This window comes from Streptosporangium sp. NPDC005286, assembly GCF_040607515.1.
GTDB lineage: Bacteria > Actinomycetota > Actinomycetes > Streptosporangiales > Streptosporangiaceae > Streptosporangium.
The window spans coordinates 1-49,251 of the sequence record NZ_JBEXGU010000062.1 but is presented as its reverse complement, the minus strand read 5'-3'; the positions used below and the strand labels follow the sequence as shown (position 1 = coordinate 49,251).

Annotated in this window: 47 protein-coding genes and 1 pseudogene; 22 read left to right on the top strand and 26 right to left on the bottom strand. The window is 69.1% G+C overall.

Translation table 11 applies throughout. The features are described from left to right. The 8 genes from ABZU75_RS22855 to ABZU75_RS22820 form a co-directional block, all read left to right on the top strand. Window positions 1–285, top strand: a 285-nt coding sequence (locus tag ABZU75_RS22855) for a hypothetical protein (RefSeq protein WP_355557551.1), incomplete at its 5' end; no start/stop codon positions are given. A 797-nt stretch (window positions 286–1,082) separates the two neighbouring features. Then, window positions 1,083–2,585 carry a pyridoxal-dependent decarboxylase gene (locus ABZU75_RS22850; RefSeq protein ID WP_355557549.1) on the top strand — a complete coding sequence of 501 codons (1,503 nt, stop codon included), beginning with the start codon at window positions 1,083–1,085 and terminating at the stop codon, window positions 2,583–2,585. Further along, entirely contained in the window at window positions 2,582–4,123 is a 1,542-nt protein-coding gene (locus ABZU75_RS22845; RefSeq protein ID WP_355557546.1) for a hypothetical protein, read from the top strand. The genes ABZU75_RS22850 and ABZU75_RS22845 overlap by 4 nt, the downstream gene beginning before the upstream one ends. Window positions 4,124–4,171: 48 nt before the next feature. Then, the gene (locus ABZU75_RS22840) at window positions 4,172–4,660 is read left to right on the top strand and encodes a hypothetical protein (protein WP_355557543.1); all 489 of its coding nucleotides are present in this window, start codon (window positions 4,172–4,174) and stop codon (window positions 4,658–4,660) included. A gap of 25 nt (window positions 4,661–4,685) precedes the next feature. Continuing rightward, complete coding sequence (locus ABZU75_RS22835) at window positions 4,686–5,468, top strand: hypothetical protein (protein ID WP_355557540.1); 783 nt, start codon at window positions 4,686–4,688, stop codon at window positions 5,466–5,468. Window positions 5,469–5,561: 93 nt separating this feature from the next. Further along, a complete protein-coding gene (locus tag ABZU75_RS22830; protein WP_355557537.1) occupies window positions 5,562–5,975 on the top strand; it encodes a hypothetical protein in 414 nt (137 codons plus the stop codon). Beyond that, the gene (locus ABZU75_RS22825; RefSeq protein WP_350924988.1) at window positions 5,972–6,520 is read left to right on the top strand and encodes a hypothetical protein; all 549 of its coding nucleotides are present in this window, start codon (window positions 5,972–5,974) and stop codon (window positions 6,518–6,520) included. The genes ABZU75_RS22830 and ABZU75_RS22825 overlap by 4 nt, the downstream gene beginning before the upstream one ends. Before the next feature lie 366 nt (window positions 6,521–6,886). Beyond that, window positions 6,887–7,645 (top strand): MBL fold metallo-hydrolase, encoded by a 759-nt coding sequence (locus ABZU75_RS22820; RefSeq protein WP_355557534.1) that lies wholly within the window; start codon window positions 6,887–6,889, stop codon window positions 7,643–7,645. Between the two features lie 131 nt (window positions 7,646–7,776). Here the strand turns inward: ABZU75_RS22820 and ABZU75_RS22815 are convergent, their stop codons facing one another. Continuing rightward, window positions 7,777–8,772: a hypothetical protein gene (locus tag ABZU75_RS22815; RefSeq protein WP_355557531.1), complete on the bottom strand. Its 996-nt coding sequence runs from the start codon at window positions 8,770–8,772 to the stop codon at window positions 7,777–7,779. Between the two features lie 513 nt (window positions 8,773–9,285). Here ABZU75_RS22815 and ABZU75_RS22810 point away from each other — a divergent pair. Beyond that, complete coding sequence (locus tag ABZU75_RS22810; protein WP_355557528.1) at window positions 9,286–9,681, top strand: hypothetical protein; 396 nt, start codon at window positions 9,286–9,288, stop codon at window positions 9,679–9,681. Between the two features lie 176 nt (window positions 9,682–9,857). Here the strand turns inward: ABZU75_RS22810 and ABZU75_RS22805 are convergent, their stop codons facing one another. Beyond that, on the bottom strand, window positions 9,858–10,484 hold the full coding sequence (locus ABZU75_RS22805; protein WP_355557525.1) for an ATP-binding protein: 627 nt from the start codon (window positions 10,482–10,484) through the stop codon (window positions 9,858–9,860). A 372-nt stretch (window positions 10,485–10,856) separates the two neighbouring features. Between ABZU75_RS22805 and ABZU75_RS22800 the strand changes: the two genes are divergently transcribed. Then, complete coding sequence (locus ABZU75_RS22800; RefSeq protein ID WP_355557523.1) at window positions 10,857–11,912, top strand: phosphotransferase; 1,056 nt, start codon at window positions 10,857–10,859, stop codon at window positions 11,910–11,912. A 12-nt stretch (window positions 11,913–11,924) separates the two neighbouring features. Here the strand turns inward: ABZU75_RS22800 and ABZU75_RS22795 are convergent, their stop codons facing one another. Genes ABZU75_RS22795 through ABZU75_RS22780 form a run of 4 tightly spaced genes read right to left on the bottom strand, consistent with a single transcriptional unit; the run spans window position 11,925 to window position 15,242 of the window. Next, the gene (locus ABZU75_RS22795) at window positions 11,925–12,980 is read right to left on the bottom strand and encodes a glycosyltransferase (protein ID WP_355557520.1); all 1,056 of its coding nucleotides are present in this window, start codon (window positions 12,978–12,980) and stop codon (window positions 11,925–11,927) included. After that, entirely contained in the window at window positions 12,977–13,861 is an 885-nt protein-coding gene (locus ABZU75_RS22790; RefSeq protein WP_355557517.1) for a PIG-L family deacetylase, read from the bottom strand. Before ABZU75_RS22790 ends, ABZU75_RS22795 begins: the two co-directional genes overlap by 4 nt. A 14-nt stretch (window positions 13,862–13,875) precedes the next feature. Next, window positions 13,876–14,610 (bottom strand): glycosyltransferase, encoded by a 735-nt coding sequence (locus tag ABZU75_RS22785; protein WP_355557514.1) that lies wholly within the window; start codon window positions 14,608–14,610, stop codon window positions 13,876–13,878. Next, a complete protein-coding gene (locus tag ABZU75_RS22780; RefSeq protein ID WP_355557511.1) occupies window positions 14,610–15,242 on the bottom strand; it encodes an aminoglycoside phosphotransferase family protein in 633 nt (210 codons plus the stop codon). The genes ABZU75_RS22785 and ABZU75_RS22780 overlap by 1 nt, the downstream gene beginning before the upstream one ends. On the opposite strand from ABZU75_RS22780, the gene ABZU75_RS22775 reads away from it, so the two are divergent. Both ABZU75_RS22775 and ABZU75_RS22770 read left to right on the top strand, forming a co-directional pair. Then, a complete protein-coding gene (locus ABZU75_RS22775) occupies window positions 15,241–15,558 on the top strand; it encodes a hypothetical protein (protein WP_355557508.1) in 318 nt (105 codons plus the stop codon). The two genes, ABZU75_RS22780 and ABZU75_RS22775, sit on opposite strands and share 2 nt — an antisense overlap. A 118-nt stretch (window positions 15,559–15,676) precedes the next feature. Continuing rightward, window positions 15,677–15,862, top strand: a complete 186-nt coding sequence (locus ABZU75_RS22770; RefSeq protein WP_355557505.1) for a hypothetical protein — start codon at window positions 15,677–15,679, stop codon at window positions 15,860–15,862. 250 nt (window positions 15,863–16,112) lie between these two features. Here ABZU75_RS22770 and ABZU75_RS22765 read toward each other — a convergent pair whose 3' ends face one another. From ABZU75_RS22765 to ABZU75_RS22745, 5 genes are all read right to left on the bottom strand, one after another. Next, a complete protein-coding gene (locus ABZU75_RS22765; protein ID WP_355557502.1) occupies window positions 16,113–17,324 on the bottom strand; it encodes a tetratricopeptide repeat protein in 1,212 nt (403 codons plus the stop codon). Between the two features lie 1,024 nt (window positions 17,325–18,348). Further along, complete coding sequence (locus ABZU75_RS22760) at window positions 18,349–18,471, bottom strand: hypothetical protein (RefSeq protein ID WP_355557499.1); 123 nt, start codon at window positions 18,469–18,471, stop codon at window positions 18,349–18,351. A gap of 79 nt (window positions 18,472–18,550) precedes the next feature. Beyond that, window positions 18,551–19,201, bottom strand: coding sequence for a maleylpyruvate isomerase N-terminal domain-containing protein (locus ABZU75_RS22755; protein ID WP_355557496.1), 651 nt, complete (start codon window positions 19,199–19,201; stop codon window positions 18,551–18,553). Between the two features lie 258 nt (window positions 19,202–19,459). Further along, complete coding sequence (locus ABZU75_RS22750; protein WP_355557493.1) at window positions 19,460–20,554, bottom strand: XRE family transcriptional regulator; 1,095 nt, start codon at window positions 20,552–20,554, stop codon at window positions 19,460–19,462. 286 nt (window positions 20,555–20,840) lie between these two features. Then, window positions 20,841–21,023 carry a hypothetical protein gene (locus tag ABZU75_RS22745; RefSeq protein WP_355557490.1) on the bottom strand — a complete coding sequence of 61 codons (183 nt, stop codon included), beginning with the start codon at window positions 21,021–21,023 and terminating at the stop codon, window positions 20,841–20,843. A gap of 215 nt (window positions 21,024–21,238) precedes the next feature. On the opposite strand from ABZU75_RS22745, the gene ABZU75_RS22740 reads away from it, so the two are divergent. Continuing rightward, window positions 21,239–21,769, top strand: a complete 531-nt coding sequence (locus ABZU75_RS22740) for a pyridoxamine 5'-phosphate oxidase family protein (protein WP_355557487.1) — start codon at window positions 21,239–21,241, stop codon at window positions 21,767–21,769. A 90-nt stretch (window positions 21,770–21,859) separates the two neighbouring features. On the opposite strand, the gene ABZU75_RS22735 is transcribed toward ABZU75_RS22740, so the two are convergent. Both ABZU75_RS22735 and ABZU75_RS22730 read right to left on the bottom strand, forming a co-directional pair. Beyond that, window positions 21,860–22,072 (bottom strand): DUF397 domain-containing protein, encoded by a 213-nt coding sequence (locus tag ABZU75_RS22735; RefSeq protein WP_355557484.1) that lies wholly within the window; start codon window positions 22,070–22,072, stop codon window positions 21,860–21,862. Beyond that, a complete protein-coding gene (locus ABZU75_RS22730; protein WP_355557482.1) occupies window positions 22,060–22,932 on the bottom strand; it encodes a helix-turn-helix transcriptional regulator in 873 nt (290 codons plus the stop codon). Before ABZU75_RS22730 ends, ABZU75_RS22735 begins: the two co-directional genes overlap by 13 nt. Window positions 22,933–23,186: 254 nt before the next feature. Here ABZU75_RS22730 and ABZU75_RS22725 point away from each other — a divergent pair, with 254 nt between their 5' ends. Next, window positions 23,187–23,711, top strand: a complete 525-nt coding sequence (locus tag ABZU75_RS22725; RefSeq protein ID WP_355557479.1) for an ATP-binding protein — start codon at window positions 23,187–23,189, stop codon at window positions 23,709–23,711. Window positions 23,712–24,013: 302 nt separating this feature from the next. Here the strand turns inward: ABZU75_RS22725 and ABZU75_RS22720 are convergent, their stop codons facing one another. Continuing rightward, window positions 24,014–24,388, bottom strand: a complete 375-nt coding sequence (locus ABZU75_RS22720; RefSeq protein ID WP_355557476.1) for a nuclear transport factor 2 family protein — start codon at window positions 24,386–24,388, stop codon at window positions 24,014–24,016. A 500-nt stretch (window positions 24,389–24,888) separates the two neighbouring features. Then, complete coding sequence (locus tag ABZU75_RS22715) at window positions 24,889–25,803, bottom strand: LysR family transcriptional regulator (RefSeq protein ID WP_350915746.1); 915 nt, start codon at window positions 25,801–25,803, stop codon at window positions 24,889–24,891. Between the two features lie 240 nt (window positions 25,804–26,043). Here ABZU75_RS22715 and ABZU75_RS22710 point away from each other — a divergent pair, with 240 nt between their 5' ends. Continuing rightward, entirely contained in the window at window positions 26,044–26,439 is a 396-nt protein-coding gene (locus tag ABZU75_RS22710; RefSeq protein WP_355557472.1) for a VOC family protein, read from the top strand. 26 nt (window positions 26,440–26,465) lie between these two features. Here the strand turns inward: ABZU75_RS22710 and ABZU75_RS22705 are convergent. The 3 genes and pseudogenes from ABZU75_RS22705 to tdh all read right to left on the bottom strand — a co-directional run. After that, window positions 26,466–26,609, bottom strand: a pseudogene (locus tag ABZU75_RS22705) (LuxR C-terminal-related transcriptional regulator); the annotation flags it as partial. An 89-nt stretch (window positions 26,610–26,698) separates the two neighbouring features. After that, on the bottom strand, window positions 26,699–27,871 hold the full coding sequence (locus ABZU75_RS22700; RefSeq protein WP_355557469.1) for a glycine C-acetyltransferase: 1,173 nt from the start codon (window positions 27,869–27,871) through the stop codon (window positions 26,699–26,701). Between the two features lie 76 nt (window positions 27,872–27,947). Next, window positions 27,948–28,976 carry an L-threonine 3-dehydrogenase gene (tdh, locus tag ABZU75_RS22695; protein WP_355557466.1) on the bottom strand — a complete coding sequence of 343 codons (1,029 nt, stop codon included), beginning with the start codon at window positions 28,974–28,976 and terminating at the stop codon, window positions 27,948–27,950. Window positions 28,977–29,315: 339 nt separating this feature from the next. On the opposite strand from tdh, the gene ABZU75_RS22690 reads away from it, so the two are divergent. Continuing rightward, entirely contained in the window at window positions 29,316–30,065 is a 750-nt protein-coding gene (locus ABZU75_RS22690; RefSeq protein ID WP_355557463.1) for a hypothetical protein, read from the top strand. A gap of 215 nt (window positions 30,066–30,280) precedes the next feature. On the opposite strand, the gene ABZU75_RS22685 is transcribed toward ABZU75_RS22690, so the two are convergent. The 7 genes from ABZU75_RS22685 to ABZU75_RS22655 all read right to left on the bottom strand — a co-directional run bounded on the left by ABZU75_RS22685 (window position 30,281) and on the right by ABZU75_RS22655 (window position 37,213). Continuing rightward, window positions 30,281–31,357 carry an SPFH domain-containing protein gene (locus ABZU75_RS22685; RefSeq protein ID WP_355557461.1) on the bottom strand — a complete coding sequence of 359 codons (1,077 nt, stop codon included), beginning with the start codon at window positions 31,355–31,357 and terminating at the stop codon, window positions 30,281–30,283. Between the two features lie 3 nt (window positions 31,358–31,360). After that, the gene (locus ABZU75_RS22680; RefSeq protein WP_350955183.1) at window positions 31,361–31,798 is read right to left on the bottom strand and encodes an NfeD family protein; all 438 of its coding nucleotides are present in this window, start codon (window positions 31,796–31,798) and stop codon (window positions 31,361–31,363) included. Window positions 31,799–31,880: 82 nt separating this feature from the next. After that, entirely contained in the window at window positions 31,881–33,038 is a 1,158-nt protein-coding gene (gene fahA / locus ABZU75_RS22675; RefSeq protein ID WP_355557457.1) for a fumarylacetoacetase, read from the bottom strand. Next, window positions 33,038–33,877, bottom strand: a complete 840-nt coding sequence (locus tag ABZU75_RS22670) for a hypothetical protein (protein WP_355557454.1) — start codon at window positions 33,875–33,877, stop codon at window positions 33,038–33,040. The genes fahA and ABZU75_RS22670 overlap by 1 nt, the downstream gene beginning before the upstream one ends. Window positions 33,878–34,019: 142 nt before the next feature. Further along, window positions 34,020–35,189: a homogentisate 1,2-dioxygenase domain-containing protein gene (locus ABZU75_RS22665; protein ID WP_350955240.1), complete on the bottom strand. Its 1,170-nt coding sequence runs from the start codon at window positions 35,187–35,189 to the stop codon at window positions 34,020–34,022. Window positions 35,190–35,508: 319 nt separating this feature from the next. Next, window positions 35,509–36,336, bottom strand: a complete 828-nt coding sequence (locus tag ABZU75_RS22660) for an SAM-dependent methyltransferase (protein WP_355557451.1) — start codon at window positions 36,334–36,336, stop codon at window positions 35,509–35,511. 244 nt (window positions 36,337–36,580) lie between these two features. Next, complete coding sequence (locus ABZU75_RS22655; RefSeq protein ID WP_350915762.1) at window positions 36,581–37,213, bottom strand: helix-turn-helix domain-containing protein; 633 nt, start codon at window positions 37,211–37,213, stop codon at window positions 36,581–36,583. 384 nt (window positions 37,214–37,597) lie between these two features. On the opposite strand from ABZU75_RS22655, the gene ABZU75_RS22650 reads away from it, so the two are divergent. From ABZU75_RS22650 to ABZU75_RS22630, 5 genes are all read left to right on the top strand, one after another. Further along, a complete protein-coding gene (locus tag ABZU75_RS22650; RefSeq protein WP_355557448.1) occupies window positions 37,598–39,382 on the top strand; it encodes a fatty acyl-AMP ligase in 1,785 nt (594 codons plus the stop codon). Then, entirely contained in the window at window positions 39,382–43,059 is a 3,678-nt protein-coding gene (locus tag ABZU75_RS22645; RefSeq protein ID WP_355557445.1) for an MMPL family transporter, read from the top strand. The genes ABZU75_RS22650 and ABZU75_RS22645 overlap by 1 nt, the downstream gene beginning before the upstream one ends. Before the next feature lie 128 nt (window positions 43,060–43,187). After that, window positions 43,188–44,498 (top strand): MFS transporter, encoded by a 1,311-nt coding sequence (locus ABZU75_RS22640; protein ID WP_355557442.1) that lies wholly within the window; start codon window positions 43,188–43,190, stop codon window positions 44,496–44,498. Window positions 44,499–44,547: 49 nt separating this feature from the next. Next, window positions 44,548–45,765, top strand: a complete 1,218-nt coding sequence (locus ABZU75_RS22635) for a glycosyltransferase (RefSeq protein ID WP_355557439.1) — start codon at window positions 44,548–44,550, stop codon at window positions 45,763–45,765. 167 nt (window positions 45,766–45,932) lie between these two features. Then, window positions 45,933–46,325: a response regulator transcription factor gene (locus ABZU75_RS22630; protein ID WP_355557436.1), complete on the top strand. Its 393-nt coding sequence runs from the start codon at window positions 45,933–45,935 to the stop codon at window positions 46,323–46,325. 122 nt (window positions 46,326–46,447) lie between these two features. Here the strand turns inward: ABZU75_RS22630 and ABZU75_RS22625 are convergent, their stop codons facing one another. Then, the gene (locus ABZU75_RS22625) at window positions 46,448–47,113 is read right to left on the bottom strand and encodes a response regulator transcription factor (protein WP_355557433.1); all 666 of its coding nucleotides are present in this window, start codon (window positions 47,111–47,113) and stop codon (window positions 46,448–46,450) included. Between the two features lie 167 nt (window positions 47,114–47,280). On the opposite strand from ABZU75_RS22625, the gene ABZU75_RS22620 reads away from it, so the two are divergent. After that, window positions 47,281–49,128 (top strand): DUF4118 domain-containing protein, encoded by a 1,848-nt coding sequence (locus ABZU75_RS22620; protein WP_355557430.1) that lies wholly within the window; start codon window positions 47,281–47,283, stop codon window positions 49,126–49,128. The last annotated feature ends 123 nt before the right edge of the window (window positions 49,129–49,251 follow it).

Sequence of the window (49,251 nt, the reverse complement as noted above, 5' to 3'; positions counted from 1 at the left end):
GGCCCATGGCCGCCGCGCCACACTGCTGCCGGCGCGCGGCGGCTCGATCAGGCCGAGGAGACGGTACGCGATCTACTGGCCCTTCGCTTCGACATCGACGACCCGGCCGTGACCGCTCGGCGGGTCACGGTGGTTCCCGTCCTGGGGGAGGAACTCGCCGCGGAGGTGTGCCGGTTGCCTGATGACGCGGTCAGCCGGGGTGATCAGGCCGGTTCGGCAGTGATGCGGTCCAGGGCCTCAGCGGGCCTGGCGCTGTCCGAAAACGTTAAAGGTTTTCCCTTTTAGTACTGATGCGCCAGGAAAAACCGACATATCATCCCGCCGAGATTTCTACTGTATTTTGGAGAATGCAACCACATGCAATAAGGGTGTCCTTTTAACAGGATCGCCCGCTGGGGCGGCCGCGAACTCTGAGTTCACTCCAGGTTCGTGAGAAAAACTCATAAGTCCCAAAACGGATGAGATCCACCGAACATCCCCCATCTCAATCGGCATGCGTAAGTAACTGTGGCCGGAATCTGTCACTCCACCTGCATTCGAGGTCTTGCGCCCCTCTGTCATCAATGATTAGCTCGCTTACGTGACGGGCGCGCCAACGTATACGGAGGGTGAAACTCAGGTCGAGTTAATCGCGATTCGTCCATGACGGGTCTCCTTCAGACCCTGATCGTCGGCGACATCGTCGCCGGACTGATTCGAACTGCTTGAACAGGGCGTGAACAGGGGGCAATGAGGCCCTCTCGTACCATCTGCCACCATCGCCGATCGACATCCCCTCTCGAAGCTGGACCGTTCCAACCTGCCAGAACGGCCCAGCGGCGGCACGAATGCCGCCTCGTGTCCCCGAGTGCCGGGGATCTCTTTCTCGCTCGACGCATCGCCGCAGATCACGCATTTATTCGCGAGAACCTTCATGTGATCGTCCGGGAATTCAATGCACCATGCCCGAATTCTCGTCCAGGCGCGACCATATGGGCGTTCTCGACGCCGGATCGTTTGGAGTCTCCTCCGTGACGAGTTCGCTTTCCGATGTCCAGAGTTCCTTTCCAGAGCCGACGACCGGCGAAGGCTACCGGTCACCCATGCCGGGCCTCGCCGCGGCCTTCGACCCCGAACGTTTCCACGACGGCGCCGTGAACATCGTCAGCCGCCTGACGACGTATCTGGGCGACCGGTCGGTCCGGGGACTCGACCTCCTCGATCCGGCGGTGCTACTGAAGGCCGCGCGGGAACTGATGACCCCGGAACGGCGGCGCATCGCCGACTTCGACGCCGACCGGGTGAACCAGATCGTCGACCTGTACACGGAGACCGGCATCCCGGTCTACTCACCCGGCTACATGGGACGGCAGTTCTCCGGCGTGGTGCCGCTGGCCAGCCTCATCGACCTGGTCGGCTCGGTGGTCAACCAGCCCTCCTCCTTCTATGAGGCCGGGCAGCTCCCCAACGTCGCCGAGCGGCTCATGGCCGAGGAGCTCAACCGGTTCATCGGCTGGGACCGCGACCGGTTCGCCATGGTGACGACCTCGGGGGGCTCCCTGGCCAACCTGACCGCGCTGCTGGCCGCCCGTAACCGTGCCTTCCCGCAGATCTGGACGCGCGGCGCCGGCGGCATGTCGGGTCCCCCGGCCATCGCGGTCAGTGAGGAGGCCCACTACAGCGTGACCCGGGCGGCCGGGGTGCTCGGCATCGGGGAACGGCAGATCGTCCGGCTCCCGGTCGACCGGGCCGGGCGGATCCGCCCCGATCTGGCCGGCCCGGTACTGGACGAGGCGCACCGGCGCGGTCTGCGACCGTTCTGCCTGGTGGCCACGGCCGGGACCACGTCGATGGGTGCCTTCGACCCGCTGGAGGAGCTCGCGGCCGTGGCACGCCGGTATGGTCTCTGGCTCCATGTGGACGGGGCGCATGGGGCGAGCCTGCTGCTGTCGGACCGGCACCGGGACAGGCTGCGCGGCATCGAGCAGGCTGACTCGCTGACCTGGGACGCCCACAAGATGCTGTTCATGCCGGCGCCGTGCACGCTGCTCTTCTACCGCGACGGCGCGACGGCGCGCGGTGCGTTCCGGCAGCGCGCCAGCTACGTCTTCGACGAGGAACCGGACGTCTACAGCGCCTACGACAGCGCGGACAAGAACTTCGAGTGCACGAAACGCCCGATGATCATGCCGCTCTGGACGGTCTGGTCGGTCTACGGCCCGGCGCTGTTCGCGCAGAGGATCGACCGGCTGTGCGCGGTGGCCCGGCAGGCGTACCGGATGCTCGCCGCCGAGCCGGACTTCGCCGTGGCACACGAGCCGGAGTCCAACATCCTGTGCTTCCGGTACCGGCCGGACGGCCTGGAACCGGCGACCGTGCACCGGCTGCAACTGGAGATCCGCAACCGGATCCGGGGCGGCGGGCGCTTCTTCATCTCCAAGGTCGACATCGACGGGGTGGCGGCGCTGCGCGTGGTGGTGATGAACCACCTGATCGACGCCGACCATCTGGCCATGCTCATCGCCGAGATCAGGGACATCGGGCAACGGGTGCTGCGCGCGAGCGCCGCGGCCCGGCACGACCAGCGGAATGGGAGTCATTCATGACCATGACGGATTTGGACATCGCCGCCTCGACGGAGCTGGCGGCACGGCTGATCCCCGAGGAGGAGCTGCGGCCCCGTTCGGTGGACGACGTCACCCGGCTGCCGTCGTTCGCGGGGAAGCTGGAGGAGTGCGGGCGGCTCACCGGAGTCCCGTACTGCGAGTCCCCGCTCGACCTTCAGAACGCGCTGGTGTTCCGCCGGCTTCAGCAGCTCGTCGGCGTCGCCCTGCTCAACCCGCTGTGGCGCGAGCGGCTGCACTACTTCGGGATCCGCGGAGCCCCCGCCGACATGTCCGAGTGGGAGCGGATCCCTCTCTCGGACAAGACCGTGCAGCGGGACATGTTCATGGGCGCACGGGCCGGGATGGTCGTGCCGCTCGGCCACGGCGGGTTCGAGGTGGTGGCCAGCGGCGGCACCGGTGACGGCATGCCCCTGGAGATCGTGTACTCCCTGCGGGAACTGCGCGACACCTACCGCATCGCCGGGGCGTTCATGGGCGCCTACCAGCTCGGCCGTTACCTGCGCGGCCCCGCGCCGCGCTGGCTGTTCACCACCCTGGCCGACTACCAGATGTGGAGCAGCGGGACCATGGTCGGCGGCGTCCTGTCCCACGTCCCGGGGGTCAACTACATCGGCGCGGGGCCGGTGAGCGCGCCGGTACTGGAGCACATGTTCTCCTACCCGGGCCACAAGGCGCTGATGGGCATCACCGCCGGCATCGCGCTCCTGCCCGAGCTGGGCGCGGGACTGCCCCCGCACGCCAGGGAGAGCTTCCGGGTCGCCATGTACGGCAGCGGCTCCCTGCCGCAGCGCAAGCGCGACGAGCTGCGGGTGTTCTTCCCCAACGTGTCGATCCTCAGCTACTTCGCCGCGACCCAGGCCGAGTGCGTCGGGCTCCAGCTCGACCACACCTCGCCGGCGCTCTCCGCCGTGCCGGGGCTGCATCTGGTGGAGATCGTGGACGAGCACGGCCGTGCCGTCGCCGAAGGTGAGGAGGGCGAGCTGGTCGTCACCCGGCTGCACGCCGACGAGACGCCGCTGCTCCGGCTCAAGCTCGGCGATCGGATGATCCGCCGCCCCGCCCTGAACGGGCCCGGCCTGCGCACCGAGCGATTCGAGTTCGCCGGGCGCACCGCCGACGTGCTGCACCTCAACGACAGCCAGTATTCGGCGACGCTGGCCTACGCGGCCCTGCGCGGGCGGCTGTGCTCGACGGTCGGCGTCGACCTGGACCTGGTCGCGCACGAGGTCCAGTTCCACAACCACCGTGAGGACCGGACCCTCACCCTGCTGGTGGCGGTGGACGACGCCGAGGGCACGGCCGCGGCCGTCGAGCACGCCCTCGGCCCGAGCGGGACGCGGCAGCTGTTCACCCAGGCGCTGCCGAGTTCCCTGTCGCTCTTCAACGACCGGGAGGCCAACGCGGCGGCCATCGAGCAGACCGGATACGGGTTCCGGCTGGTGTTCGTGCCACCTTCTTCACCGCAGATCGAGCGGACCACCGTCGGTAAGACGCCACTGGTCAGGGACCGGGGCTGAGCACCTGGTGGCCCGTACGCCCGAATGACATCCGACAAGGGAGGATCGATGAAAGACAGGATCAGCATCGTCGTGATGGTCGACGCCGTCGGGGCGTTGTCCGACCGGACGTTGCACAACGGCAACCTCTCGCTGGTCGACGACAGCTCGGCGGGGAGCCGGCACCAGGGGACCCCCGACCTCGTCACGGTGGTGGTCCCGGGACAGGTCGTCCAGTGGACGCCCATCCACGTGGACGTGCAGACTCCGGTCGAGATTCAGGCCATCGAGTTCCTGTCCGGTGCGACCGTCCTGCCCCCGGCCGACCAGACCGTGCCGCCGCACCCGGTGGAGCCCGCCACCGTTCCGGCACCCGGGACCGGGGCCGACGCCATCGATTCCAACGGGCACGAGAACTACGACCTCCTGGTGTGGGAGGGCGTCGTGCCCTACGACATGACGCCCGGTGTCCCGTACCGGTACCGGCTCTCCCTCAAGCTCCACGAAGGACCCAACAGCGTGCTGCACATCGACTCGCCCGCGCTGCTGCGCGTGTGAGCCACGTTCTGCGAAAGGCGGTTTCATGGCCCAGCAACACGGGATCATCGTGCTCTTCGACGTCGAGAACGCGCTCCGGACGCGGTCGCTCGACGGCAACACGTACTGGTTCGACAACATGAAGTTGCTCGGCTCGGTCGGGGTGGGCACCGAGCAGCTGGTGACGATCGTGCCCGGCACCCATTTCCTCGACGGGTCGCAGGCGACCGAGCAGGTGCTGAACTGGTTGCCCGCGGCGCTGGGGTCGATCCCCCCGACGGTGCCGCGCAACTACCTGGCCGAGCAGGAACGCGCCGACGACCGGCGCACGCTGGAGGAGCTGGCCGCGCTCAGCGGCGAGGGCGGCGTGAGCGGCGCCGATCTCAAGCGGCTGCAGCAGCGGGTCGGCAAGCGCGCCCGCAAGTCGGGCAGCGGGCGCGGCCTCACCGAGGCCAAGCTGCTGGACGTCACCGGCAGGACCACGAGCAGCCCCGGCGCGTACAACTACCCGGCTCCGGTGATCACCGATATCACCGGCCAGGCCGTCACCGAGAAGATCATGTACCCGGCCCAGTACGGGTCACCCGACATGATCTACGACGGCTGGTACTGGGCCGCGACCGTGGACACGAGCCGGCCCGGGGTCTACCCGTACACGGTGCACGTCCAGCTGCACGAGCTGGTCGAGCAGGACGACGAGCTGGTCTGGGAGTCCGTGGACCTGACCTGCGAGTCCAGCCTCAAGATCATCAACGACCCGAAGCGCAACGGGTTCACCGGCTCCGGACTGGGCGTGCTCCCCCTCCCGCCCGTCCCGGCCGCCGGCTGACCTGGTCCGAACCGGAGCATTCTCGACTGAAGGAGCCGTATGCCCCCGAGGAACAGACAGTCCGAACGCCGGCCCGCCCGGCCCGTCCGGCCCGTGACGATCACTGCGGTGGTCGACCCCGTGGCCGCGCTGGCGTCGGAGAACCTGGACGACAACCTCTATTTCTATGACACCAACGGGGCCGCAGGGTCCACCGGTTTCGGCACCCCCGAGCTGCACAGCCGGGTACGCAAGGGCGACACCCTGCTGTGGAACGTGATCCCGCTGGAGTGCGAGACCTACGTGGCCCTCGTCGACATCGAGATCGACCCGCGGATCGCCGAGCCCACACGGAAGGTGTATCCCGGCACCGACATCGTGTTCTGGACCGCCGAGGTCAAGCAGGACCTCACCGAACCGGTCCCGTACCGGCTTTCGTTCCTGCTCGGCACCGTCGGCACGCCGTTCACCCCCACCGCCCGGCCGGCCCTGGCCGGTCCCGTCAACGAGGGAAAGGGAGGCCGATGACCCAGGAATACGCGGCTGCGGACTTCGCCGATCGCGGCCAGCTCAACTCCGTCCAGCTGAACGTGGTGACCCTCGTCGACATGGAGAAGGCCGCCGCGACGAAGTCCCTGGACGGCTGCCTCTACATGATGGACAACAGCGTCGGCGGGGTCGGGCAGGGCAGCGACCACCTGGAGACCATCTGCAAGCAGGGGCAGGTGATCAACTGGATCATCCGCCCGATCGACATGCACCGCCGTCCGGACGGCACCTGGCCTCCGATGCCGAAGATCAACAACCTGGTCTTCCTCGACATCGAGAAGGGCGACGAGGACGACGTCGCCGAACGCCGGATCATGACCGAGCTCAAGATCTACGGCGCTCCCGACCGGATGCGCGACCAGTACACCGCGGTCTACTACTACTGGGCCGGGGCGGTGATGAGCGACGCCCGGCCGGGGCTCTACCGCTATCGGTTCGTCCTGGAACTGGAGAAGGAACACGGCACCGACAAGCTGTACCTGAACTCGGCCCGCTATCCCGCCCTGCGGGTAATGCCCGTCTGACGGTCTCCGGGACCGCGAGCACGATGCGGTGAAGGTGGAGGTCATGGTCGCCGCCGGGCGGCGACCATGACCGACCGGTGTGCGCGGCCCGACCGTCATCGGTACGGGCGGAGCCGGAGCCACCGCCGGTCACGGGGCCGCACGGGTCCGGCGTGTCCGGTGTGTCCGGGACACGCCGGATCCCGGCGACCTTCCGGCCAGGAAGGCCGTCCCGCGTGTTCCGGTTTCCGCACCTGCCGCATCGTTGCAGACCGGTATTTGATCCGGTGCATAGGGTAATCGCTCCAGGTAAATCGAGGTCATGTGCGGAATGCGGGGCTAGCATGATCCAGACGATGCCCGACCGCGCAGCGAACGGATCCGCCCATGACGACCACCATCACCGTGATCGGCGGCCCGACGGCCCTGCTGGAACTCGGCGGGCTGCGCATCCTCACCGATCCGACCTTCGATCCGCCGGGAGATCACCCCGTCGGGCCGCTCACGCTCACCAAGACCATCGGCCCGGCCCTCTCCCCGGCCGACGTCGGCCGGGTGGACCTGGTGCTGCTCAGCCACGACCAGCACCCCGACAACCTGGACAGGCTGGGCCGCCAGATGATGTCCGCCGCGCCGCTGACCCTGAGCACGCCCGAGGCCGCCGCGCGCATCGGGGTCACCCCGATGCACCCCTGGCAGCACTATGACGTCGGCCGGGTGCGCGTCACCGCCGTTCCCGCCCTGCACGGCCCGCCGGGATGCGAGCCCATCGTCGGCCAGGTCACCGGCTTCGTGCTCACCGGTGACGGGCTGCCCACCGTCTACATCAGCGGGGACAACGCCTCACTGGAGTACGTGGAGCTCATCGCCGGGCGGTTCCCGTTCGTCGACATCGCGCTGCTGTTCGGCGGCGCCGTCCGCACGCCCATGATCGACGAGCGGCTCACCCTGAACGCCACCGAGATGGTGATCGCCGCGCGCCTGCTGAAAGCCCGGCACGTCGTGCCGCTCCATGTCGAGGGCTGGACCCACTTCACCGAGAGCCAGACGGACGTGCACGCCGCCTTCTCCGAAGCCGGCCTCGACGATCTGCTCGTTTCTCCCACTCCGGGACGACCGGTCTCCCTGGGGTCTGTCTACACATGATCACCCCAGGTGCGGCTGGATAATCGTTCGTGGTGCGACGAGGTGAACCGACAAGGCCTGGCAACGGATCGAGCCCCTGCTGCCCGCCACGGACGGCAGGAGGCGCCCCCGGCGCGACCATCGCGAGGTCGTCAACGGCATCCCGTGGCGGCTGCGCACCGCACCTGACCGGCGGCAACATCGTGGACTGCGCCGCCTTCGAAGCGGTGATGGCCGCCTTTCGCCTCGCGGGACGGACCTGGGGGGACTTCGGGGCTTGGCCGGGCGGCCCTATCTCCCACCTCCGTGTCGCAGAACGGATGCCGGGGATCGTGTCCGCAGCCGGGGCAGGCGGTGCCGTCGGCGATGTCGGCGGCCAGCTTTCTGAGCACGTCGTCGAACCGGCGCAGATGCTCGTAGTCGCCGAAGGCCGGATCACCGACGAACTTGGCACAGTAGTCGGCGATGGCCGGTGGGGAGTGCCGGGTGAGGGCCTCGGAGATCCTTTTCAGCAGCCGGGAGCGCAGCCAGGCCGGGGCGCGGCGGTAGTGGTCGGGCAGCCTGCCGAGCAACTCGGCGGCCATCCGGGACAACTCTTCCGGGTTCGCCGCAGGCGTCGGTGCGGCGCCCGGCCTCCTACGGTCCGCAGGCTCGCCTACGGCGAGAAGAGGTGGGTTTTCGCTGATCTTCTCGGGGTTCTGGTCTTCTTGCTTTGCTGGTCTTCTTATACGGGTGGGTTTTCCTGCGTTGGTTTTCCCGGCGTAGGTTGCGACCTGGGGTTTTACGGTGTCCGTGCTGGTCGGGGCCAACGACGGGTTTTCCGGCGCAGGCTCGTCGGCGGTGAGTCGCGGCGACCAGGGGTCGCAGATGATGTAGGTGACGCCGCCGAGCCTGCCGTCGCGGCCCCGTTGGCGCTCGCGCACCAGGTAGCCGTACGCCTCCAGTTCCCCGATGGCGGTCCGGGCCGCGTCCCGGCCGTCCGGGGCGGCGCAGACGATGGTCTTCTCCGAGACCCGGAAGCCGGTCGCGTGCGAGGTCAGCCAGGCCAGCAGGCCGCGCGCTTTCCACGACAGCCGCAGGTCACGGATCCAGAGGTTGGATATCCGGGTGAACCGGTCGCAGGGTGGCTTCGCCTGCCGGATGCTCATCGCCCGCCCTCCGAGACCGAGGAGACGGTCGTCTGGCGGGAGAGGATGTTTGATACGGGCGCGGGCGCGCGGGTACAGTCGAGCACGGATCTTTCTCCTGGTCTAGCAGGGTGAATTGATCAAGGCCCTGGGACGGTGTTGGTAGCACCGGCTCGGGGCCGTCTTTCTTTTTCCGGGGACCGGCTCGCTCACGCCCTTCCGGGCGCCGTGGCACGGTCTGTCGTTCCGGCCCGCCCGCTCACCCGGGCTCGCCGATCCCTCGGCAATCCCCAATGAGCTGGGCCGACGCGCCTTTTTTAGCACACACCGCCCGGACGTTTCCGCTGCTCTTGGAACATCTCCGAGTGTTGTATCCGGTACCCGCCGCCCAGCGCTGGGGGAGGGGCATCAGTGACTCGGTACTGTCCAAACTGAAGTCAACGAGTTGACGGCCAAGGGCATTCTCAAGGAGTGGGACACACCACTCGCCGAAGCTCAACAGGACATGAGCCAGGATGACGAGGAGGAGGCCAAGTGAATGAGTTCCGGGTCACAGCCCAGCGGTCCGGTGGCTGGTGGGCGCTGGAGATCGAAGGGCCGGGATTGCGGCGTCCGACGCATACTCAAGCGCGGCGGCTCGATCAGGCCGAGGAGACGGTACGCGATCTACTGGCCCTTCGCTTCGACATCGGCGACCCGGTCGTGACCGCCTGGCAGATCACGGTGGTTCCCGTCCTGGGGGAGGAACTCGCCGCGGAGGTCGCGCGGACCAGGGAGATCCGCCAGGCGGCGGACCGGTTGCGTGATGACGCGGTCAGTCGTTCCTGCGAGGCCGCGCGCCGTCTGCACGAGCAGGGGCTTCCCCATCGGGACATCGGCTTGCTACTCGGAGTCTCCCACCAGGCGGTCAGTAAGCTCCTCGCTGGTTAGATCGACATTTACGGGCCAGAACCGACGGGTGCCTTCCGGCGTTCGACAGGATGACGGGAAGGAAGCCAGGAGCGGGTTCCGGGTCACCTGGCTCGCCGGTATCCAGGAGATTTTCACCAACGGCGCACGCTGCCCGGCTGGCGCTGGGAGGGGTGGGTTGAGATCGACCGGGGCGTTCAACTGTTCTCGGCTGGAGTCCGCCCTTCCATCGGTGGGTGGTGTTCGGTCCACTCGCGGAGCCGGGTCAGGCCGGGGCGGAGGTCGGGGAGGGGTGGGAAGGTCAGGCGGGTGCCCGATGGTGTTGGCAGGGCGAAGGCGACGGCCTTGCCGGGGGTGCCGGTGGCGTAGACGTGGCAGTGACCGTGTGAGAGCCGGTGGGCCAGCAGCAGGCCGCGGCCGTTCTCGGCGAGCAGCGGCAGGCCGATTTCCCGCACCGAGTTCAGCAGGTTGAGGATGATGACGATCTCGTGCGGGTCGGGGTCGCCGTCGACGATCTCGCACCAGGTGGGGGCGCCGTCCAGGTGGTAGATCCGTAGTTCGTACGGCGGGCAGGCGTGCTTTTCGGCGTTGGCGGCCAGTTCGGCCACGATGAGCTCGGCGGAGTCGATGTCGTCGCCGGGCAGGTCGGCGTCCTGGAGCACCTCCCGGACGACGGCGCGGGCGCGGCGCGAGGCGGATCCGGGTTGCAGGACCTTCACCAGTGCGCGGACGTCTCCGTCGGTGTGCCAGTGGTCTGCCGGTGAGGCCGGGTCTTTGGCGGGGTGGCCGTCAACACCCAGGGGGATGCCACCAAATGGCCGCATGAGCACGCTCCGTTCGTTTCCGATGACCGTGAGCGGTAGAGAACACGACGGAGGGCGGGAGGTGGAATCCGCCCCGTCCTCGTTTGGTGTGACGGGCGAAGATCGTGGCCGCGCTGGTCGGCACCTGGTCGTTTCCCGAGGCCTTCGGCATCACGATGAGACCACTGTGGAGCTCCCCAGCCGGCGTGGGTGACGGGCCTTCCGCGCCTACGAGGCCAAGGGGATGGCTGTTGTCGCCGGCGCTGACGTCATCGCGGCGTGACCGCACATCGCGCCGCATGTGCCCGGCACCTCCGCTGAGCTGATGGTGCACGAGCCGTAGCTGGGTGAACGGGCCGGACGATCTCATGATGATGCCGTAGCCTCCTGGGCGTGACTGATGAGGCCGCGCAGGGGCAGGTGCTCGTACGGGGAAGGATCACCGGCAGCGAGCTCGAACAGGTCGTGAAGGCATTCGGCCTGGGGCAAGCCCACCGGGTGGTGTTTCTGCCCTCGGGGATGATGAACCGCAACTGGCGCTTGGAGACCTCGGAGGGTGTGTTCGCCCTCAAAGAGATCGCCGATGTGCCGGTGTCGAAGGCCCGCCGGAGCCTCGGCGTCCTCCAGGCGCTCGCGGTCAGCGGCTTACCGGTCTGTGCCCCCCACCTCACTGCGTCCGCGGACACCGTGGCCGAGATCGACGGCCACAGCTATTGTCTGCTGCCTTGGGCCTTGGGAAGTCACCACGCCGGCACCGATCTGGACGTGGGAGAAGCAGCCGAGCTCGGGGCGCTCCTCGGGCGGATCCACCACGAGCTGGCCAAGCCCGGCACGGGCCTGAAACCGGCGGTCGAGCGACCCCGCGCGAAGGTGACCCTGCCGGAGAGTGCGGTAGCCGAAGCCGACCGGTTCCTGCATGTGATCACCGGGCTGGAGGCGCCGGAGCCGTTCGATATCGCCGCAGCTGAGGCGCTGGAGCAACGCAAGGCGCTGATCGCCGCTCATGCCGCGCAACGGCCCGCGGACGAGGTACCACGGGGGCCGTTGGGCTGGACCCACGGCGACTTCCAGCCGCTCAACGTGCTGTGGAAAGCCGGGAAGGTCACGGCGGTGCTCGACTGGGATCGGCTTGCCGTTCGCCCCTACGCCGAGGAGATCGCCCGTACCGCCCAGGTGCAGTTCACCGTCGACGACGGCCGACTGGACCTGGAGCGGGTGGCAGCGTTCACCGCCGGGTACCGGAGTGTGGTGTCCATCGCCGATGAGGATCTGGCGGATGGCGTCGAGCGGCTGTGGTGGAAGCGCATGACCGACTTCTGGCAGTTGCAGTGGCACTACGACAAGAATGATCACGGGCCTGATCGGCTGTGGGTGTCGGGCGAGCGACTGCTGCACTGGTGGAGCGCTCACCGCGACCAGGTGCGGGCCGCGTTCACCACGCACCCGTAGGCACGGCACCGGCTACGGGCGGATGATCCCGGCTGCGGCGAGTTCGGGCAGGCAGTAGCGGGTCATCGGCGCGGCCTTAAGCCGTGCCTGGCCGGCTATGACGCCCAAACGGGCCGGGGTGAGCAGGCGGATGAGGGACGTCCAGGCGCTGTGGTCGTCGGGCGGGGCGAGCCGGGTCTGATCGCCGATCGCTTCGGGGACGCCACCTCGGGAGGAGCCCAGAGCGGGCAGCCCGGCCAAAGCGGCTTCGACGATGACCCGGGGGAAGGCGTCCTCGACGACACTCGGGACGAGCAGCAACTGGTGCCGGCTGTACAGGTCGTCCATGTCGTAGGTGCGGGGCAGGTAGGTGAGGTTGGGGTGGCGAGCGAATTCGTCGGCGGTGTCCCACCAGCCCATCACCAGTGTGAAGCGCCGGTCAGGCAGTAGCTCAGCGATCCGGTGCATCAGCTCGGCGCCCTTGGCGGGTACCGGGTTGACCATGAGCAGGTCCCCGTCACGGCTGACGGCGGGGCCGACGAAGCGGCGGAACGGCGGGTAGAACAGCACCGCGGCCTGGGACGGCGGGGTGTGTGAGAGCACGAACTGAGAAGTGGCCAGCGCGTAGTGTGGCTTGCCGTTCAGGACGTGCAGCCCGGTCTTGGAGACCGAGTGCAGCCACCCGGCGACGGTCGTCCGCGAGCGGGCGGCGGCGGCCAGATCCGCTGACCCTTCCTGGGAGGTGATCACCAGGTCGGGTGTGAACTTGTCGAGGGCCGTCTGCAGCGCGGTGGCGAGCCGGGCCTGCGGCACTACCCGGACGTCGACGCCGTTCCACCTGTAGCGCAGTTCGGCCGTGCTCTCCTGATGCTCGACCGGAGTTCCCGTGCAGGTCAGGTGACGCAGCATCGACGGCAGTTGCGACGTCGTGCTCCACGGGGGTTCGTGGGAGGCCAGGTAGAGGGTGCGCCATCCGGCGGCGGCGAACTCCTCGGCGAGGAGCTGCTGGGAGACCTCGGCACCGCCGATCAGGAACGGGGGCGGGATCCGCCGCCAGGCGAAAACGACCGTGCCGGCTGGGATGGTCATTGTGTCTCTCTCCGGTAGAAGCGTTCGGCGAAACAGACCGGGTCGGCGGGCCGCAGGGCGGCGGCGGTGGTCCACGCGTGACGCAAGGGCCGGTACATGGCGTGTAGCGGCTGCAGCTGGGAGGCGTGCAGGTACAGCAGGGTGAGCTTGTCGAGCAGCACACTGGTGATGTCGACCAGTTCGGGGACGAGACTGTCGCCGACGCGCTCCTGGAACAGTTGCCGGTCATCTGTCGACAGGCCGTAGGTCTGCCAGAACGCCACGTCCTCCCAAAACCAGCGGCAGCCCACCCGGCGGGCCGCTTCGTGGACGAGCAGGTGGTCGGGGTGGCGGGTGACCCCGACCGGAGCGAGCAACTCGGCGGCGCCCACCTCGGCCAGCACCCGCTCCAGGTCGGCGGTGACGAGCTTCAAGACCGCTGGATCGTAGGGCCGGTACGGTGGTGTGGCGTCGCGGTAGCCGAGCAGCCGCTGATCAGCGCCCACAGGTAGCAACGCCTGACGGGATTCACCCGCGCGCAGCGTCGACACGGCCTCCTCACCGGGGTGTTCGGCCAGGGCGGACCGGTGCGCGCTGGTCGACCGAGTGAACACGGTGACCACGGTGAGCGGGCGTGGCCGAGTGAGAAACAGACCGCTGGCCGACAACACCAGATCGTCGTGGTGGGGTTCGATCACCACGACGGGCTGGCCGACCGGATGCCGCTGCTCGATCAGATAGGGGTGTCCGCCGTACGGGGCGGTGACCTCCATCACGGTGGCGTCGCCTGCGCGGCGGCGCGCGGTGAGCCGGTCCTGGTGGGCGCGGTGCGCGTTGGCCAGGTCATCGGGGAAGGTGTAGACGCCGATGGCATCCGGGGTGGGAAGCGGTCGTTGCCGCATGTGCACGCCTGCCTTCATCGGACGGTGGTGTCGTACCAGTTGCGCCAGAAACGGCGGGAGGTCAGGAACAGGCGCGCGGTGATCGGGTTGCCCCACCAGATCATCCGCCAGCTCGGCCACTGCTCGAAACGGCGGTTCGAGGGGCGTACTCGCAGGCCGGTCAGGTGGATGACCGGCTTGTTGCACTGGTTGCCGAGTCGGGTGAGGCGGGCGAAGAAGTCCACGTCTTCGCTCATGAACAGCTCGGCCCGATAGCCGGCCAGCGCGAAGAACGCCGCTCGGGTGCAGAACTGGGTGACGCCCTGGGCGCCGCAGCCGTACCGGCGATACAGCGCCCACGCCGCGACCAGTAGCCGGGTGCCGGTCTTCGTTGGCTCGTACAGGGGCGGGATGGCGCCACCCACGCAGGTGCCCGAGGCCAGGTATCGGGCGGCTTCGTTGATCCCCTCGATGGGAAAGTCGACGTCGGCGTCGATGAACACCAGATATTGTCCGACAGCTGCGGCGGCTCCGGCGTTGCGGGCTTGGCCGATGCCGCGGATCGGTTCGGAGACGACACGGGCTCCAAGGCCAGCCGCGACTTGTGCGGTGGTGTCGGTGCTGGCGTTGTCGACTACGAGAACTTCGCCGCGCTGCCCGCTGGCCTGCTCCCAGCTGCGCACCGAGGCCAGTACGGTGGGCAGGTATCTGGGCAGGTAGTTCTCCTCGTTGAACGCGGGAATCACCACCGACAGGACCGGATCATCCATCAGGAGTGTCCTTTCGTATCAGGCCGAGGTTGCGTCGCCCCGGCGTACTGGTCGAGGACGAGCCTCAAGCGGGCCTGCCACAGGGCGATGTCCCGGTTCTCGTGGAGGGCGGCCCATCGCCAGCCGCGCAGCGTGTGGAAGGTGATCAGGCTGGCCAGCAGGTCTTCCGACAGGCCGGTCCCGTAGGCGGCAAGCAGCTGGGCCTGGTCGTCATGGCCGAAGGCGTCGGAGGTGACCACGGTCTGGGCCAGGTCGTACTCGGCGGCGGCGATCGTGCTCTGCTCGAAGTCGATCAGGTGCGGTACCCGGTCACCTTCCTGGCCGCACAGCAGGACGTTGTCGGAATGCAGGTCGCCGTGGCACCACACCGGCGGCCTGGTCTGGAATAGGTCGATCGCCTGCTCCAGTGACGCCTGCGTGGCGGTTCGCAGCTCGTCGGGAAGGTGCTGCCGCAGCGCGGTGACCTGTGCGGCGAAGTCGAGTACGGCGAGTGGCGCGCCGGGGCCGGGAGGCGGGTAGGGCAGCTGGTGGAAGGACCGCAGGAGGCGCCCGAGAAGGCCGAGGGCCTCGCCGCGCGAGCAGGTCCCGCTGCCGGTCACCTTCTGCAGGGTGGCGGAGCCGAGATCACGCATGATCAGCGCGATGATGTCCCTCGGCGAGTATGGAAAGGCGGCAGTTCGTGCGGAGGCAGCAGTGACCGCTTTCAATGGACGCCTCCCCCGATCCGCCCAGATCAACCAGGTAAGCGCCGCCGGGGCATATCTGGGGATGGGTGAGCTGGAGCGGGCCATCGATTGCGCCCGAGCCTCGATCCCGGCGGCGAAGGCACTGAACTCTGCTCGCTCGGTGGAGCGTCTCCAGAAGTTCGCCGACGATTTGGACCCGTACAGCAACAGCATCATGGTCCGCCAGTTCCGCGACCAGTTGCACAGCGAACTCGCCGCCTGAGCACGTACGGTCTGCCTGCGCCGCCTCCTCCGCGACCGTTGACAGCGCAGACAGACCGCCTACCACCTGTTGTGTCTCACCCACGAGGCTGCCGGTCGGCGCCTCGTCGGGCACCGCGTTGTGGGCGGCGCTGGAGCTGGTCGACCGCATGCGGGCCAGGGGCGAGACCGGCACGGTGGTGTCGCTGATCGGCGACGCGGCCGACCGACATCTGGCGACCTGTCACGATGACGGGTGGGCCACCGGGAAAGGGCTGGACATCGGGCAGTACACGGGCACTCTGCGGCAGCGCACCAGCTTGTAGCCTGCGCCGGCGTGCGGCTTGTGGTGGCGAGACGAGCGGCGGGTGTTGACGGACAGCAGCGACTGGCCGACTCGGCCGGTCGATTCGTCGGCAGCAGAGGGCGCGGGCGAACTCGGCTTGGGATTGACCATCGGGCAGCGGACGCAGGCTTCGCTGACCAGGAGCGTCTGGCTGGGCTTCGGTCAGAACTCGTCGTCGAGCTGGCGGCATAACTAAGAATCCGCCTGAAGGTCCGAAGTCCGTACAGGCCCTAGAGGCGCCTGGCCTCACGCTCTGCGGCGCGGGCCTCGCGGTCGCGACCGAGGTGCCTGAGCTGCTTGCCGAGCCAGGTCAGCGCGTCCGCGAGGCTGGCGCGATGAGCGCCGGGGTCGGAGGCGGCCAGCGGGCGCAGCAGGTTGATGGCTTCCTCGGCCGCGGTCACGGCCTCGCGGTGGCGCCGGAGGTGCCCCAACCCGACGCCGAGGTTGTAGAGGCTGCGTGCGTGCCCGTCGGGCGATTCGACGTGCCGGCGGTAGAGAGCGACGGCCTCGTTCAGGGGGACCAGGGCATCCTCGAACCGGCTGAGCGCCAGGAGGAGCCAGCCGAGGTTGTTCAGGGACGAGGCGAGCTGCGGCAGGCGCCTGGCATCGGATGTCGCCAGGGCGCGGTGGATGTGCACGGCACGGTCGAGAGGGCCGAGGGCTTCGCCGTATCGGCCGAGCTTCGTCAGCACGAGAGCGAGGTTGTACAGCGGATATGCCATCGCGGCGGCGGCCGATTCTCCGTTCAGGACGTCGATCACTTGCTGGAAGAGAACGAGGGCGTCGTCGAGGCGTCCCGCCCTCATCAGCCGCATGCCCTCCTCGTTCTGCTCGTGCAGGCGGACGAGCAAGTCCCGGCTCGGCGTGCTCGCCGCTCCGTGACCGGGGTTGCGGCGGAAGCCGGTCGCGGTCACGGAGTAGCCGTGCTCGTTCAGCAGCTCGTCGAGGAATGCGATGAAGTCCGGCTGCGTCGCCGCTATGCGGCGGTGGTAGCGGGCGGCCATCTGCTGGTACGGCTGCGCCTCGCCATCGCGGCCCATTTCGTGCAACTGGTGGATGAGGGCGACCAGCCCGGTCCAGTGGTCGATGGCGTGCTCCGTCCTCCCCGTTTCGATGAGCGGCCGACGCAAGTCCATTGCCTCGTTGAGGGCGTCGAGCGCCTCGTCATGGCGACCCATCTCGCCCAGCTTGATGCCGATGAATTCCAGTGACGAGACCAGTTCCGGGCCGGCCGAGGTGAGATGGCGACACAACTCGACGGCTTCTCGCATGGGAACGAGAGCGTGGTGGTGATGGCCGAGCTCGGCCAACTGGTTGCCGAGGTTGATCAGCGACGAGGCGAAGGCCGAGGCGTATTCGCCGGGCTTCCTTCTGGTCAGGTCACGGTAGAGGTCGACGGCCTCCTGGGCGACCGGCACCGCGTCCTCCCGACGAGCCGACAAGCCGAGGAGAAGGGCATGGGCGTCCAACGCGCTCGCCAGGCCGGGAGAGTGGCGGTCGTGATCGGCCTCGACGAGCCGCCGGTAGAGGCGCACCTGCTGCTCCGCCTCGGCTAGCGCTCGCGCTAACCCCTCGTGCGGGTGTGACACTCGCTGACACCACCTCTCCGAACCAGCCGACCACCAGAGCAACACGCGGCCGTCGCGGAGGAAGCCGCCGCTTGCTGCCCGAACATCTTCACCACCGTGATGCCTTCGACAAGGCCCTCCGCTCCCGGAGCTGTCCCAGCCCCAAAGCAGCTGGGTGAGTGATCACGATTACGGTTCGTGATCGTTACGGGTGGGTGAATGGGGCTGGTTGGTCGGGGCTTCTGCTTGATCGTGTTCGTGTTGGAGACGGTCGTCAATTCAGCCTCCAAATCAGCCGTCCGGAGCGTCGCTTGTCCGCCGGTGTCCGGTTTCCCAGGCCGCCGAGGGGCCCTTGGCGGGGATGTCGGGAAATCTGCTAATCCCGACACCCTCAGGCACCCAGGCTGAAGCCGACGGATCGGCTACCTGGCGGCTGGAGTCACGTTCGGGAGCGGAGGGCCGGGTCGGATCGCTCATCTTGCTGTTGCTGTTGTGAAACCGGCCCTCATGCGCGCGTGAGGGCCGGTCGATGCGACGGGCCGGACCTTCCCTCCCCGCCATTTCCGGCCTCGCTCCCCGCGGCCGGCCACACTCGGGCCGGGCGGAGCCGGGCTCGCGCGCCGTGTGGACCGTCCCGGCCACCGTCGGGTCTCGTCGCGTGCCGGCCTCCACCGCGCGGACGGCGGATCACCCCGCCGAATCCGGCACCGTCCTGCCTTGAAGATGCCGCCCTGCCCTCAGACAGACGCGCAGGCAGGACGATGACGTCAACCAGCACCGCGCCGGTAACGACTGGCGATCAAGGCTGTGGTCACGCCGTGGATTCTCTCAATAAACGGTGTTGCGGCCCTTTGACCAGCCCTGTTAGCCCTTTCCGGCTTACTTGGCCTGCCCCCCTCTATCGGTAGACCACCGGCTTCTTCTGCTCGCCGGGGAACACCATGATCAGAAGCTCCACGGCGCCGTCAGGCGGGTCCGGCACCTGGTAGACGAGCTTGCGCCCGCGCAGGTGCACCCGCACCCGGTACACCCCGGGCCCCGCGGCCGTCAGAATCGAAGGCCCTGCCGGGAGCCGTCACCCTCGGCGGGCCCTCGGAGATCTACGCTCGGGGTGCCCCGTACCAGCGCCAGGTGGTCAGACGCGGGCGCCCGGGGAGTTCGGCGCGTCCGGTGGCCCACAGCAGGGTGGGCCAGGGGTCCGTGCTCGTCGGGGCGTCCGGGAAGAGCCGGGCGAGCACCCGCGAGCACAGGTCGGCGGGCGGGGTCCAGGCGAGCCCCAGCCCCTCGGCCAGATCGTGGGTGTGCACCAGGGTCTCCACGATCCCCATCGCGGCGAAGCCCTCCGGGTCCGACGTCCCGTGCACGTGGTGGGCGCGGACCTCCGGCGGTGTCGTACGCACCATGGCGACCAGCAGCGCGCCGCTCGCCTCCAGCACCTGCAACAGCCCGGCCGGCCCCGCCGCGCGGTCCGCGTGGATGGCGTTCGCCGGGCCTTGGGGTCTTCTGCGCTCCCACGCGAAGGGCACGACGCCGTCCAGGGGCGGTGTCCTGGGGCCCAACTGGGCGGCGTACGAGAAGAGGTCGTCGCTGAGGTGCTCGACGGTCTCCCAGCAGTCCCACTCCAGCGAGCCGGCCTTGCCCTCCCAGGCCGCCGGAGGCGCCTCCCGAAGGACGCCGACGGCAAGCTGAACGGCCAGGTCAAGGTCGTCCGCCGTCACGAGGGAAGGCCCAGCCTCGTCTGATTGGATCATGGCAGGAACAATATCGCCGACGGTGGAAGTGGGGTGGACCTGCAGGTATGGAAGCCCGTTGTCCTGCCGGAAGGGGCCAGAGCCGCCCTCAAGCACCGCCCCCCGCATCGGTCGTCAAGGCGTGAAAGTGCTGCTTTGATCACCAAGATTAATCTCTGCCGATGAGGAGATCACGTAGAACGTCCAGGCGTTCGGCGCGTGCGAAGTGGTTGAGGCACATCGCGTCGAACACCAGGGCGGGATCCGGTTCGGGAGGGATCAAGGTTCGAGGTCCGGTTCCTCGCGGGTGGGGAGGTCTGACTCCACGATCTGGCCACGCATGAGTTCCACGGCACGGGATGTGGTTATCCGGCTCTTCTTCCATGCCTGCAGCACGGCGTGAGCGTACCCCGGCGGCACGCGCACCGCTTGGAGATCAGGCTGTGGCGTCCAGCCCACGGCCTCCATGAGTTCGGCGCGCGTTGGATTCTTCCGTCGCAGATCCCTGGCGTCCTTGTCCAGGACTCCGGCTGCGACCGCTTGGCGGATGGCCAATGACCAGGATGTTCGGTATTTGGCGGCGAGGACTACGAGGGGGTCTCGTAAGGAACCCTCGTTTCCCGAATAGCCGTTCAGCACGGATTCGAGGGGAAGAAGAAGTTCCGCGGCGAAAGCGTCGATCACCAGTTCTCTTTCGGCGCGAGAGGTGTTGACGCCCAGATCCGCCGAGTACTCATCGCCGATGATCATGTGACCCAGTTCGTGAGCGGCGGTCGCTCGACGTCTTCCGGGATCCCCCTGGCTGCTGACGACCGCCACGGCGATTCCGCCCTCGATCAGAGAGGCTCCGTCTCCCGGCGTGTCGACTACCGCCACCAGTTGGCCGAGCCCTTCGCAGACGCTCATCAGTGAACTGATCGGATCAATTCCAAGGCCAAGTTTCTGCCTGGCCCACCTGGCCGCTTGGCGAGCGGTCTCGACGTTCTCCACGGCACCATGGAATTTCTCGGGCGCAGGAGGAACGAACTCTTGTAGCTCGACGAGTTGCCGGACATCGTCCAGCCACGTCGCCAGAGCTGCTTCAAGCCGGTATGACTGGCGGGCGGCGTCCGTTGCCGGGTCGTCGATGAGCTCGGTACGACGCGATACGACTGCCGGAGGCCGGCGCAGGAAATGCGTCAGAGGAACGCCGAGAACCGACGACAGCCTTGCCAGTTCCAGGGCATCCACCCGGCGAGTACCCGCTTCGATCTTGGCGATCATCGTACGGTCCAGGTTCATGGCCGATGCGAGCTGCTCCTGGGACATGTCAGCCGCAACGCGGCATTCGCGGACGCGATCGCCCACGTCTGCCCACTCTCCGACCTCTCTCATGGTGCGATAATCGCACGTGGGCTGGTTAAGGACGAGGTGGTCCGGCATTACCGCAGCCAATCGTTACCTGCGGTGATCTTTTTTGGTAATTCCGCAGGTCTGTGTAGGCCAAAGACAGGCAGAGTCATCGTGCGAAGCACGCTTATGCTCCAGACGATGAATTTGAGGCTGTTCCGCCTGAGCCGGGTCGGGTTGATGGAGCAGGGGGAAAGCGTTGGAGCCGTCACGGTGAGTTCAGAGGTCTGATGGGTCGCCCTGGGAGTGTGTGACAGGAGTGGTGCGCCTCCTACCGGCTCTGGTCGGCAGGAGGCGGGTTGAGGGAGTCGCCGTCCCAGGCGAGTCGGTGGTCGGCGCCGACCACCATGGCCTCCAGTTCCTCGTCGGCGACCAGTGTCGCGACGCACTCGTCGGTGCCACCGACATAGGTGGTCATCAGATCGACATCGGTGGCGAGGACCACGCCGTCCACCTCGGGTAGCGGGTCGCGGTGGGCAGTCGGTACGGGCGAGGGGGTACGCGAAGACGTCGTCGCCGGGCGTGGCGTCCTGTTGGGCGGCCCGCCGCGGTCCGCAAGACGGGTGAAGAAATACGACACAAGGTGTCGGGTTTTTGGTCGAGCATGGTTTCATCGGTCGGCGTCGATGGCGGGCGTGGACCGGGCCCTACCGATAGATAAGGACTTCAATGCGCGAAACGCCAGAAGAGCTCAAAGAGCTCCAGGCCCTCCTCGACGCCTCCCTCTCCCGCTCCAACTCGCACCTCCGCTCGATCATCAACAGCGAGCGCACCCTGACCGCAGAGCAGCTCACCCAGGTCCTCACCGGCATGTGCACCCTCGCCCTGTCCACCGTGACGGCGAAGGGCGAGCCGCGGATCAGCGGTGTGGACGGGCACTTCCTGCACGGAAAGTGGCACTTCGGCACGGCGCGCAACGCCGCCAAGGCCCGCCACCTCGCCGCCCGGCCCGCCGTCAGCGCCGCGCACATGCGCGGTGAGGAGCTGGGCGTGTTCACGCACGGCACGGTGGAGATCCTCAACCCCCAGGACGGCGAGTCGGCCGCGGACTGGCCGGACCTGCTCGCGTACTTCAAGGACTTCTACGGCGACGACTCCTTCGACTGGGACAACGACGTGGTCTACTACCGGCTGCATCCGCACTGGACGACCGTCTACGCCTCCGATGTCGCGAGGCTCACTGCGGCGTCCCAGTCCTGATCCGCAGCACAGCCCCGGTGGAGGACTGACGAGCCCTCCGGCCAGGTGGCCGAAGGGCATGATTGGGGGACCGTACGGCTGAACGTCGGGTCAGTCGAAGTCGCCGTTCTTGATGCTGTCGGCGAAGGTGGCCCATGCGGCGGGGGTGAGGATGAGGGCGGGGCCGGTGGGGTTTTTGCTGTCGCGGATGGCTCGGTGGTTGTTGGAGAGGTTGGCGATTTCGACGCAGTTGCTTCCATCTCCACCAGAAAGAGTGGATTTGCGCCAGTCGGCGTGGTGGAGTTCCTGGGTCAGGTCGTCCATCGCTGGATCGCCTCCTTGATCATGATGAGTGAACCGCGCCGGGACAGGGCGTCAGCTCGGATCTCGTTGTGCCTGAATGCTAGCTCTTTCACCTCTTCGGCCCGCTCGGTTACTCGATCTCCCGTGCTCTGGGAATCGATGTAAGCCACGGGAGGCTGCCCTTTGGGCATGTCCGCGATGACGAAACTTCCGAGTAGACCCACAGTGCTGTAAGCCGTGTAAGGAAGCAGATGAAGTGACGTGTGGGAACTTTCCCCGAGTTCCAGGAGATGCTGAAGCTGGCACCTCATCACTGCCGGGCTGCCCACAGGTCTGTGCAGGATGCTTTCGTCCAGCACCGCCCAGATCTTGGGAGGCTTGGGCCTTCTGAGGATTTTCTGTCGCTCCAGACGGGCCGCTACACGCTTGTCCGCCTGTTCCGGAGCGACGTCTGGTTCGTTACCGATCAGGGCTCGCGCGTATCCCTCTACCTGCATGAGTCCGGGGACCATCGACAGTTCCCACATATGAAACGCCTCTGCCTCGCGTTCGAATTCCAGCCAGGGGCGGAACCAGCGGGGGACCTGTGTGGCGATGCGGTCCAGGCGGTCCAGTAGGTCGACGAGCGTTGTGCCCAGGTCGAGGGCCTCGTCCAGTTGGTGGGCCAGTTTCCTGGTGGGAGCCCGGTGACCGTTCTCCAACATGCTCAGATGGCTTATGGCGATGCGGACCGCGATGCAGAGTTGCCTCTGGGTAAGTCCGGACAAAATCCGGTATTTCCGTAGCTCTCTGCCGAATTGAACGCGCGTGGATTCGTATGAGTGCGTATCAAACTCTAGATCCGAGTCTGGCTCTGGCTCCGGCTCCGGGACGATGCTCATTTCGGTCTCCTCTCGTTGCCTCTTTGGGAGTCTCCTTCATTTTCATTGCCGAGGGAATGGATACGAAGTTTTCGTGGGTTCACAGTGTTGTGAACTTACTTCGCAAACTGTGAACCCATGGTAAACGCGGATTGGCTTCCGCTGCGCCTCGGCGTTTGGGACCGTGTGCCTGTCGAGCTATAGCTGTCACGGGATGTCAGTTAATGGCTCCGGTGACGGCAGGTCGGCTTAATTCGGTCGGAAGGGGCAATTCCATGGAACCGGAGACGTTCAGCGAGATATTTCTGACCAGTAGTCCCGAGGCCGCATCGAGCGCGCGGGAGGAGGTTCGTAAATGGCTGGGAGAGAGTCATCCGGCCTATGAGAACGCGCGGCTGGCCGTGTCCGAGCTGGTGACCAACGCCGTTCAGCACGCCCGGCATGGGGTCACCGGGCAGGCCAGGGCCGCCAATAGCGATCCGCTGGTCCTGCGGCTGCTGGCGTACGGCGGGCTGCTGCGCGTCGAGGTCGTGGACGCGGGCCTGGGCGCCGAGGAGCCCCGCCTCCGGGCGGACCCGGCATGCCTCCTGATGGAGAACGGCCGAGGGCTGGCCATCGTCGGCATGCTCTCCGGCGGAAACTGGGGCTATCGCTCCCATGGCCGCGAACCCGGCCGGACCGTCTGGTGTGAGCTTCCCGTGAATCCGCCGCGCTCTGACGAGGGTCTCGCCGAGAGATCAGCCCCGCCGTCTCCGGATGATCTCCTCCCCGGAGCGCCGGCCTCCGCTCAGCCGGGGTGACGCGCCGCTCCCAGCACCCGCTGGGAGCCGACGAACCACCCCCGGCGGGTGGCGGCACACGGATTCGTCCCCCACGAAAGAACCTGCGTGCCGTTCCGGCTCCACCTCCCCCGTTGGAGCACCCCGCCGGGGGTCTCTTGTCCCAATGCCGGAGCCTGCTCACGAGCCTCGCCGCAGGGGAACGATGGCTGCCACGACGCTTCGTACAGGCCGAACGCATCTTCGGTCATACCGAAGACCTTGCGGAGACGGGGCGCAACGCGGTCTGCCGGAGCGCGTCCAGCACTCGGGCGAGCCGGAACTCACTCCGGAGGGTCGGCGAAGATCACTATTTCGTCGATGTCGCCCTCGACGGTGACGTGCACCACGTCCATCCCGGTCAGCAGGCTCCGGCCGGAGGAATCCTCGTAGCGCCACCCGAAACGCGCCCACTCTCCCGGTGCGTCCACCCGGGTGGTGCGGACCATCAGGCAGGGGCCCGACGGGTGCCCCTGCACCACCTCGGTGATGAAGTCCTCGACCGCCTTGCGCCCGACTCCTCGGCCCAGCGGACCCCAGAAGACGACGTCGCCGGTAAGGGCACGGCTCAGCAGCGTGGCCCGCCGCGCCGGGTCATCGGCATTGGTCGCCGCGATGAAGGCGTCAATGGCGTGGTCATGGAGGGCGTCATCCGTCACGTCGCGATACTAGCCAGCGGATCTACGCCGTGAAGATGCGAAGTCACCCAGATCATGGGGAGGGTTTCTCCGACCAGGTGTGGATATCGGCGGTCAGGTCGATCGCAGGGGCTGATTTGATCTGCCTGATGAGTCGGCAGGACTCCTTGTGGGGAACGGGCTCGGGCGGAATCCGGTGTGGCCGGCTGGTGCGGGCTTCTCGGGGCTCTACGCCCCTGAACGGACACCTCGCCTGAGTGGAGATCGTCGGGGCTTCCCGCTCCAGCGGCCGGGCCCGGTTGGGTAAAGCTTTCTCGGCAAAACGCCCGCTCACGCGTCTGTCGGCCCTCCGGTTGTCGAAGAAGTCGCCAAATGGGACTTTTCGAGCAGACGACAGGTATAGATCTTGTGTTTCATGCGGTGATCATAGGGATAGCCGCCACGGTCGCCTTGATGGCGACGGTCGGGGGCCGTTACTGGCATCGTCGGCGACGCCGTCGGTCCCGGCAGGGAAGAGCCCGCTAGGGTGACGAGGTCCGGTCCAGGGCCGTCGCGGTGTGCCGGAGGGCGTCCAGCAGGGGGATGAGCAGGGGGTGTCGTTCCGCGCCCCGGCGTACGGCGGTGAAGACCCGGCGTTCCGGACCCGCGACCCGGCGGATCTCGACGCCGGACAGGTCGGTGCCGCGCAGGGCCAGGCGGGGCACCATCGCCACCCCGGCCCCGGCGGCGGCCAGCGCGACCACCGCGCTGAAGTCGTCCGAGGAGTGGGCGAACTCGGGGGTGAAGCCCGCGTGCTCGCAGGCCAGTGCGATCACGTCGTGGCAGGGGTTGCCCGGATAGGGGCCGATCCAGGTCTCCCCGGCCAGATCCGCGACCGTCACCTCGCGCTCCGCGAGGGCGTGGTCCCGGGGGAGCACCACGTCGAACGGTTCGGAGTAGAGCGGGATGCGCGACAGGCGCCGGTCGTCCTCGGCGGGGGCTCCGCGATACTCCACGGCCACGGCCGCGTCCACCGCGCCGTCCAGGACCATGGTGAGGCTCTGGTCGCCCTCGGCGTCCAGGACCCGTACCCGGATGCCGGGCGCCTTGCCGTGGAGTACGCCGACGGCCGGGGCCACCAGGAGCCCGATCGCGGTGGCGAACGAGGCCACCTTCACCTCACCCGCCGTACCGGTCGTGTAGGCGGCGATGTCGGCCTCGGCCCGCTCAAGCTGGGCGAGGATCTCGTTGGTGTGGCCCAGGAGGATGCGGCCGACGGCGGTCAGCCGTACGCCCCGGCCGTCGCGGTCGAGCAGCCGGTGGCCCACCTCGTGTTCCAGGGCGGCGAGCTGCTGGGAGACCGCCGAGGGGGTCAGGTGCAGCGCGGCGGCGGCCGCGGTGACCGTGCGGTGGTCGGCCACCGCCCGCAGGGTCCTGAGCCGCCGTGTCTCTATCACCTCCATATTCTCGCCGAGGCCGTTCGTACGCAGTGCCTCTGGGGTCGCGCTCCCATCCCCTGACCGCGTCCGTTTCCTACAAGACCGCGGCGGGGAGGCAGGGCTAGGTTGAGCCGTACCAGGGGGGATCCACGGTTCGGTGTGCAGGCCGGTCACGCGTGTCTCGCCGAGCTGAGGGCGGCCCACGATCCAGGACCCCTCACAACATCCCACCGCGAACCCGCGATCGGAGAATTCGATATGAAAGCCCAACTGGACGTCATCGGCATGGTCGTCGAGGACATGGGCCGCTCGCTGGCCTTCTACCGGCTGCTCGGCCTGGAGGTGCCGCCGGAGGCCGACGGGCAGCCGCACGTCGAGGCGGTCCTGCCCGGCGGCCTGCGCCTCGCCTGGGACACGGTCGAGACGATCCGCTCGTTCCACCCCGACTGGCGGCCCGGGAACGGGCAGGGGATCTCGCTGGCGTTCCGGTTCGACACCCCGGCCGAGGTGGACGAGGCGTACGAGCAACTGGTCCTTCTCGGGTACGAAGGGGTCAAGGAGCCATGGGACACGTTCTGGGGGCAGCGGTACGCTGTGATCCACGACCCGGACGGCAACGGTGTCGATCTGTTCGCTCCGAACGCGGAGAGCTGACCGGAGGGCGGACGGCGCGCGGGTCGGTCTCGCGCGTCGTGGGCGAGCACGGCCAGCTGGATCCGGTTGTTCAGCCCGAGCTTGGTCAGCGCGCCGGAGATGTGCGCCTTCACCGCGCCCACCGACATGTACAGACGTTCGGCTATCTCGGCGCTCGAGAGTCCCTTCGCCCTGCACCTGTCGCGGATCGCGGGCCGCTCCGAGTCTCGGTGATCCGCCGCGGCGATCTCGTCACGGCGACGGGGGCCGTGACGAGTGCTCAGCCGCGGGCGGTGGCGAACGCCGCCAGGGCTCGGTCCACGTCTTCGGTGGAGTGGGCCGCCGAGAGCTGGACCCGGATGCGGGCCTGGCCGTGCGGGACGACGGGGTAGGAGAAGCCGATCACGTAGACGCCCAGCTCCAGCAGGCGTTCGGCCATCGCGGCGGCCTCGGCGGCGTCGCCGATCATCACCGGGACGATGGGGTGGTCGCCGGGCAGGATGTCGAACCCGGCCTTGGTCATCTGAGTGCGGAACCGCTCGGTGTTGGCGCGCAGCCGCCGGCGGGCCTCGTCCGAGCCGCTGATCAGGTCGAGGACGCGCAGCGACGCGGCGGCGATCACCGGGGCCAGGGAGTTGGAGAACAGGTAGGGGCGTGAGCGCTGGCGGAGCAGCTCGCAGATCTCCTTGCGGGCCGCGACGTAGCCGCCGCTGGCCCCGCCGAGCGCCTTGCCGAGCGTGCCGGTGAGGATATCGACCCGATCCCGCACCCCGTGCAGCTCGGGGGTGCCTCCGCCGTGCTCGCCGACGAAGCCGACGGCGTGCGAGTCGTCGACCATCACCATGGCCCCGTACCGTTCCGCCAGGTCGCAGATCTCCCTCAGCGGCGCGACGTAGCCGTCCATGGAGAAGACGCCGTCGGTGACGATCAGCCTGCGCCGGGCGTCGGCGGACTCCTTGAGCCGTGCCTCCAGCTCGGCCAGGTCGCGGTTGGCGTAGCGCAGGCGCCGGGCCTTGGACAGGCGGATGCCGTCGATGACGCTCGCGTGGTTGAGCGCGTCGGAGATCACCGCGTCCCGGTCGTCGAGCAGGGTCTCGAAGACGCCGCCGTTGGCGTCGAAGCACGAGCTGTAGAGAACGGTGTCCTCCTGGCCGAGGAAGGCCGACAGCCGCGCCTCCAGCTCCTTGTGCACCTCCTGGGTGCCGCAGATGAAGCGGACCGAGGCCATCCCGAAGCCCCAGCGGTCGAGGGCCTCCTTGGCGGCGGCGATCACCTCGGGGTGGTCGGCCAGGCCCAGGTAGTTGTTGGCGCAGAAGTTCAGCACCTCACCGCCGCCGGCCACGGCGATGTCGGCGCGCTGCGGGGTGGTGATGACCCGCTCCGGCTTGAGCAGCCCGGCGGATGCGATCTCGTTCAGGGTGGTACGGAAGTCGTCGCGGACGTTGTCGAACATCAGGCGGTCCAATCCAAGGTGATCTTGTCGATTCCGCCGCCGTCGGCGGTGTCGAAGTCGCGGTGGGAGCCGGACATCAGGCGGTCCAGTCCAGGATGACCTTGCCGGTCCTGCCGCCGGCGGCGGTGTCGAAGGCCGCGTCGAAGTCGCGGTAGGAGAAGCGGTCGGTGATCACGGGGGAGAGGTCGAGGCCCTTCTCCAGGAGCACGGACATGGCGTACCAGGTCTCGTACATCTCCCGGCCGTAGATGCCCTTGATGGTGATCATCGAGGTCACGATGGTCGCGAAGTCGACGGCGAACTCCTCGGCGGGCAGCCCGAGCATGGCGATCTTCCCGCCGTGCGACATGTTGGCGATCATGTCGCGGAGCGCCTGCGGGTTCCCGGACATCTCAAGACCCACGTCGAAGCCCTCCCGCATGCCGAGTTCACGCAGGCCGTCGGCGACGGACTTCTCGGCGACGTTCAGCGCCAGGGTGACGCCCAGCTTGTTCGCGATGGCCAGCCGTTCGTGGCTGACGTCGGTGATGACCACGTTGCGGGCGCCCACGTGGGTGGCCACCGCGGCGGCCATCAGCCCGATCGGCCCGGCCCCGGTGATCAGCACGTCCTCGCCGACCATCGGGAACGTCAGGGCGGTGTGCACCGCGTTGCCGAACGGGTCGAAGATCGCCGCCACGTCGAGGTCCACCGGGACCCGGTGCACCCAGACGTTGGAGGCGGGGAGCGTCACGTACTCGGCGAAGGCGCCGTTCCGGTTGACCCCCAGCCCGATCGTGCTGTGGCACAGGTGCCGCCGTCCGGCCATGCAGTTGCGGCACTTGCCGCAGACCAGATGCCCCTCGCCGCTGACCAGATCACCGGGGGCGATGTCCTCCACGCCCGGCGCCACCTCGACGACCTCGCCGCAGAACTCGTGCCCGACGACGAGCGGCGTCCGCAGGGTCTGCCGGGCCCAGGCGTCGAAGCTCCGGATGTGCAGATCCGTCCCGCAGATCCCGGTTCGCAGAACCCTGATCAGCACCTCTCCGGCGCCGACCGACGGCTCCGGTACGTCGATCAGCCACAGGCCGGGTTCGGCCCTCTCCTTGACCAGCGCTTTCATCGCGGATCCCCCCTCAACTCCGAACCCTACGCACTGTGCCCGGCCGCCTTCGGGGGTGTCCATCGCGGTTTTCTTAACCCTGCCCACAGCGTTGCTTCACACCCGGCCCCCGAGAACTAACGATGTACCCGGGCATTTGACCTTAAATCGGACAGGTGTCCGGCCTCTGTCGTCCGACGGGCGCTCCCGCCCCGGCGGTCGGCGACCGCCGAAGCCGGGAATTCGGCGCCCCTTTCTGGGCGATGCCTTTTCACTGGTTGCAGGCGGAATATATCGCTCGGTAATCGGTCGTACATCGCTCGCGCGGATGCTTGTGTGAACCACAGGGAAAGGCACGCCATGACCGATCAGCCGCACGTCGCCCTGCCCACGGTGGGCGACCAGGTTCCCACCACAGGCGTCAAGAAATGGGCTTTCGGCGCCCGGACGCTGCTGGACGGATTCTTCAGGAAGATGACGATCCTGGACATCGAGAAGGACGGCGTCGAGCTTCTGATGAAGAGGCTGTCACGCCTGGAGTTAGCGATCATCGACGGCACGGACGAGGCGAGCGCGCGGACGGCGTTCATCGACTGGGTGGAGGAGAAGGACGAGGGCGGCTGGGCCTACTACCTGACCAAGAAGGCCGAGGTGGACCGCCAGGAGGCCGAGGCGCAGGCGAAGATACGACATGAGACGATCATCGCCAGTGCCCGGGAGGAGGCCGTCAGCCTGCGCAAGAAGTACCCCGGAGGGAAGGGGGCCACGGTCGGCACGGTGATCGCGGGCCTCGCCGACACGACCACGGGCAAGACCTACACCGGCACCAGTGGCGCCTACACCCACGCGGACAAGCGGCATTCGGTCATGGAGGAACTGCTGGTCGGCGTGTCCCAGGTGGAGGACTGGCCGGTGAACGCCTGCGCGGAGGTCGATGCCATGAACAAGCTCCTCATCGCCAGGAAAATCACGAAAAAGTCTGAAATCCAGGCGGAAACCCTCTACTTCCACGCCGAGACCTGGAACAGCACGGCCGGGAAATGGCAGGCGCGCGGCGCCTGTAAGAACTGTGGCGTGTGGTTGAAGAAGATCGGCGCCGGCCACATCTGAGGTTCGGCGTCCCCATCCGGACCGGCACTCTCACCGGCCCCGCGCCCGGCGACGATCGTCGCCGGAGGCACGGGGCCGGGCCGGTACCCGCCTGCGCCTGCCCGAACGGCCGAACGGTCGGCTGTTCGGGCGGGAGCGGGGCTCAGGGGGTGGTGTGGTGTTGCTCCCCGTACAGGCCGACGGCGTCAAACGCGGCCGCCCACCGGGAGCGGGACTCAGGGAGTGGTGCGGTGGTGCTCCTCCTGGGGGACCGAGAGGCCGTCGGTGGGCAGGGAGGGCGGAGCCGCGTTGAGCTGGCGGGGACCCAGATCGGCCTCGGCGGCCTCGGCGACCGCCTCGGCGGCGGCCTGCTCGGCCTGGGCCGTCTCCCTGGCGGTGTCCTCGCTGATCGCGGGGGCCTCGCGGGTGGCGGCCGACTGCGGCAGCGCCTCGGTGAACGCCTTGGAGACGCCCTGGATGGCCGAGGTGACCTCGCTGGGGATCACCCAGAAGGTGTTGTTCGGGCCCTTGGCCAGTTCCGGCAGCACCTGGAGGTACTGGTACGCCAGCAGCTTGGGGTCGGGGTCGTTGCGGTGTACGGCCTGGAAGACCTCGTCGATGGCCTGGGACTGGCCCTGGGCCTTGAGGATCGCGGCGCTCCGGTCACCCTCGGCCCGCAGGATCGCGCTCTGCTTGTCACCCTCGGCGGTGAGGATCTGCGACTGCCGCTGGCCCTCGGCGTTGAGGATCGCCGCGCGCTTGTCACGCTCGGCGCGCATCTGCTTCTCCATCGCCTCCTTGATGCTCTTCGGCGGGTCGATGGCCTTGATCTCCACCCGGTTGACCCGGATGCCCCACTTGCCGGTCGCCTCGTCGAGCACACCGCGGAGCTGGCTGTTGATCGTGTCGCGCGAGGTCAGCGTCATCTCCAGGTCCAGCGAGCCGACGACGTTGCGCAGCGTGGTGACCGTGAGCTGCTCGACGGCCTGGATGTAGTTGGCGATCTCGTACGCCGCAGCCCGGGGGTCGGTGACCTGGAAGTACAGGACCGTGTCGATCTCGACGACCAGGTTGTCCTCAGTGATCACCGGCTGGGGCTGGAAGGAGACGACCTGCTCGCGCAGGTCGATCATCGGATAGACCCGGTCGATGTACGGGATCACGAAGTTGAGGCCGGGCTTGAGCGTGCTGTGGTAGCGGCCGAGCCGCTCCACGTTGCGGGCCCGTGCCTGCGGGACGATGCGCACCGAGCGAACCACGGTGAACACCGCCAGCAGGACGATGAGAAGCCCGGCTATGAGCAGAGCATCCATGAGTCACTCCCGGGGATACACGAGAGCGGTCGCGCCCTCGATCTCGATGACGTCGACGGTAGCCCCGGCGGGTATCACCAGGGTCTCGTCGTAGGCTCTGGCGGACCACTCCTCGCCGCCGATCCGCACCCGGCCGTCCTGACCGGTCACCTCGCGCAGCACGTACGCGGATTTGCCGACGATCGCCTGGATCCCGAAGCGCTGGCTCCGGGGCTGCAGCCCCTTGAGATGGCGCCTGGCGATGGGCCGGATCGCGACCACCCCCGCGCCCAGGGAGGCGACGAAGACCAGGAACTGGAGCGGGAGCGGCAGTCCGAGGCCGGCGGCGACGGAGGCGATGAGGGCGGCGCCCCCGAGCAGGCCGAGAGCGGTGGTCAGGGTGAAGATCTCGGCGACTACCAGCACGACCGCCAGAATCAGCCAGATGACCCAGTAATCCATGCTCCGGCCCTCCTGCCTTGTTCAACGGGTCGGACGTCGGGGAGGTTCCTTTCCCTACCGTATGTCTTCTGCTCGACACCTGTCAGGATCGATCACGATGCTCCTGCCTCGCGGGTGCGATCCTGCCCGACACCTCGCCCAGAGTGATCACGGTTCCGCCGGGTCCCGGAGCCGTCGCGGTGATCGTAACGGTGTCCCCGTCCTCCAGGAACGACCTGGTGGAGCCGTCGGGCAGCTTGAGCGGCTCGGTCCCGTTCCAGGTCAGCTCGATCAGCGAGCCGCGCTCGCCCGGCCCGGTGCCGGAGATCGTGCCGCTGGCGTAGAGATCGCCGGTGCGCAGCGCGGCGCCGTTGACGGTCATGTGGGCGAGCATCTGGTCCGGCGTCCAGTACATGTCCCGGTACGGGGGACGGGAGACGACCTCGCCGTTCACCGCGACCTCCAGCCGCAGGTCAAGCCCCCAGGGCTCCTCGCGGCGCAGGTAGCCGAGCGGCTCGGGATCCTGCGCCCTGCCCTCGACGCGGGCCTCGGACAGGGCGGCGAGCGGGGTGATCCACGGTGAGATCGAGGTGGCGAAGGACTTGCCGAGGAACGGGCCGAGCGGGACGTACTCCCAGGCCTGGATGTCGCGGGCGCTCCAGTCGTTCACCAGGGTCACGCCGAACACGTGGTCTTCGAAGCGTCCGGCCCGGTCGCCGAGGGCCGTCGGCGTGCCGACGACGAACCCCAGCTCCGCTTCGATGTCCAGCCTGACGGACGGGCCGAAGACCCCCGCGCCGCGCTGCCCGGACGGCCGGGTGATCGGGGTGCCGGAGGCGACGACGGTCCCGGCCCTGCCGTGGTAGCCGACCGGCAGGTGCCGCCAGTTCGGCTTGAGCGGTTCCTCGTCGGGGCGGAACATCCGGCCCAGGTTGGAGGCGTGCTCCAGCGAGCAGTAGAAGTCGACGTAGTCGGCCACCTCGATCGGCAGGTGCAGTGTCACCTCCTCCAGCGGGACGAGGTGCGGCTCGACCACCGGCAGGTCGGTGCGGAGCTTGTTCTGGATCAGGGTGCGGGTGTCGCGCCAGGCGACCGGGCCCCTGGCCATGAAGGCGTTGAGCGAGCCGGTGGCGAACACCTCGTCGTGCAGGGCCCCGGCCAGGTCGACGATCCGATCGCCGTACCGGACGCCGACGCGAGGGGTCTCCCCCTCGTGGCGGGAGAATACTCCGTAGGGCAGGTTCTCCAGGCCCCAAGCCATCACTTGCTCTCCTTCGTTGTGCGGGTGGTCGCGCTCGGGCGCCGGGCGACGAGGCCCAGGGCCGTCAGGTCCTCGATCGGGGTGCTCGTGCTGCATGATCCGTACGAGACCAGCAGCTTCCTGGCGCGCGTCGCGGTCTCCTGGGGCACGGCCCGCGCGAGCCGCACCAACTCGCCGACGTCCGTCAGCTTCAGCACCGGCACCGGATCGCGGCCTTCCGCGGCCGCGCAGACCGCGAGGACCAGGTTGAGGAAGCCGTGCCGGTCCACGCCCAGCGCGGAGTCGAAGTGGCGGACCGCGTTGTGCAGGCCCGCGGTCGCCTTGAACGGCACGCCGTACTCCGCGCAGTGCGCGATGAGGGCGCCCAGGTCGACGGCGCTGGGAAAGGCGTCGGCGGTCAGTCCGCCGCAGCGGAACTTCAGGCCGGGCCCCGAGCCGTCGCGCGGCAGGGGCCCACGGCCGTCGAGGGGCACCTCGACGAAGAGCCTGGCCCCGGCGGGCAGCCCGTCGGCCAGCCGCTCCGACACGGCCTGAGGCGTCTCGTCCGGCGCCTGCCGCACCTCGACCAGCTCGACGGCGAGGCCGTCGAGTGGCGGGAGGGCGGGGGTGTCCATGATCAGGCCGAGCCGGATCGGGAAGGTCAGGTGGTCGCGGAGCTCCGCCAGGCGGCCGGCCGGGCAGAGGAACCGGTGGGTGAGCACCGGATCGTTGCCGGCCAGGTCGTTCCTGTGCCGCTCCAGGGCCTCGGTCATCGGCAGCCCGGTCGGCGGGAACAGTCCGGCGTCGTCGACGAGCCCGCGGAAGAGCGCCGCCGTTCCCATTCCCGGGTCCGTGTTCATGTCTGTACCCATGGCCCTGCCCATACCCAGTGGAGATCCCGTGACCGTGCCCGCCCCGCACCTGTACCCGGGGTGGCCGAGGAGGCGGGGTCCGTGCTCGGGCCGACCGTGGCAGCCGAACCCGCCGCCGGGCACCCGCCCGTCAACGGGCCCACGTCCACGCGTAGCCGGGGTCCTCCACCGACAGGCCGGCGGGGCCGAGGTCGAGGGGACGGAAGGTGTCGACCATCACGGCCAGCTCGCTCGTCTGGGTGTGGCCCTGCCCGACCGCCTCGATGACCGCCTCGACGGCGCCCGGCTGCGGGCCGTGGGTGAACCCGGCCGGATGCAGCGAGACCGAGCCGACGTCGATGCCCGAGCCCCTGCGCGCGGTGTAGTCGCCGCCCGCGTAGAACATCAGCTCGTCGGAGTCGACGTTGTGGTGGTTGTACGGGATCGGGACCGCGTCGGGGTGGAAGTCGAGCGGCCGGGGGCAGAACGAGCAGATCACGAAGTTCGGGCCCTCGAAGGTCTGGTGCACCGGCGGCGGGGCGTGGGTGCGCTTCACGATGGGCTCGAAGTCGTTGATGTTGAACGCGTACGGGTAGAGGCAGCCGTCCCAGCCGACCACGTCGAACGGGTGGTTGCGGTAGACCAGCCGGGTCAGCCCGCCGCGGGTGCGGACCAGCACCGGCACCTCCTCGCCCTCGACGATGAGGGGCTCGCCGGGGGAACGCAGGTCGCGCTCGCAGTAGGGGGCGTGCTCCAGGAACTGGCCGTGGGTGGACAGGTAGCGCTTGGGAGGGCGGATGTGCCCCGCGGCCTCGATGGTGAACGCCGTGACGCGGCCCTGCGGCACCCAGCGGTGGATGGTCCCGGTGGGGATGACGACGTAGTCGCCCTCCCCGGCCTCGATCACCCCGTACGTCGACTCGAACCTGACCCGTCCGCTCGCGATGTAGACGCACTCGTCGCCCATGGAGTTGCGGTAGAGCTCGCTGGGCGTCTCGCTCGCGGCGTACGACATGCGGACGTCGGCGTTGCCGGCGAGCAGCCCGCGCCCGGTGACCAGGTCGCCTCCGACCGGCAGGTCCTGGGTGCGCAGGTGACGGGGGGAGAGAGGCAGGTTGGGGACGAGCCTGCCGGCCTCGGTGGGCTCGACGGCCTCGGCCTTGAGGATCGCCGTGGGGAGATGGCGGTGGTAGAGCAGCGACGAGTCGCTGGAGAACCCCTCCTCACCCATCAGCTCCTCGGCGTACAGCCCGCCGTCGGGCCGCCGGAACTGCACGTGCCGCTTGCGAGGTATCTCCCCCACGACCCGGTAGTACGGCATCCGCTTCTCCCGCTCTGTCCGCTTATCGGACACTCATGTCCTTTATACGAACAACCATCTGTCAGGGCGGGATGGATGTCAAACGTCGGCCGCCGGTTCCCGGCGTGCCGGACGGCTTGACGGCCGGGCGTAACGGCGGTGGAGAAGGAGAGCCCGGGGCCGCCGCGCGAGGGATCGGTGTTCCGCCGGCCGGTGCGGGGCCTGGAGAACCGCACCTCGGCCGTCAGGCGCGCGGCCCTGGGGGAGGCCGAACATGAAAGAAGGGCCCGCTGAGGAAGCGGGCCCCGGTTGCTCCGGCGACAGAGCGCCTCTCAGCGCATCAGGGCTTGCGGCCGACGGCGCAGAACTCGTCCACCTCGCGGAGGCCGCCGACGATCGACGGTCCGGGACGCCAGAGCGGGCACGAGACCACGCCGGGCTCCATCAGCTCCAGACCCTCGAAGTAGCTCGCGATCTGCTCGGGGCTGCGCAGGATGTACGGGACCGAGCCGGCCTCGTTCCAGATGGCGATGGCCTTCTCGAACTCCTCGCCGTTGATGACGTTGGTGCCGTCGGCGACCGCCAGGTAGCTGCCGGAGGGCAGGGCGGCCAGCAGGTGGCGCGCGATGGAGCGGCCCTCGTCGATGTCGGGGATGTGCCCCAGGATGTTCATCAGCATGAGCCCGACGGGCCTGTCGAAGTCCAGGGTGGCCTGGGCCGCCTTCAGGATCCTGTCGGGGTCGCGCAGGTCGGAGTCGATGTACTCGGTCGCGCCCTCGGCGGTGCCGGTCAGTAGGGCGCGGGCGTGCGTCAGCACCATGGGGTCGTTGTCGACGTAGACGATGCGCGCGTCCGGGGCCACCCGCTGGGCGACCTGGTGGGTGTTGTCGACGGTGGGCAGCCCGGTGCCGATGTCGAGGAACTGGCGGATCCCGCCCTCACCGGCCATGTACTCGACAGCGCGGGAGAGGAACGCCCTGGACGAGCGGGCAATATCCACGATTTCAGGAAATATCCCGACGAATTGGTCGCCGATCTCACGGTCGATGGCGTAGTTGTCCTTGCCGCCGAGCCAGTAGTTCCAGATTCGGGCGGAGTGGGCCACACCGGAGTCGATCGGGGTCGCCGACCGCCGGTCGGAGGCGTGCGGGGAGGTCTCGTCGGACACGGAGGCTCTTTCTCTGGCGTCAGTGGGGGAAGATCTCTATTTTGCCATCTTGCCGGTCCTATGCCGCTCTCGTCATTGTTTGTCGTTTATCGCCGTATTTAATATGCGGAACCGTCAGGCCGTCAGGGGCGGACGGCTCGGAATGATGGATCTCGGGGCGGGGGGAAGGGGACCACGCCCACCGAACCGCCGGGCACATGGGCCGGACGGGGCGGAGCGGAAAGGGATCACGCCCGTCGGATCGTCAGGCGAGCGAGCCGGACAGTTCGGCGGCGGCGGCGGCCACCCGGGGGCCGACGGAGTCCTGGTCGAGGGGGGTGAAGGCGACCACGCCCACCGATGCCTCCAGCCAGGGGACGCCGGGCACCGGGGCGGCGACGCCCCGGGCGCCCTCCTGGAGCTGCCCCTCGGAGACCTGGTAGCCGGTGCGGCCCTCGCGCAGGGCGAGGATGGCCAGCCCGGCGGCGCCCCGGGTCAGCGGGTGGCGGGACCCCTCGCGGTAGGCGACGTGCATGTTCGTCCAGGAGGGCTCGACCACCGCCACCGCCAGGCCCTCGTCGCCCTCGGCCACCGTCAGGTGCGCGGTCGCGCCCACCTCCTCGGCCAGCCCGCGCAGGGTGGGCAGGGCGCCCTCCCGGAGCAGCGGCTGCACGGCACGGGCCAGGACGAGAACCCCGAAGCCCAGGTGGACCCGCCCGGCACTGTCCCGGCGGACGAAGCCCTCGCCCTGCAGGGTGGTGAGCAGGCGGTACACCGCCGGGCGGCTCAGCTCCAGCTCGGCCGCCAGCTCCGTGGGAGTACGACCCCGGCGCCCGTCGGCGAGCAGGCGGAGCAGCCGCAGGCCGCGCTCCAGGGTCTGCGAGGATTCGGCCGGCATCTAGGACACCCACTGGGCTGGAACCATGCCCCGATTATCGCCGCCGCCCCGGCACCGGCCGGTACGTCCCCCGCCGAAGGCGGGCACGCTCCGGCCCCGGCGGAGTACGTCGCGGAGATCCTCGACGGCGCCGGGGAGCCCGAGCCCCGCTTCGGCCTGCACGAGCGGGTCTCCGCCAGGGGCCTGCGTACGAGCGGTCGGACGGATCTGTGACAGGGGACCCGGGGTCCGGCCCGGTTCGCACGAGCGGTCAGATCGATTGGTGATCAGTTGTCATGCCGGTAATAACCGGCAGCCGGGAATGTGGAGTGCTTTGGCAAGAATTGCGAGATACCCCTGACGTAAGTTGCTAGGTCCCTGTACCTCGGCGAGGGGACCTTGAGCATGAGCGAGACGCTGATCGCCCAGGTTGAGCGGTGGGCACGGGAGATCCCTGACGCTCCGGCCTACACCTTCATTGACTACTCCGCCGGGCGCGACGGGGTGCGGCACACGCTCTCCTGGGCGAAGGCCGACCTGCGGGCACGGGCGCTGGCCGTACGGCTGCGAGAGGTGATGCACCCGGGCGAGCGGGTGGCGATCCTGGCGCCGCAGGGGCTTGAGTACGTGGTCGCGATGCTCGGGGCGATGTACGCCCGGGTGATCGCGGTACCGCTCTTCGCGCCGGACCTGCCCGGTCACGCCGACCGGCTGATCCGCGCCTACGCCGACGCCGACCCGGTGTGCGTGCTCACCACGACGCCCGCCCTGGAGGGGGTGCACGCCTTCCTGGACGGCCGCTCCGCGCCCCGGCCCAAGCGGATCATCACCCTGGACACGGTCTCCGACCTGCTGGCCGACGAGTGGGACCCCGAACCGATCGGCCCCGACGACCTGGCGTACCTGCAGTACACCTCCGGCTCGACCCGTGCCCCGGCGGGGGTCGAGATCGGCCATGGCAACTTCACAGCCAACGCCAGGCAGTTGTGGACCGCGTTCCGTGCCACCCCCAGGGTGTCCACGGCCGCGCTCTGGCTGCCGCTCTTCCACGACATGGGCCTGATCGCCACCATCGCCGCGCCGATCGTGGGCGGCAACCAGTCGATGTTCATGGACCCGGTGGCGTTCGTCATGCACCCGGTGCGCTGGCTGCGGATGCTCTCCGGGCAGGAGGACGTGTTCACTGGCGGCCCCAACTTCGCCTACGAGTACACGGCGAGCCGGGTCACCGAGGCGGAGAAGGCCACGCTCGACCTGTCCGGGGTGTCGATCATGCTCAACGGCGCCGAGCCGCTCCGGGGCGGCACGATCGACCGTTTCTCCGAGGCGTTCGCCAGGTGCGGGCTGCGGCCCGAGGCGCACACCCCCGGCTACGGCCTGGCCGAGGCGACGGTGTTCGTCACCGCGATGGACCGGGACCTGCCCGCCCGCGTCACCCTGTTCGACCGCGACGCGCTGACCGTGGGGCGCGCGGTGCCGCACACGGGGCGGGGCCGGGTCAGCGACCTCGTCTCCTGCGGGGTGCCGACGGGCCAGCGGGTGGTCATCGCCTCCGTGTCCGGCACGACGTCCGACACGACGTCCGGCACGGCCAGACCTGACGGCGAGGTCGGCGAGATCTGGGTGCGGGGGCCCAACGTGGCGCGGGCCTACTGGCGGGACGCCGAGCGCAGCGCCGAGGTCTTCGGCAACGTCCTCGAAGGGGAGGAGGGCACCTGGCTGCGCACCGGTGACCTGGGCGTCATGCACGGGGGCGAGCTCTACATCACCGGACGGATCAAGGACCTGATCATCGTCGACGGGCGCAATCACTATCCACAGGATGTGGAGGTGACTGTGCAGGAGGCCGAGGAGGCCATCCGCAGGGACCATGTGGCCGCGTTCGCGGTGCCGGGGGAGGAGACCGAGCGGCTGGTGGTGGTGGCCGAGCGGTCACGGAAGGCCGACGGGCGGGACATCGACGAGATCGCGGCCAACGTCCGCGCCGCTGTCACGAAAAATCATGATTTGCGGCTGCATGACTTCGTACTGGTCGAGGCGGGGGCCGTGCCGCGCACGTCCAGCGGGAAGATCGCCAGACGTGCCTGTGCGCGGGCCTACCTGGACGGCGAGTTCCCGCCCGGCGCCTTCCCCGCCGACGGGCTTCCGGCCGATGGGTTCTCGGCCGATGGGCAAGGTGCCGACGTCTGATGTTCGAGTCGCTTGGGCGGGCCGTCTACCGAGGGCGCTGGTCCCTGCTGGTCCTGGGGACGGCGTTCGCGGTCCTCGCCGGCTACTTCGGGCTGGGGCTGTTCGGCAGGATGTCCGACGGCGGCTTCGAGGACCCGGGGGCCGAGTCGACCTCGGCCGCCGAGTGGAGCCAGAAGTGGTTCGGCGGCAACTCACCCGACGTGGTGGCCCTCTACACGCATCCCAGGTACGAGGCCGCCGACGAGCGGTTCGAAAAGGACGTGCGGGAAGCGCTCCGCGCACTGCCCGCCGAGCAGGTCGCGAGCACCACCACCTACTGGTCGACCAAGGCCGGGGAACTCGTCTCCGAGGACGGGCACTCCACCTACGCGCTGATCACCCTGCGCGGCGGGCAGCTGACCAAGCAGAGCGGGTACGAGAAGATCAGGGACGAGCTCCGCAGGGCGCCCGCCGGATACACGGTCAAGATCGGCGGCAGGATCCCGCTGCTCAAGGACCTCAACGCGCAGACCGGCGCCGACCTGCAGCAGGCCGAGGCCATCTCGATGCCGGTACTGCTCGTCCTGCTCGTCATGGTCTTCGGCAGCCTGGTGGCGGCGGGCCTGCCACTGGTCGTCGGGCTGCTCTCGGTGGCCGGGGCGCTGTTGCTGCTGAGGCTGCTCACCGAGGTCACGGACGTCTCGGTGTTCTCGCTGAACGTCGTGACGATGCTCGGGCTCGGCCTGGCCATCGACTACTCGCTCTTCGTGCTGAACGCCTTCAGGGAGGAGATCCACCGGGGGGCGTCCACCGAGGCGGCGGTCGTGCGGACCATCGCCACCGCCGGACGCACCGTCGCCTTCTCCGGGCTGACCGTGGCGACCTCGCTCAGCGGGCTGCTGCTCTTCCCGCAGATGTTCCTGCGGTCGATAGGGCTGGGCGCGGCGGCGGTGGTGCTGGTCGCGATGGTGTCCGCGATCGTGGTACTGCCCGCGCTGCTGGCCGTGCTCGGGCCGAAGGTGGACGCGATCAAGGTCATGCCCGACTTCGGCAGTCGCAGGGGCGGGACCTGGCACGCCATCGCGTCCAGCGTGATGCGCCGCCCGGTCGCGTACCTCCTCGGGGTCGGGCTGCTCCTCGTCGCGCTGGCCGCGCCCTTCGCGCACGCGAGGTTCGGCAGCGTGGACCATCGCGTACTGCCGGAGGGGTTCGAGAGCCGCCAGGTGGCCGAGGAGATCAACGCGAGGTTCGCCAAGAACGCCCTCGCGCCGATCGAGGTCATCGTGCTCGTCGAGCGCGACCTGGTCGGGCCGATGACCGCGTCGGCGCCCGGCGCGCTCACCTCCGAGGTCGGTACCCAGCGCGGCCCCATCGGCGTCGGAAACTCGGGGATCACCCCGGTCACCCCGGTCGGCCCGCTGGACGTCAAGGTCTTCGCCGAGCGGCTGGAGGCGCTCGACCACGTCACCGGCGTCGACGTCACCGGCGTCTCCCAGAACAGCGGCGCCGTGCGGCTGGCGGTCCGCTACGACAGGGACCCGATGTCGGACGAGGCCCGCGCGCTGGTCGACAGGATCCGCGAGCTGCCGCCCGAGCCGAACTTCCAGGACGTCGTCGTCGGCGGCCCCACCGCGGCTCAGCTGGACCTCCAGGCCAGCCTGCGGGCCACCCTGCCGTGGACCGCACTGGTGGTCTGTCTCATGACGGGCCTGCTGCTGTTCGCCGCGTTCGGCTCGATCCTGCTGCCGGTCAAGGCGATCCTGATGAACGTCGTGTCGCTGGGGGCGTCGTTCGGCGTGATCGTCTGGGCCTTCCAGGACGGCCACCTCGCGAGCGTCCTGGGCTTCACCCCGACGGGGAGCATCGAGGCGACGATCACGGTGCTGATCCTGGCCGTGGTGTTCGGGCTCTCCATGGACTATGAGCTGTTCCTGCTCAGCAGGGTCCGTGCGGAGTGGCTCAGAACCGGCGACAACACCGTGGCCGTGGCGGTCGGGCTGGAGCGGACCGGAGGGGTCATCACCAGCGCGGCCCTGCTGCTGCTGGTCGTCATCGGGGCGTTCTCCACGGCCGGGATCACGATCGTCAAGATGCTCGGCGTCGGCATGTTCGTGGCCATCGTGGTGGACGCCACCCTGGTCAGGGCGCTGCTGGTGCCCGCGACGATGCGACTGATGGGCGAGGCCAACTGGTGGCTGCCGAGCTTCCTGCGCGGCTTCCACCGGCGGATCGAGATCCGCGAGCACGCCACGGGCGAGCTTCCCGCCACGTACGTGATGGTGGAGCGCGCGGGTGCCCCCGGTGCCCACCGTGCCGCTCCCGCGCGCCGCCTCGCCCACTTCCCGCGGCTCCCGCAGATCGCCGCCGGAACCTCCCCCCAGGTTCCCGCCGGGCCTCCCCCGCCACCTCCCGCCGAACCGCTGCCGATCGCTCCCGCCGTTCCGGTACGCGTCATCAGGACCGGCCAGGACGGCGACTGGCAGTGGGCCGAGGAGTTTCCCCCGCCCCCCGCCTCACCTCTGGACCCGCATGTCCCGGTGCCGGATTTCCATGTGGCAGAGGGGGAATCCTGGGACTCGCCCATGGACCCGCACGTCCCGGCGCCGGGTGTTCGCGCCACGGGGGAGGGGCCCTGGGGCGTACACCTGGACCCGCATGTTCCGGTGCCGGAGGTTCGCGCTGCGGGAGAGGAGTCCTGGGGGGCGCCCGTGGACCCGTATGTCCACGCTGCGGGGGCGCCTGCGGGCCCGCATGTCCCGGTGTCGAACGCCCGTGCGGCGCGGGAGGAGACCCGGGGCTCGCGCCCGGACCCGGCGGTACCGCGCAACGGGTCCCGCACCCCGTCTCCCGAGCCCGGTACGGCACGTCCCTGGCGGTCCCGGATCTCGGATACCTCCTTCCGGCAGAACCGGTCGAATCCCTACCCCATGCCCGGGCTCGACGCCGAGCCGCCCCCGCCCCCGCCCCCTCCCGCCCGGCCGGCGGCCAGGCCCGCCGCGTCCACCGCACCGCCGGTGTCCGGACCCGGGCCGGCCGGGGGGAGGACCAGGAAGGTCATCAAGCCGAACCTGGACGGTCCCGGCTGGCACTGGGCCGAGGAGCAGGAGAAGCCGTCCCCGCCGGAGCCCCTGCTGACCGTGCGGGACGCGATGGAACAGTCTCCCCGTCACCCGGCCCCGGCGCCCGTACCTGAGGAGGTGGGGAGGCCGGAACCCGGGGAGGGGGCGGAGGACGCGTGCCGCGTACCGAGCCTGCCGCCGGTCAGCAGCCATCTGATCGACCAGTTGGAGCCGCTGGTACGGCCGGTGGCCAGGGCGATCGAGCCGGGTCCTCCGGCGCTCCGGCAGGCGATCCCGGCATCCCCGCAGGCTCCCCCCTCGGCCCCCTCCCCGCCTGCGGTTCCGCAGACCTCGACCCCGTCACCGTCGTGGCTTCCGGCCTCCCAGGTTCCGGTACACCAGGTTCCGGTCTCCCAGGTTCCGCGACCTCCGGCGGGGGTGCAGCGGAGGGCGACGGTCCCCGCTTCCCCGCCCGCTGCCGTACCGCGTGGTGAGGGGGAGCACGTGGGCAGGGCGCCCGCGAGACGGGAGGCGGAGGAACCGACGGGAGGCTGGGTCGCCGTGGGCACCAGGACCACGCGGGTCGTACGCCCCAAGGCCGACGGATCCGGCTGGGAGTGGACAGAGGTGGACGAGTGAGCGATCGGGCCGTACCGGGCGCGCGGCCCAGGCCAGACGCACAGGTCGTACCGGCTCCGTCCGCCGCGTCGCCGTCAGAGGCGCCGTCAGGGGCGCCATCAGGAGCGCCGGCAGCGCGGCGAGGGCTGTTGCTGCTGGTCATCGGGCTGGCTGGATTCGTGACGACCCTGGACAACACCGTCGTGACGGTCGCGCTGCCCACCCTGCAGGCGGAGCTGGGCGCGTCGCTGGCGGCGCTCGAATGGGTCGTCACCGGCTACGTCCTCACCTTCTCGGGCTTCATGCTCGCCGGTGGCAGGCTGGCCGACGTCTACGGCCGTCGCAGGGTGCTCGTCGCGGGACTGGCCGTCTTCACGGCGGCGTCCCTCGCGGCGGGGCTGGCCACCTCGGTGGGCGCGCTCGTCGCCGCCAGGCTGGTGCAGGGTTCCGGGTCGGCCCTGATCCTGCCCGCGATGCTGGCGATCGTCGCGGTCGGCAACGACGAGCGGCAGCGGTCCGCCGGGGTCGCCGTCTGGATGGCGTCAGGGGCGGGCGCGCTCGCCCTGGGGCCGGTCGTCGGCGGCTATCTCACCCAGCACTTCCACTGGAGCTGGATCTTCCTGCTCAATGTCCCGCTCGGCGTCCTCATCATCGCGCTCGCGACCGTCGCGATCCCGGAGTCGCGCGACGAGCGGGCCGCCCGGGTGGACGTCCCAGGGGTCGCGTCGTCGGTGGTCGTCCTGTCGGCGGGTACCTTCGCCCTGACCTTCGGGGCCGAGCTGGGCTGGACCTCGCCGCCGATCCTGGTCGCGGTGCTGTTCGCGGTGGCCGCCGCTCTGGTCTTCGCCGTCGCCGAGAGGCTCGGCGAGGACCCGATGGTGGACCTCGCGCTGTTCCGGTCGCGAACCTTCACCGGCGGGGTGATCGCCCAGGTGCTCTGGGGACTCGGGGTCAACGGGGTCTTCTTCTTCACCGCGCTGTTTTTGCAGGGCGTGCTCGGTTTCAGCCCCACCGCGTCCGGGCTGGCGTTCGTGCCGCTGGCGCTGCTGGTCGTCGTGGTCACGCCGCTGGTGCCGTTCGCGGAACGCCGGATCGGCGCCGCGCGCACCGTGGCGCTGGGGCTCGTCCTCGTCGCCGCGGGCATGGCCGCCGTCGCGTTCCTGCGCCCGGGGGACGGCTGGGCCGAACTGCTGCCATCGGTATGCGTGATCGGGATCGGCTCGGCGCTGACCATGCCGCTGGGGTCGGCGGTGCTGGGTGCCGTACCCGAGTCCAGGGCAGGGGTGGCCGGGGGTGTGTTCAGCGTGGCCCGGGAGATGTCGGGGCTGTTCGGCATCGCGATCATAGGAGTGATCGTCAACGGTTCCGCGAGCTTCACGGCCGGCTACTCGACGGGCCTGCTGGTGGCCGCGGGGCTGGTCGTCACGGGGGCGGCCATCAGCCTGGTGACGCTCCGATGAGCCGCCGGACCGGTGAGTTCCGGCGGGCAGTCGGTTCTGGGAGGCTCCGGTGAGGATCGCGGTCCTGGCGTTCGGCTCGCGGGGTGACACCCAGCCGTGCGTCGCGCTCGGCGCCGGGCTCGCCCGGCGGGGGCATCAGGTCATGATCGTGGCGGCGGGCCGCTACGGAGGGCTGGTCGAGGAGGCGGGGCTGGAGTTCAGCCCGATCAGCGTGGACCCGCTGAAGATCATGGAGTCCGAGGAGGGGCAGGCGTGGCTGCGGAGTGGCCCCGCCGGGTTCGCCAGGGGGTTTCGCACGATCGTGGAACCGCTCGCCGAGCGCCTGGTCGCCGAGGTGGACGCGGCCTGCGCCGGAGCCGACCTCGTCCTGTCACCCGCGCTGGGCGGTTTCGGGCACCATCTCTCCGAGCGGTACGGCATGCCGTACGCGCTGCTGCACTTCCAGCCCAGCGAGCCCACCCGGGCCTTCCCCAACCCGCTGGTGCCGTTGCGCACGCTCGGCGGAGCCGGTAACCGGGCCAGCTACGCGCTGGTCGAGGGGTTGAGCTGGCTGCTGCTCGGCCGCATGGTGAACCGGCTGCGGGGCCGGGTGCTCAAGCTCGGGCCCATGCGGGGCAGCCCGTTCCGGCGGGCACGGGCCGATCGGGTGCCGGTGCTGTGCGGGGTCAGTCCCTGGATCGTCGGCCGCCCGCGGGACTGGCCGGACTACGTGCACCTGACCGGTTTCTGGTCGCTTGAGCGCGCGCTGCCTCCCCGCTCCGAGATCGTCGCGTTCCTCGACGCGGGGCCGCCGCCGGTCTTCGTGGGCTTCGGCAGCATGGTTCCGGCCAACCCGGTCGCGACGGCGGAGACGGTGGTGGCGGCGCTGCGCAGGGCCGGGGTGCGGGGGGTCCTTCAGGGCATGCCGTACGAGGGCGCCGACGACATGCTCGTCATCGGCGATATCGATCACGAGTGGCTCTTCCCGCGAATGGCCGCGGTGGTGCACCACGGCGGCGCCGGGACCACGGGGACGGGCCTGCGGGCCGGGATACCGGGGGTGATCTGTCCCTTCTTCTCCGACCAGCCGTTCTGGGGAGCACGGGTGGCGTCGCTGGGGGCCGGGCCCGCGCCGCTGCCGATCGGAAGGGCCACCGTGGGAGCGCTGGCCGCACGGGTGGTACATGCCGTACGGGATCCGGGAACGCGGGCGGTGGCGGCGCGGCTGGGGGAGCGGCTGCGGGCCGAGGACGGGGTGGGACGCGCGTGCGAGGCGCTCGGAGCCTGACCCGAAGGCTCGGGCCGCCGGGGGATTCGGTGGTGCTCAGGCCGTTTGGGGCCTGACAGCGCGGTGTTCGCGGTGGCCTGCCGGAGGGGCTCCACTCATGCCAGCGACCTCCCGGGTTTCCCGCTAGCTGCAATGTGCCGACGCCGCTCCCCTGAGATCCTCGAGGTGTGGCCATAAGTTGTCTAATCGTCGATGATAGCGATCACTTCCGCTGTGCCGCCCGGGCGTTGCTTGAGCGGGAGGGGATCGCCGTGGTCGGCATGGCCTCCGCGGGCGAAGAGGCCCTTCGGCAGATCAGCGATTCCCGGCCGGACGTCGCGCTCGTCGACATCGATCTCGGTGAGGAGAGCGGTTTCGACGTCGCTCGGCGACTCGCGCGGGTGCGGCCCGATAGCCGCCCGCACATCATCATGATCTCGACCCACGCCGAGAGGGACTTCGTGGACATGATCGTGGCCGGTCCCGCCATCGCGTTCCTGTCGAAGTCAGCCCTTTCCGGGGCGGCGATCCGCGACATTCTCCGGGAAGCCTGTGAGGAGGGGAAGTTGGGCTCCAGCTGACCCGGGGCGTGTTCCGCGGGTCTCCCACCGGATCGGCCCGCGACGCCAAGCCGCCTCATCGGTACCACCGGCCCCACTGGTCCTTCAAGGCACGTCGGCCGTCCCCCGGGCGGTGCCCCCTGTCAGCGGGATTCGAGGAAGGCCAGTACGGCGAGGACACGGCGGTGGTCGTCCTCCGTCCCCGGTATCCGCATTCTGGACAGGATGCTGTGCACGTGCTTCTCGACCGTGCCCTCGGTGATCCAGAGCTTGCTCGCTATGCCGGCATTGGAGCGTCCCTCGGCCATCAGGGCGAGGACCTCCTGCTCGCGCGTGGTGAGAAGTTCCAGCGGATCGTCCTTGCGGTGGGCCTTGATGAGCTCCCGCACCAGGCTCGGATCGACGACCGAGCCGCCCAGGGCGATGTGCTCAAGCGTCTCCATGAAGTCGCTCACCCCGGTCACCCGGCTCTTGAGCAGGTAGCCGACCCGGTGCCCGGTGGCGAGCAGCTCCAGCGCCTCCTCCACCTCGATGTGCGCCGACAGCAGGAGGATCCCCATGTCCGGGAACTCCTCACGGATCACCCGGGCCGCGTCCAGCCCCTCGTTCGTGTGGGTCGGGGGCATCCGGATGTCGAGAACGACGAGATCCGGCCGGTGCTCGCGGACCAGGGGGAGGATCTCCGCCGCGTCTCCGGCCTGGCCGACGACCTCGAAGCCCGACCGGGTCAGCAGGCTCGACATCCCCTCGCGGAAAAGCACGTCGTCGTCCGCCACTGCTACGCGTATCCGGTTCTCGTACACGACCATCGTCCTTTCGTGGTCTGTTTCCCGCCGGACCTGTCATTAAAATAATGGTCACTTAAAAGTTAAGGAATTTCCAATAATCTGGACCGTCATCCGTAAATTCATCAGGCGGGGTACGGTCAGGGACGAAGTGTGAAATATCTCGTTGACATGCGAGTATCTTAGTACCTATGCGCGAGCGGCTGCTGTCGTCATTGACGCACACAGAGCGTCAATCTTTCGTGCTGGGGATCATATGCGGCGCCGTGTGCATCGCGGCGGAAGTTCTGCTGTCCCTTTTTCTGGACCGTTTGACGCCGGGCGGTTTCCTGGGCGGGATCTACCTGCTCGGCGTTCTGCTGATCTCGGTCGTCTGGGGCCTGTGGCCGGGACTGGTGGTGCTGCTGGCCAGTGCCTTCGCCTTCGACTACTTCGACCTCCCCCCGATGGGGATCGGCCTCGCCACGGAGCACTGGCTCTGGACCCCGCTTCCGATCTTCCTTCTCGTCGGGACGGTGACCTGTTTGATCGCGGCACGGGTGCGCTCACTGGGCATCCAGGCGAGCGAACGTCGCCGCGAAGCGGACCTCAACGTGCAACTGGCCCACATCCTGCTGCGTACCGAGAACCTGAGCGCGGCGCTGCCGCTGGCCTCGCACCTCCTGGCGCGGGGTCTGGGGGCACCGAACCTGGAGATCCGGCTTGACGAGGTCTCCGCCGGCGAGCACGGCGAGGCTCTGCCGCTCATGGAGGACGGCAGCCGGATCGGCACGCTCGTCATTCCCGCCGGCGTGCCGGAGGACGTGCGGGTACGCCTGCGCGACCGGATGCTGCCCTCTTTGGAAGCACTGTTGCGGGCGGCCCGCGATCGCGAGAGCGTCGGGGCGGTCCTGGCGTCCAGCCGTGACGAGCTCCGCAGGATCGCGCGGGAGCAGGCGACGTTGCGGCGTGTCGCGACGCTCGTGGCGCGGGGCATCTCCTCGACGGAGCTGTTCAACGCGGTCGCCTGCGAGATGGGCTCCCTCATGAAGGCGGACCACGTGTCGATCAGCCGCTACAACCACGACCACACGACGGTGGCGGGCTCGTGGAGCCTCCGGGGGGACGTGACGGAGGTGATGCCTCTCGGCTCGCAGTGGCCGATCAACGAGACGCTCGTCTCCGGCATGGTGCTGAGGACGGGAAGGCCGGCCCGGATAGCGAACTATGAGGAGGCCTCGGGAACGATCGTGAAGTGGGCCCGTGACATGGGCGTCACCTCCGCGCTCGGCTCTCCCGTGATCGTCGACGGCTCGCTGTGGGGCGTGGTGCTCGCCTTCTACAACCGCTGGGAGCCAAGGCTCGAAGGCGCCGAGGGGCGGATGAGGGACTTCACCGAGCTGATCGCGACCGCCATCTCGAACGCGCAGGCCCGTGCCGATCTCGCCGCCTCCCGTGCGCGCCTCGTCGCCGCGGCCGACGAGACCCGCCGGCGTATCGAGCGCGACCTGCACGACGGTGCCCAGCAGCGGCTGGTCTCGCTCGGGCTCGAACTGCGCGCGGTGGAGGCCGGGGTGCCGCCGGGGATGACCGAGCTCAGGGAGCAGCTGTCTCAGGCGGTCCAGGGGTTGACCGGGATCGTGGAGGATCTGCAGGAGCTCTCCAGGGGCATCCACCCGGCGATCCTCTCGAAGGGCGGTCTGGCACCCGCGCTGAAGACGCTCGCACGGCGCTCCGCCGTTCCGGTGGAACTCCAGCTGGGCTCCGTCTCGCGCCTGCCGGAACGTGTCGAGGTGGCTCTCTACTACACGGCGGCGGAGGCGCTGACCAACGTGGTGAAACACGCGCACGCCTCCGTGGTGCGCGTCACCCTCGGCGTGACCGGGGCGACGGTCCGGCTCTCGGTCAGCGACGACGGGACCGGGGGAGCCGAGTACGGCGGGGGGTCGGGGCTCATCGGGCTCAGGGACCGCGCCGAGGCGCTCGGCGGAAAGCTGACGATCACGAGTTCCGCGGAGGAGGGTACGTCGCTTCTGGTGATGGTGCCGATCGAGAACTGACGGCCGCGGCCGGCTCGCCGGGGTGAGCGGGGGCGATCGACGTGCCCCGGGCGATCGGCAACCACCGCAGGCGCGCGCTGAAAGCCGCCAGGGGAGCTCTCAGCCGCGGGGTCGAGGGCGCCA

Excerpts from the sequence above, each read along its gene's own strand:
- ABZU75_RS22755 (WP_355557496.1), bottom strand. The coding sequence starts at position 19,201 with ATGATCCAATCAGACGAGGCTGGGCCTTCCCTCGTGACGGCGGACGAC.
- ABZU75_RS22775 (WP_355557508.1), top strand. The coding sequence starts at position 15,241 with ATGATCAGCGCGATGATGTCCCTCGGCGAGTATGGAAAGGCGGCAGTT.
- ABZU75_RS22710 (WP_355557472.1), top strand. The coding sequence starts at position 26,044 with ATGAAAGCCCAACTGGACGTCATCGGCATGGTCGTCGAGGACATGGGC.
- ABZU75_RS22850 (WP_355557549.1), top strand. The coding sequence starts at position 1,083 with ATGCCGGGCCTCGCCGCGGCCTTCGACCCCGAACGTTTCCACGACGGC.
- ABZU75_RS22685 (WP_355557461.1), bottom strand. The coding sequence starts at position 31,357 with ATGGATGCTCTGCTCATAGCCGGGCTTCTCATCGTCCTGCTGGCGGTG.
- ABZU75_RS22815 (WP_355557531.1), bottom strand. The coding sequence starts at position 8,772 with ATGAGCATCCGGCAGGCGAAGCCACCCTGCGACCGGTTCACCCGGATA.
- ABZU75_RS22670 (WP_355557454.1), bottom strand. The coding sequence starts at position 33,877 with ATGAACACGGACCCGGGAATGGGAACGGCGGCGCTCTTCCGCGGGCTC.
- ABZU75_RS22785 (WP_355557514.1), bottom strand. The coding sequence starts at position 14,610 with ATGGATGATCCGGTCCTGTCGGTGGTGATTCCCGCGTTCAACGAGGAG.
- ABZU75_RS22725 (WP_355557479.1), top strand. The coding sequence starts at position 23,187 with ATGGAACCGGAGACGTTCAGCGAGATATTTCTGACCAGTAGTCCCGAG.
- ABZU75_RS22680 (WP_350955183.1), bottom strand. The coding sequence starts at position 31,798 with ATGGATTACTGGGTCATCTGGCTGATTCTGGCGGTCGTGCTGGTAGTC.
- ABZU75_RS22665 (WP_350955240.1), bottom strand. The coding sequence starts at position 35,189 with ATGCCGTACTACCGGGTCGTGGGGGAGATACCTCGCAAGCGGCACGTG.
- ABZU75_RS22700 (WP_355557469.1), bottom strand. The coding sequence starts at position 27,871 with ATGTTCGACAACGTCCGCGACGACTTCCGTACCACCCTGAACGAGATC.
- ABZU75_RS22690 (WP_355557463.1), top strand. The coding sequence starts at position 29,316 with ATGACCGATCAGCCGCACGTCGCCCTGCCCACGGTGGGCGACCAGGTT.
- ABZU75_RS22750 (WP_355557493.1), bottom strand. The coding sequence starts at position 20,554 with ATGAGAGAGGTCGGAGAGTGGGCAGACGTGGGCGATCGCGTCCGCGAA.
- ABZU75_RS22820 (WP_355557534.1), top strand. The coding sequence starts at position 6,887 with ATGACGACCACCATCACCGTGATCGGCGGCCCGACGGCCCTGCTGGAA.
- ABZU75_RS22620 (WP_355557430.1), top strand. The coding sequence starts at position 47,281 with ATGCGCGAGCGGCTGCTGTCGTCATTGACGCACACAGAGCGTCAATCT.
- ABZU75_RS22845 (WP_355557546.1), top strand. The coding sequence starts at position 2,582 with ATGACCATGACGGATTTGGACATCGCCGCCTCGACGGAGCTGGCGGCA.
- ABZU75_RS22740 (WP_355557487.1), top strand. The coding sequence starts at position 21,239 with ATGCGCGAAACGCCAGAAGAGCTCAAAGAGCTCCAGGCCCTCCTCGAC.
- ABZU75_RS22625 (WP_355557433.1), bottom strand. The coding sequence starts at position 47,113 with ATGGTCGTGTACGAGAACCGGATACGCGTAGCAGTGGCGGACGACGAC.
- fahA (WP_355557457.1), bottom strand. The coding sequence starts at position 33,038 with ATGGCTTGGGGCCTGGAGAACCTGCCCTACGGAGTATTCTCCCGCCAC.
- ABZU75_RS22730 (WP_355557482.1), bottom strand. The coding sequence starts at position 22,932 with ATGAGCATCGTCCCGGAGCCGGAGCCAGAGCCAGACTCGGATCTAGAG.
- ABZU75_RS22735 (WP_355557484.1), bottom strand. The coding sequence starts at position 22,072 with ATGGACGACCTGACCCAGGAACTCCACCACGCCGACTGGCGCAAATCC.
- ABZU75_RS22645 (WP_355557445.1), top strand. The coding sequence starts at position 39,382 with ATGTTCGAGTCGCTTGGGCGGGCCGTCTACCGAGGGCGCTGGTCCCTG.
- tdh (WP_355557466.1), bottom strand. The coding sequence starts at position 28,976 with ATGAAAGCGCTGGTCAAGGAGAGGGCCGAACCCGGCCTGTGGCTGATC.
- ABZU75_RS22790 (WP_355557517.1), bottom strand. The coding sequence starts at position 13,861 with ATGCGGCAACGACCGCTTCCCACCCCGGATGCCATCGGCGTCTACACC.
- ABZU75_RS22840 (WP_355557543.1), top strand. The coding sequence starts at position 4,172 with ATGAAAGACAGGATCAGCATCGTCGTGATGGTCGACGCCGTCGGGGCG.
- ABZU75_RS22805 (WP_355557525.1), bottom strand. The coding sequence starts at position 10,484 with ATGCGGCCATTTGGTGGCATCCCCCTGGGTGTTGACGGCCACCCCGCC.
- ABZU75_RS22825 (WP_350924988.1), top strand. The coding sequence starts at position 5,972 with ATGACCCAGGAATACGCGGCTGCGGACTTCGCCGATCGCGGCCAGCTC.
- ABZU75_RS22655 (WP_350915762.1), bottom strand. The coding sequence starts at position 37,213 with ATGCCGGCCGAATCCTCGCAGACCCTGGAGCGCGGCCTGCGGCTGCTC.
- ABZU75_RS22795 (WP_355557520.1), bottom strand. The coding sequence starts at position 12,980 with ATGACCATCCCAGCCGGCACGGTCGTTTTCGCCTGGCGGCGGATCCCG.
- ABZU75_RS22780 (WP_355557511.1), bottom strand. The coding sequence starts at position 15,242 with ATGCGTGATCTCGGCTCCGCCACCCTGCAGAAGGTGACCGGCAGCGGG.
- ABZU75_RS22835 (WP_355557540.1), top strand. The coding sequence starts at position 4,686 with ATGGCCCAGCAACACGGGATCATCGTGCTCTTCGACGTCGAGAACGCG.
- ABZU75_RS22650 (WP_355557448.1), top strand. The coding sequence starts at position 37,598 with ATGAGCGAGACGCTGATCGCCCAGGTTGAGCGGTGGGCACGGGAGATC.